This window comes from Nocardia sp. NPDC004123 (assembly GCF_053603795.1).
Window position 1 is genome coordinate 226,372 of the sequence record NZ_JBSGGG010000002.1, and the last position, 57,671, is coordinate 284,042.

At 65.7% G+C, this 57,671-nt stretch carries 50 protein-coding genes (2 of these 50 only partly in view); 20 read left to right on the forward strand and 30 right to left on the reverse strand.

Annotated elements, in window-relative coordinates:
* The 3 genes in view from eccCa to eccD are tightly spaced (at most 17 nt apart) and all read right to left on the reverse strand, a layout consistent with a single transcriptional unit that may run on beyond the window.
* Positions 1–952, reverse strand: the beginning of a protein-coding gene (gene eccCa, locus ACWEQQ_RS03465) for a type VII secretion protein EccCa (RefSeq protein ID WP_452346982.1). It extends 3,071 nt beyond the left edge of the window; the window shows 952 of its 4,023 coding nt (coding positions 1–952); it begins with the start codon at positions 950–952; its stop codon lies off the left edge, out of view.
* A gap of 17 nt (positions 953–969) precedes the next feature.
* Positions 970–2,442, reverse strand: a complete 1,473-nt coding sequence (gene mycP / locus ACWEQQ_RS03470; protein ID WP_452338373.1) for a type VII secretion-associated serine protease mycosin — start codon at positions 2,440–2,442, stop codon at positions 970–972.
* Positions 2,439–3,860, reverse strand: coding sequence for a type VII secretion integral membrane protein EccD (eccD, locus tag ACWEQQ_RS03475; protein WP_452346983.1), 1,422 nt, complete (start codon positions 3,858–3,860; stop codon positions 2,439–2,441). Before eccD ends, mycP begins: the two co-directional genes overlap by 4 nt.
* 210 nt (positions 3,861–4,070) lie before the next feature.
* Here eccD and eccA point away from each other — a divergent pair, with 210 nt between their 5' ends.
* From eccA to ACWEQQ_RS03510, 7 genes are all read left to right on the forward strand, one after another.
* Positions 4,071–5,906: a type VII secretion AAA-ATPase EccA gene (gene eccA / locus ACWEQQ_RS03480; RefSeq protein WP_452338371.1), complete on the forward strand. Its 1,836-nt coding sequence runs from the start codon at positions 4,071–4,073 to the stop codon at positions 5,904–5,906.
* Positions 5,907–5,920: 14 nt separating this feature from the next.
* The gene (gene eccE / locus ACWEQQ_RS03485) at positions 5,921–8,074 is read left to right on the forward strand and encodes a type VII secretion protein EccE (RefSeq protein WP_452346984.1); all 2,154 of its coding nucleotides are present in this window, start codon (positions 5,921–5,923) and stop codon (positions 8,072–8,074) included.
* Between the two features lie 195 nt (positions 8,075–8,269).
* A complete protein-coding gene (locus tag ACWEQQ_RS03490) occupies positions 8,270–9,436 on the forward strand; it encodes a DUF7373 family lipoprotein (protein ID WP_452346985.1) in 1,167 nt (388 codons plus the stop codon).
* 8 nt (positions 9,437–9,444) lie between these two features.
* Complete coding sequence (locus ACWEQQ_RS03495; protein WP_452346986.1) at positions 9,445–10,761, forward strand: DUF7373 family lipoprotein; 1,317 nt, start codon at positions 9,445–9,447, stop codon at positions 10,759–10,761.
* A 115-nt stretch (positions 10,762–10,876) separates the two neighbouring features.
* The gene (locus tag ACWEQQ_RS03500) at positions 10,877–12,115 is read left to right on the forward strand and encodes a DUF7373 family lipoprotein (RefSeq protein WP_452346987.1); all 1,239 of its coding nucleotides are present in this window, start codon (positions 10,877–10,879) and stop codon (positions 12,113–12,115) included.
* A gap of 191 nt (positions 12,116–12,306) precedes the next feature.
* Entirely contained in the window at positions 12,307–13,431 is a 1,125-nt protein-coding gene (locus ACWEQQ_RS03505; RefSeq protein ID WP_452346988.1) for a DUF7373 family lipoprotein, read from the forward strand.
* A gap of 9 nt (positions 13,432–13,440) precedes the next feature.
* The gene (locus tag ACWEQQ_RS03510; protein WP_452346989.1) at positions 13,441–14,952 is read left to right on the forward strand and encodes a serine/threonine-protein kinase; all 1,512 of its coding nucleotides are present in this window, start codon (positions 13,441–13,443) and stop codon (positions 14,950–14,952) included.
* A 31-nt stretch (positions 14,953–14,983) separates the two neighbouring features.
* Here the strand turns inward: ACWEQQ_RS03510 and eccB are convergent, their stop codons facing one another.
* From eccB to ACWEQQ_RS03580, 14 genes are all read right to left on the reverse strand, one after another.
* The gene (gene eccB / locus ACWEQQ_RS03515) at positions 14,984–16,483 is read right to left on the reverse strand and encodes a type VII secretion protein EccB (RefSeq protein WP_452346990.1); all 1,500 of its coding nucleotides are present in this window, start codon (positions 16,481–16,483) and stop codon (positions 14,984–14,986) included.
* Positions 16,484–16,615: 132 nt separating this feature from the next.
* A complete protein-coding gene (locus ACWEQQ_RS03520) occupies positions 16,616–16,948 on the reverse strand; it encodes a hypothetical protein (protein WP_379381678.1) in 333 nt (110 codons plus the stop codon).
* Between the two features lie 47 nt (positions 16,949–16,995).
* Positions 16,996–17,298, reverse strand: coding sequence for a WXG100 family type VII secretion target (locus ACWEQQ_RS03525; protein ID WP_452338363.1), 303 nt, complete (start codon positions 17,296–17,298; stop codon positions 16,996–16,998).
* A 92-nt stretch (positions 17,299–17,390) separates the two neighbouring features.
* Positions 17,391–18,179 carry an ESX secretion-associated protein EspG gene (locus ACWEQQ_RS03530; protein ID WP_452346991.1) on the reverse strand — a complete coding sequence of 263 codons (789 nt, stop codon included), beginning with the start codon at positions 18,177–18,179 and terminating at the stop codon, positions 17,391–17,393.
* The gene (locus tag ACWEQQ_RS03535; RefSeq protein ID WP_452346992.1) at positions 18,176–19,204 is read right to left on the reverse strand and encodes a PPE domain-containing protein; all 1,029 of its coding nucleotides are present in this window, start codon (positions 19,202–19,204) and stop codon (positions 18,176–18,178) included. The genes ACWEQQ_RS03530 and ACWEQQ_RS03535 overlap by 4 nt, the downstream gene beginning before the upstream one ends.
* Before the next feature lie 18 nt (positions 19,205–19,222).
* Positions 19,223–19,537 (reverse strand): PE family protein, encoded by a 315-nt coding sequence (locus tag ACWEQQ_RS03540; protein ID WP_452346993.1) that lies wholly within the window; start codon positions 19,535–19,537, stop codon positions 19,223–19,225.
* 50 nt (positions 19,538–19,587) lie between these two features.
* On the reverse strand, positions 19,588–20,928 hold the full coding sequence (locus ACWEQQ_RS03545; protein WP_452346994.1) for a hypothetical protein: 1,341 nt from the start codon (positions 20,926–20,928) through the stop codon (positions 19,588–19,590).
* On the reverse strand, positions 20,925–21,239 hold the full coding sequence (locus ACWEQQ_RS03550; RefSeq protein ID WP_364605502.1) for a hypothetical protein: 315 nt from the start codon (positions 21,237–21,239) through the stop codon (positions 20,925–20,927). Before ACWEQQ_RS03550 ends, ACWEQQ_RS03545 begins: the two co-directional genes overlap by 4 nt.
* Before the next feature lie 108 nt (positions 21,240–21,347).
* Positions 21,348–21,635, reverse strand: coding sequence for a YbaB/EbfC family nucleoid-associated protein (locus ACWEQQ_RS03555; protein WP_379381666.1), 288 nt, complete (start codon positions 21,633–21,635; stop codon positions 21,348–21,350).
* 24 nt (positions 21,636–21,659) lie between these two features.
* Positions 21,660–21,905 (reverse strand): hypothetical protein, encoded by a 246-nt coding sequence (locus tag ACWEQQ_RS03560; protein WP_452346995.1) that lies wholly within the window; start codon positions 21,903–21,905, stop codon positions 21,660–21,662.
* A gap of 204 nt (positions 21,906–22,109) precedes the next feature.
* On the reverse strand, positions 22,110–22,883 hold the full coding sequence (locus ACWEQQ_RS03565; RefSeq protein ID WP_452346996.1) for an ESX secretion-associated protein EspG: 774 nt from the start codon (positions 22,881–22,883) through the stop codon (positions 22,110–22,112).
* Positions 22,880–24,763: a hypothetical protein gene (locus ACWEQQ_RS03570; protein WP_452338356.1), complete on the reverse strand. Its 1,884-nt coding sequence runs from the start codon at positions 24,761–24,763 to the stop codon at positions 22,880–22,882. Before ACWEQQ_RS03570 ends, ACWEQQ_RS03565 begins: the two co-directional genes overlap by 4 nt.
* A gap of 128 nt (positions 24,764–24,891) precedes the next feature.
* Positions 24,892–25,077 (reverse strand): hypothetical protein, encoded by a 186-nt coding sequence (locus tag ACWEQQ_RS03575; protein ID WP_452346997.1) that lies wholly within the window; start codon positions 25,075–25,077, stop codon positions 24,892–24,894.
* A 1-nt stretch (position 25,078) separates the two neighbouring features.
* Positions 25,079–25,273 carry a hypothetical protein gene (locus tag ACWEQQ_RS03580; protein ID WP_452346998.1) on the reverse strand — a complete coding sequence of 65 codons (195 nt, stop codon included), beginning with the start codon at positions 25,271–25,273 and terminating at the stop codon, positions 25,079–25,081.
* 153 nt (positions 25,274–25,426) lie between these two features.
* Between ACWEQQ_RS03580 and ACWEQQ_RS03585 the strand changes: the two genes are divergently transcribed.
* The 3 genes from ACWEQQ_RS03585 to ACWEQQ_RS03595 all read left to right on the forward strand — a co-directional run bounded on the left by ACWEQQ_RS03585 (position 25,427) and on the right by ACWEQQ_RS03595 (position 27,490).
* Positions 25,427–26,131, forward strand: a complete 705-nt coding sequence (locus tag ACWEQQ_RS03585; protein ID WP_379394582.1) for a hypothetical protein — start codon at positions 25,427–25,429, stop codon at positions 26,129–26,131.
* Positions 26,132–26,179: 48 nt separating this feature from the next.
* The gene (locus ACWEQQ_RS03590) at positions 26,180–26,959 is read left to right on the forward strand and encodes a DUF6585 family protein (RefSeq protein WP_452346999.1); all 780 of its coding nucleotides are present in this window, start codon (positions 26,180–26,182) and stop codon (positions 26,957–26,959) included.
* A gap of 111 nt (positions 26,960–27,070) precedes the next feature.
* Positions 27,071–27,490: a hypothetical protein gene (locus tag ACWEQQ_RS03595; RefSeq protein WP_452347000.1), complete on the forward strand. Its 420-nt coding sequence runs from the start codon at positions 27,071–27,073 to the stop codon at positions 27,488–27,490.
* Between the two features lie 11 nt (positions 27,491–27,501).
* Here ACWEQQ_RS03595 and ACWEQQ_RS03600 read toward each other — a convergent pair whose 3' ends face one another.
* Together ACWEQQ_RS03600 and ACWEQQ_RS03605 are read right to left on the reverse strand one after the other, a co-directional pair.
* Positions 27,502–27,849: a DUF397 domain-containing protein gene (locus tag ACWEQQ_RS03600; RefSeq protein WP_379394576.1), complete on the reverse strand. Its 348-nt coding sequence runs from the start codon at positions 27,847–27,849 to the stop codon at positions 27,502–27,504.
* Between the two features lie 12 nt (positions 27,850–27,861).
* A complete protein-coding gene (locus ACWEQQ_RS03605) occupies positions 27,862–28,710 on the reverse strand; it encodes a helix-turn-helix domain-containing protein (protein WP_452338352.1) in 849 nt (282 codons plus the stop codon).
* Between the two features lie 417 nt (positions 28,711–29,127).
* On the opposite strand from ACWEQQ_RS03605, the gene ACWEQQ_RS03610 reads away from it, so the two are divergent.
* Positions 29,128–29,295 carry a hypothetical protein gene (locus tag ACWEQQ_RS03610; protein ID WP_379394572.1) on the forward strand — a complete coding sequence of 56 codons (168 nt, stop codon included), beginning with the start codon at positions 29,128–29,130 and terminating at the stop codon, positions 29,293–29,295.
* A 125-nt stretch (positions 29,296–29,420) separates the two neighbouring features.
* Here ACWEQQ_RS03610 and ACWEQQ_RS03615 read toward each other — a convergent pair whose 3' ends face one another.
* Genes ACWEQQ_RS03615 through ACWEQQ_RS03640 form a run of 6 tightly spaced genes read right to left on the reverse strand, consistent with a single transcriptional unit; the run spans position 29,421 to position 39,955 of the window.
* Positions 29,421–29,798 carry a toxin-antitoxin system YwqK family antitoxin gene (locus ACWEQQ_RS03615; RefSeq protein ID WP_452347001.1) on the reverse strand — a complete coding sequence of 126 codons (378 nt, stop codon included), beginning with the start codon at positions 29,796–29,798 and terminating at the stop codon, positions 29,421–29,423.
* A gap of 25 nt (positions 29,799–29,823) precedes the next feature.
* The gene (locus ACWEQQ_RS03620; RefSeq protein ID WP_452347002.1) at positions 29,824–30,879 is read right to left on the reverse strand and encodes a hypothetical protein; all 1,056 of its coding nucleotides are present in this window, start codon (positions 30,877–30,879) and stop codon (positions 29,824–29,826) included.
* Positions 30,880–30,898: 19 nt separating this feature from the next.
* Positions 30,899–31,288: a hypothetical protein gene (locus tag ACWEQQ_RS03625; protein WP_364605520.1), complete on the reverse strand. Its 390-nt coding sequence runs from the start codon at positions 31,286–31,288 to the stop codon at positions 30,899–30,901.
* A 19-nt stretch (positions 31,289–31,307) separates the two neighbouring features.
* Positions 31,308–31,763, reverse strand: coding sequence for a hypothetical protein (locus ACWEQQ_RS03630; RefSeq protein ID WP_452338349.1), 456 nt, complete (start codon positions 31,761–31,763; stop codon positions 31,308–31,310).
* Positions 31,764–31,803: 40 nt separating this feature from the next.
* Positions 31,804–32,199: a hypothetical protein gene (locus ACWEQQ_RS03635; RefSeq protein WP_452338348.1), complete on the reverse strand. Its 396-nt coding sequence runs from the start codon at positions 32,197–32,199 to the stop codon at positions 31,804–31,806.
* A 31-nt stretch (positions 32,200–32,230) separates the two neighbouring features.
* Positions 32,231–39,955, reverse strand: a complete 7,725-nt coding sequence (locus tag ACWEQQ_RS03640) for an ADP-ribosyltransferase (RefSeq protein ID WP_452347003.1) — start codon at positions 39,953–39,955, stop codon at positions 32,231–32,233.
* A gap of 262 nt (positions 39,956–40,217) precedes the next feature.
* Between ACWEQQ_RS03640 and ACWEQQ_RS03645 the strand changes: the two genes are divergently transcribed.
* From ACWEQQ_RS03645 to ACWEQQ_RS03665, 5 genes are all read left to right on the forward strand, one after another.
* Positions 40,218–41,081 (forward strand): hypothetical protein, encoded by an 864-nt coding sequence (locus ACWEQQ_RS03645; protein WP_452338346.1) that lies wholly within the window; start codon positions 40,218–40,220, stop codon positions 41,079–41,081.
* A gap of 104 nt (positions 41,082–41,185) precedes the next feature.
* The gene (locus ACWEQQ_RS03650; protein ID WP_452347004.1) at positions 41,186–42,727 is read left to right on the forward strand and encodes a hypothetical protein; all 1,542 of its coding nucleotides are present in this window, start codon (positions 41,186–41,188) and stop codon (positions 42,725–42,727) included.
* Positions 42,728–42,764: 37 nt separating this feature from the next.
* Positions 42,765–43,088 (forward strand): WXG100 family type VII secretion target, encoded by a 324-nt coding sequence (locus tag ACWEQQ_RS03655; protein ID WP_364605532.1) that lies wholly within the window; start codon positions 42,765–42,767, stop codon positions 43,086–43,088.
* Positions 43,089–43,090: 2 nt separating this feature from the next.
* Complete coding sequence (locus tag ACWEQQ_RS03660) at positions 43,091–43,594, forward strand: YbaB/EbfC family nucleoid-associated protein (RefSeq protein WP_364605534.1); 504 nt, start codon at positions 43,091–43,093, stop codon at positions 43,592–43,594.
* A gap of 309 nt (positions 43,595–43,903) precedes the next feature.
* The gene (locus ACWEQQ_RS03665) at positions 43,904–45,379 is read left to right on the forward strand and encodes a hypothetical protein (protein ID WP_452347005.1); all 1,476 of its coding nucleotides are present in this window, start codon (positions 43,904–43,906) and stop codon (positions 45,377–45,379) included.
* A 5-nt stretch (positions 45,380–45,384) separates the two neighbouring features.
* Here ACWEQQ_RS03665 and ACWEQQ_RS03670 read toward each other — a convergent pair whose 3' ends face one another.
* Both ACWEQQ_RS03670 and ACWEQQ_RS03675 read right to left on the reverse strand, forming a co-directional pair.
* On the reverse strand, positions 45,385–45,732 hold the full coding sequence (locus ACWEQQ_RS03670; protein ID WP_379394550.1) for a toxin-antitoxin system YwqK family antitoxin: 348 nt from the start codon (positions 45,730–45,732) through the stop codon (positions 45,385–45,387).
* A 47-nt stretch (positions 45,733–45,779) separates the two neighbouring features.
* Positions 45,780–46,334 (reverse strand): hypothetical protein, encoded by a 555-nt coding sequence (locus ACWEQQ_RS03675; RefSeq protein WP_379394548.1) that lies wholly within the window; start codon positions 46,332–46,334, stop codon positions 45,780–45,782.
* A 109-nt stretch (positions 46,335–46,443) separates the two neighbouring features.
* On the opposite strand from ACWEQQ_RS03675, the gene ACWEQQ_RS03680 reads away from it, so the two are divergent.
* A complete protein-coding gene (locus ACWEQQ_RS03680; protein ID WP_452347006.1) occupies positions 46,444–46,758 on the forward strand; it encodes a hypothetical protein in 315 nt (104 codons plus the stop codon).
* Between the two features lie 9 nt (positions 46,759–46,767).
* Positions 46,768–47,286, forward strand: coding sequence for a YbaB/EbfC family nucleoid-associated protein (locus ACWEQQ_RS03685; protein ID WP_452338341.1), 519 nt, complete (start codon positions 46,768–46,770; stop codon positions 47,284–47,286).
* Between the two features lies 1 nt (position 47,287).
* Here the strand turns inward: ACWEQQ_RS03685 and ACWEQQ_RS03690 are convergent, their stop codons facing one another.
* On the reverse strand, positions 47,288–47,956 hold the full coding sequence (locus tag ACWEQQ_RS03690; RefSeq protein ID WP_452347007.1) for a hypothetical protein: 669 nt from the start codon (positions 47,954–47,956) through the stop codon (positions 47,288–47,290).
* Here ACWEQQ_RS03690 and ACWEQQ_RS03695 point away from each other — a divergent pair.
* Entirely contained in the window at positions 47,955–56,324 is an 8,370-nt protein-coding gene (locus ACWEQQ_RS03695) for an alpha/beta hydrolase (RefSeq protein WP_452347008.1), read from the forward strand. The genes ACWEQQ_RS03690 and ACWEQQ_RS03695 overlap by 2 nt on opposite strands.
* Before the next feature lie 56 nt (positions 56,325–56,380).
* Entirely contained in the window at positions 56,381–56,854 is a 474-nt protein-coding gene (locus tag ACWEQQ_RS03700; RefSeq protein WP_452338338.1) for a hypothetical protein, read from the forward strand.
* A gap of 30 nt (positions 56,855–56,884) precedes the next feature.
* On the opposite strand, the gene ACWEQQ_RS03705 is transcribed toward ACWEQQ_RS03700, so the two are convergent.
* Together ACWEQQ_RS03705 and ACWEQQ_RS03710 are read right to left on the reverse strand one after the other, a co-directional pair.
* Positions 56,885–57,202 carry a PE family protein gene (locus tag ACWEQQ_RS03705; RefSeq protein ID WP_452338337.1) on the reverse strand — a complete coding sequence of 106 codons (318 nt, stop codon included), beginning with the start codon at positions 57,200–57,202 and terminating at the stop codon, positions 56,885–56,887.
* Between the two features lie 57 nt (positions 57,203–57,259).
* Positions 57,260–57,671 carry the end of a hypothetical protein gene (locus tag ACWEQQ_RS03710; RefSeq protein WP_452347009.1) on the reverse strand. Its footprint extends 839 nt past the window's final position, so the window shows 412 of its 1,251 coding nt (coding positions 840–1,251); the start codon falls outside the window, past its right edge; the stop codon is at positions 57,260–57,262.

The following is a 57,671-nucleotide window of genomic DNA, read 5'->3' on the forward strand; positions in this document are numbered from 1 at the left end:
GGTGCATGCGCCCCTGCGTCGGTTGCGGATTGCGCATGAAGCGCCCACGCTCGAGCAGATCGTCGGCGAGCGCCGTCTCCAGCTCACCGAGCGAGCCGTAGATCATGCGGGCCGCGCCCATGCCGTCGCGCTGGCTCGAATGCTGCACGTGCGGCAGCCATTTCGCCCACGCCCAGGCCTCGCAGTCGGGTTCGGCCGTGACGATGGCAACGGCGACGTGGTCGGGGCCGTGGAACGCGGTGAGCTCCATGAGCATCGACCACACCAGCCCGCGCGTGTCCTCGGCCGGTCCTTCGACATTGATGGCCGGGAAGGCGCGCAGCGACACCGCCGTCGGCAGGTGGTGCACCACGGAATGCGTTCGCACGAAACGCCGCAACGCCACGGTGGACACCGGCTCCAGATCCTCGAGCGGACCGGTTTCCGGCCGCGCCAGCTTGGCGGCCAGCCGGTGCGTGCCGATGCCGACGCGCACATGCCCGAAGTCCGGATCGTTGGGCCGCCGCTCCCACATGCGCCGCGAGCCCACGATGGACGGCAGGTCAGCCGGTTCCGGATGGCTCCAAACCAGCGTCTCGAGCTGCTTCTGCCCGGTGCGCCGCACCTCGCGGCGAGTCTGGTCGAGGTACCGGAAGTAGTCCTTGCGTTCCTCGTTCAGCTCCGCGGAGCTCTTGCTGCTGCCGCGCTGACCCATGAGCATGCCGGCCATCGACATGATCATCATCATCGGCATCATCATCATGTACGGGTTGGACAGCATCGACCGGCCCATCAAGCTCATCATGGCGAGCATGCCGATCATGGCGACCACCATGACGACCGGCATGAGCTTGCCCATGAGCGGCGCGGGCACCGGACGCGGAATCTCCGGCGGCGCGGTCAACGCCATCTCACCGCCCGGGGCGCGGGGTGGGGCGATGCGGGGCCGGCGCACGAAACCGTCGGTAGCCATGGGTGTTTCTCCGGTCGTTAGGAATCGAGGTCGGGTAGCTCGTCGTCGCGGCGGCGTCGCCGGAACGGAATCGACACGGCGAGACCGATTCCCAGCGCGGACAGACAGACGATGGTTCCGACGGTGGCGACCAGCCGCGGCAATCGCGGCGGGCCGACAGGCTTTTGCGGTGTGGGGAAGGCCTGGGATTTCGCGGCCCCGACATGGATCGGCAGCTCGGGCGTGTCCGCAGTGAGCGTGCTCGCCGGGAACTGCGCGGTGAGGGCGGCGACCGGATCGATCAGGCCCGCGCCGACGCGGTCATCGCGGCCGGTGCCGGGCTGATGCGCGGTGAGCATGATCTGGTTCATCACCTGCCGCGCGGTCCAGTCCGGGTACTTCGCCCGCACCAGCGCCGCCAGGCCCGCCACGTACGGCGCCGCGAAACTGGTTCCGTTGATGGCCTTCTGGCCCGAGTCGAGGCCGGTGGCGTTGACCAGCCCGGTCCCGCCGGGCTTGTTGTCGAGCGAGACGATGTTGGTCCCGATCGCCGCGACACCGACCCACGGGCCGTAGAGCGAGAAGCTGGAGGGTCCGCCGCTGGGATCAACCGAGGCGACCGCCAGCACATACTTGTTGAACCAGGCCGGGCTGGAGATGGTCTTCACCTTGTCCCAGCTGGTCTTGGTATTGCTGTACTGGTCGTTCTGCGTTCCGCAGCCATTGGCCTGGTCCACATTGCCGGCGGCGACGACCACGACCACGTTCTGTTCGTAGGCGAACCGCACGGCGTCGCCGAGCGTGCTGTCCGCGGTGTCCCCTCCGGCGGCCGTGCAGGCGTCCTCGGAGATATTGATAACGGTCGCACCCATATTCACCGCGCGCACCACGGCCGCGGCGAGGGTCTGCATATTGCCGTACCCCGACTTGCTCATGCTGCCCGGCGTGTCCCCGCCATTGGAGTCCTTGGCCTTGTAGGCGTCGCTGAGCTGACGGATCGACAGGATCTCCGCGTCCGGCGCGACTCCCACGAACGCGTCGTCCGCGCTGGGCTGAGCGGCGATGATGCCCGCGACCAGGGTGCCGTGGCCGTCGCAGTCCTCGGTGGTGCCGTCGCCATCGGAGACGTAGTCCCCACCGCCCTGCAGGTTCGCCAGCCGCGGATGCCGATTCACACCCGTATCGATCACGGCGACCTTCTGCCCCGCGCCCCTGTGGTTCGGCCCCGGATTGGCCTGCCAGGCCCCGGGCAGGTCGAGCACCTTCTGCGCGACGGGTTCATCGCGCGGTGTGTCGCCCTTCAGCGACTGTTCGACGCAGACCGCGTTCTTCTGGGTCGGCACCGGTGGCGCGGGCTTGCCGGCCAGCGCCTGCGCATCCCCGATATGGGAGAGGTCAGGATCGGGCTGGGTGACGGTGGCCGCCGCGGTGCCCTGCGGCCCCAGCAGCGCACCGCCGAGAATCGCCCCCGCACACAGTGTTCGCGCCCAGTTTCCAGGACGCCGACTCATATGTTCCGGGCCGTCGAGTAGACGTCCATGATCCACAGCACCAACGGGACGATCGACACGATCAGGCCGTATTCGAACAGCTCGTTGAAGCGCCGGGTGACCGGGGTGACCTCGACATGCGGGCCGATGACGCCGAATCCGACGGCTCCCACCGCGAATACCAGCAGCAGTCCGGCGGAGACGAGCAGCATCCCGTCGTCGGACAGTGCCAGCAGCACCGCCAGACCGATGAAAGTGACACAGCCGCTGGCGATCAGCGTGGCGGCCTGGGTGAGATCGGCGAACGAGCGTCCGCGCAGGCAGAGAATGATCGAGATGACGACGGCCAGGGCGATGCCCTGCCAGCGGTCGGAGTGCAGCGGGTCGGCTGTGCCGAGCGCACCGGCGACGGCGCCCAGCGCACTGCCGATGACGATGCCGGTCTGGAACTGATTGGCCGTGCGAGCACGCTGCCCGAGCCCGTGCGCGGAGGGCAGCACGGTCGCTCCGATGGCGCCGATGCCCTCGATGGTGGGGCGGGGTTCGTGGTCGGCCGGATCGATGGCGGCGCCGGCGGTGGGCACCGGCGGCACGGGCAGTCGCGCCAGCATGGCGGCCAGCCGCGGCACCATCGACAGCACGATGATCGACGCGACCAGAACGCCCGCTGCCACTTTCGGCACCCCGGCATCCCAGATCATGCGCACGGCCGCGCCGATTCCGGAGAGGATCACCACGGTCACGACGGCGGACACCACGGCGGCGCCGGCCCCGATGATGCGGTAGCCGACCACGGCGAGCAGCAGGGTCGCGGCCGCGCCGAGCATGAGGTGCGGACTGCCCACCGAGCCCGGCACGGCCAGCGCCGCGCCGCCGAAGGTGAGCAGCAGCATGCACAGCGTGAGCACGGTCGCGGTCAGCTCGTCGGCGTACTTGCGCATGGCGATGGCGGCGGCGACCAGCGCGGCGATGGCGCCGCCCAGCAGCAGCGGCGGTGCGACGAACTTGTCGCCCCCGGATCGCGAGATCAGGCCCAGCACAACCGCGAACGCGACCGCGGCCACCCCCGCCACCAGTCCGGTCCACCGTGCGGCGGTCACGGACCAGCTGCGGAACTCCTCCGCCGTGAGCCTCGATACAGCGTCGATGACGTCGTCGAACAGCGCGGGCGCTTCCTTGGCGGAAACCGCACGCAGCACCAGCAATTCGCCGTCGTAGATCTCGGCGTCATTGAGCGTCTGACTGGGCGCGATCATGTCGCGTCCCAATTTGGCCAGCGTCCAATGCTGCGACTGGAGTGGCGTTCCCCCCTCCTCGCCGCCGATCGGGTCCGGATTACGGGATTCGATGAGGCGCACCAGATCACCGATGAAGGCGGCGATCGGAACGTTGGCCGGCAGACCGACGTCGAGCTGGGTATTCCCCCCGATGACGGACACACGGCACAATTCGGGTTCAGCCGCCCGCGGGCCGCTGATCGACTGTGCTGTCACTAGCTGAACTGCTCCCCTGTAGCTCTCAACAGTTGCCCGCCCAGGGCGGTTAACCATAATGTATCCGACTGTCCGCAGCCGTGCGATTCGCACGGTGTGGGTGGGGATTGTGAACGAAAGACCAACCAGGTTCGACGAATTCGGGGTTCGACTAGGATGATCGACACTCGCCAGGCCCAACGCGCCTTCGATGCGGGAGTGCTGTCACTGGGGTTGAGCATCGAGGGCCAGGAATCGAACCGGGACCTCGACTACGCCAAACTCGCCTTCCAGCGCGCGACCGAATGGGACCCCACCATGGCCGACGCCTGGCTGGGCCGGGCCGCCGCCGGGGATGTCACCAAAGATGTTCTGAGCAACCTCTACAAGTGCAGCACTGTGTCGCTGGGACGGGAACAGCGCCGGTTGGGGCTGGCGCCGCGCGTGCTTGCTGGACGTTTTCTGCCCGGGCTCTACATCGATTACCCGCTGTCCAGTTTCACCGAGATCCAGCTGGCGTGGGCCGCGCACCTGATCGCCGAGAAGTCCTACGACGAGGCGCTGCAGGTGCTCGATGAGCTCGACAAGCACCGCCGCGCGCGGGCGGGCGAGCCCGACTTCGAAATCGACGGCCGCATAGCCAAATACGTGCGCGGCATCCTGCACTACAACACCCAGCGCTGGCCGGACGTCATGTCCGTGCTGAACGGATCCGACGGCTGGGAGGACCCGTACCTGGCCGCGGGCGCGCACGTAATGGTCGGTACGGCCTGTGCGCAGCTGGGTCTGTTCGGTGAGGCGATCCGCCGCATGGAGGCCGCCGAGGCAGGCCCGATTCCGGCGGCCCGCACCGCGGCCATGTTCTGCCGCGGCCTGTGCCTGCGCGAGAACGGCCAGGCCGAAGAGGCCCAGGCGCTGTTCGAGAAGGTGTATTCGCAGGCACCGGATTTCGACGCCAATACCGCGGCCATGCGCGACCGCACCTACCGCATCACGCTCACTACCCGGGAGGTGATCGAGGCCCGCACCGACCGTTGGGATCCGGCCTCGGCGCCCTCGCTGGAGGAGAAGCAGGCCGCCGAGCACGAGGACCGGGCCAAGGAGATCCTGGCGCAGGCGCGCGCCGAGCTGGACAAGCAGATCGGCCTGGCCGCGGTGAAGACGCAGGTGGCCAAGCTGCAGTCGAGCGCGCAGCTCGCGAAGATTCGTGCGGAGAAGGGACTTTCGAGCTCGGCGCGCGGTCAGCACCTCGCGTTCACCGGCCCGCCCGGAACCGGTAAGACCACCATCGCGCGCGTGGTCGCCAAGATCTATTGCGGCCTGGGCATTCTCAAGACCGACAAGGTCGTCGAGACCAAGCGCTCCGACTTCGTCGGCCAGCACCTGGGTTCCACCGCCATCAAGACCGACGCGCTGATCGACACCGCCATGGACGGCGTGCTGTTCATCGACGAGGCGTACACCCTTATCCAGCAGGGTCTTTCGGGTGGTGACGCGTTCGGTCGCGAGGCCGTCGACACGCTGCTGGCCCGCATGGAGAACGACCGCGACCGCCTGGTGGTGATCATCGCCGGATACGACGGCGAGATCGACCGCTTCCTGGCCGCCAACGACGGTCTGGCCTCCCGCTTCGCCAAGCGGCTCCAGTTCCCGTCCTACACCGCGGAAGAGCTCGGCCGGATCGGCGAGGTCGTCGCGTCCAAGCGGGATTCGGAGCTGTCCGAGGACGCATTGCGCGCCTTGGTCACGACCTGCGAGAAGCTCTACACCATGGAGAGCACCGACCAGAGCGGGCAACCGCGCCGCGGTGTCGACGTGGCCGGCAACGGCCGTTTCATCCGCAACCTGATCGAGGCCGCCGAGGAGGAACGCGAATTCCGCCTGGCCAATGACGAATCCATCGATCTGAGCGCCATCGACGAATCGGTGCTCATGCGGATCGAGGGCCCCGACATGAAGGCCGCGCTGAGCACCTTGCTCACGTCACTCAACCTGTCGTCGGCCGCCGACTGAGGGGCAACTGAACTGTGAACGACTTTCCGCGGGGAGCGGGCGGCTATCAGCCGGGCGGAAATGGTGGGAACCCAGTCGGGGACGGGGGCTACCCCGGAGACGGGCGGCACGGCAGGCCGCCGAGCGGTTACCCGCAGGGTGGTCCGGGCGGCTACGGCCCGGGCGGGCCACGAGAATACGGACAGGGCGAGCCGGGCTTCGGGCCCGGCGGACCCGGCAACTTCGCGCCGACCGGTGCGGCGAGCGGCCATTCACGCAGCGGGGACGGCGATTTCGGGCGTGGCGGGTTCGACGAGTTCTCGCACGGCGGCTCGCCCGTAGCCGCGCCGCCGCGACCGGCGCCGCCGCAACCGCGTCCCCCGGCGGCGCAGTCCGCACCAGAGCCCGTGGAGTCTCAGGGGCAGCACTCGCAGTCCGCAGCGAACCGGCCCGGGGCGAATGCCGTTGCGGCGGAGCTGCGGTCGGAGGATCTGTGGCTGCTGCGGAATCTGCCGTTGCGACTGGTGATTCCGGTGGCCTTGATCGGCGTCGCGGTCTCGCTGGTCGTGGTGGCGCTGCACGCGCCCTGGTGGGCGGCGCTGGTGGCCGGGCTGGTGCCCGCGCTCATCGGGCTGGTCCCGGTGGCCGGCACGCCGATCGGGCTGCGGCTGGGGCGGTGGGTCGGGTATCGCTGGAAGCAGGCGCGCCGCGCGAGTCTCGACGAGAACGCCCTGGTCGACGTTCCGCTGCCCGATGGCGGCAGCTGCGGATTGCGCTGGGACGGCACGCTGTTGACCACCATGCTGCGCATCGATCCGCCGCCGGACACGCTGACCTTGCTGCGGCGCGGTTCACTGAGTACCGATCAGCTGTTGCCGCTCGACGAGATCGCGGCCTGCCTGCGGCAATACGATGTCGAGCTGCATTCGGTCGATGTCATCAGCACCGGCACCCGCACCGCCAGCACCGAGGCGGTGATCTCCGGCTACGCGGCCAGCATCGCACCGCTGGGCCGCCTCTACGACGAGATCCTGGGCCCGCTGCCCGCCATCGCACACCGCACCATGTGGCTGGTGCTGCGCCTGAATCCGCTCGACAACGCCAAGGCCGTCGACAATCGCGGCGGCGGTCCGGAGGGCGCCTTGCGCTCGGCCCTGGTCGCCACCCGTAGGGTCGCGAATCGCCTTGCCGGGCACGGCATTACGGCGTCGGTACTGACGACTTCGGAGATGACGACCGCGGTACGTGAGCTCACCCGCGGTATTCCCGTCGGCGAATTTACCGAGCACCCGGACAACCTGGAGCACAACGGGGTTCACCTGACGAGCTACCAGATCGATCCGCAGCTGTTCAATTCCGATGGCCTGGCCAAGATCTGGGCGGTCCGCAGCCTCGCCACCACGGTGACCGTCCGCCTGCAACCGGTCCCCGAGCCGGGCGCGAAGCCCGGCCAGCCCGCGAGCATCATCGAGGTGGACGCCCGAGTCCGCTACGACACCCCTTACGAGCACGGCGAACCCCCGGTGGCGGGCCTGAAGGAACTACCCCGCCGCCAAATGTGGGCGCTCATGGACATCCTCGCCTACGGCACCCAGGAGATTCGCCCCAGCGGCTACCGCGGCCCCGTGGACGTCCTCACCGACATCACCATGCCGACAGCGGGCTGCGGCCAGCTCATCGGCGCAGACGCCACCGGCAGCGGCATCGCGGTCCCCCTCATCGGCGACGGCTCCCGCCGCATCGACATCATCGCCAGCCTCCAACTGGCCCAGCAGGTCATCCTCCGGGCCATCGCTCTCGGCGCCGGCGCGGTGGTCCACACCGCCCGGCCCGGCGCCTGGCAGGGCATGGTGACGAATGTCGCCGCCCCCCACGCCCTCTCCCTGGCCTCCTCGGTAACCCACAGCTCCCGCGGCACGGCCGTCACCGGCCGCCTCCCCAGCCCGGCCGCCACGGTCATCGTCTTCGACGGCGTCCCGGCCAGCGCTCCCCCGGGCTCGGCCACGGTGGTCACGATCCACGAATCCATCTCCGCCGATTACCAACCCGACGCCGACGTGACGATCGTCCAGCACCCGGACGCCCCGCACACCATCTCGGTGCACACCCCCGCCACCATGACCACCGCGCAAATGGTCACCACGCCGGCGGAACAGCATTACCTCAGCGGGGCCACGGCCCGGCGCTGAGACGCCAAGTCCCCCAGTGGATTCCCAAGGTGTGCCGCTGCTCGAACCTGACAGTATGCTTTGCAGGCGAGCAGCTCAGGTATGGCTGGTCATTCGTTTCGGGGGAAGTTCTACATGCGTCACGGTTTCAACCGACCTCGGTCGGTCCGCGTCCGGCCGCGCGCGGCGGCGGCAGCGTTCTTACTGATCGCAGCTTTGACGAGTACCGGCTGCGGGGCCGATTCCCGTGCGGCCGAGGTGAATTCGGTAGATCTGAGCAAACTCGACACCGGCAGCTACGCGACCGCGCCGACGCCGGTCACCGCCACCGACGCGAGCGGGCGCATCACGGAGGCGCTGCGGCTCGGGAACACCATGCCGCTGCCGATGGAAATCGATCCCGCGCTGACCCACGACGATGGTGGTGTACACCCCTTCGCCCATATCTCCGAAGTGCTTCGTCCCGAGATGAAGGGCGGCCATTCGGCGTTCGGTTGGCTCAATGAGGCGGCCTTCACCAATGATCCGGCCGGATTCGTGGCGGGTTTCGCGACGGCCGCACGCACGGACGCGGACGAATCCCTCGGGTACCGGCTCACCGATGTCGTCATGGTCTTCGACAACGACGGCGACGCCGCCGCGGCCGCGGCGGCCGAGGGTGCCAACGGTTTCCTGGACGTCGGCTTCGGGACGGGTGAGCCCGCGCAGTCGCCCGCGCATCCCGCCGCGCACCTCTCGTGGCTGCCCGACGACCAGTACCTCGCGACGTTCTACCCGACCGGGAAGTACCTCATCCTCACGCTGGTCAACAACGCCGAGAACTTCTACGCGAAGATCTCGGATCTCCCCGATCTGATCGCGAAGTCCGACAAGACGATCGACGTCACCGCCGACAAGCTGAAATCGTTCCAGCCCACCGCGCCGGACCAGGTCGACTCGTTGCCGGTCGATCCGCAGGGCCTGCTGCGCCTCACCCTGCCGCGCCCGGCCGGGGACCAGACAGCGCACGCGTTCGACGGCGTGCTCGACCGGCACGGAGCCCTGCACACCGAATCGGATGTGGTGCTTGCCCGCTCGTTGTACGACAAGGCCGGGGTGGACGCGGTCGCCTACGGCGCAGGAGCTCTGTACCGGACCCGGGACGCGAACGCGGCGACGGACTTCGTGAAGTCCAATGTGGACAAGTTCCTCCACCGGATCGAATCGCCGCCCGGGCTGCCGAGCGCGTTCTGCGTGAAGTACCACGGCCCCGATGTTCATGCGTTCCCGTTCACCTGCTCGGTCGTCTATGGACGTTTCGTGGCGACGGTGTGGTCTCAGCAGCAGCAGGACGTCTTCCAGCGCATCTCCGCGCAGTACGCCATCCTCGCCAACGGGAACTAGGGGGAATCGTGAAGCGTCTCGGTGCGCGCCGCGGTTGCGGCAGAACAGTTCTCGGTGCGGTGTCCTTCGTCGTCGCGGCCGCCGTGACCGCGCCCGCCCTGGCCGGATGCGCCAGCGAGGTGTCCGGTACCGCGGCCGCCGCGGAGGTCGATGTCCGGCAACTCCCGGTCGGCAACTACCCGACCGACCCGCTCGACGTACGGATGACCTACCGCCACAGCAGCGGCGAGGGATATGCGATGGCCATCGCGCGCCTCGCCGACAACATGGTCATCGGAGCGGACGTCGACCCGTCGTTCAGCCACAATCTGTTGTCCAAGTCGCTCACCTCGGCATCCAGTACCTATGCCATACTGGCCGACCCGGTTCGAACGGTGCTGGACGCCAGTAACATGGTCTACGGCTACTCCACCGCCTCCAGCACCAAACCGCTGGGCAAGTCCAGCGGTTTCAGCCTCTCCGGGAACTTCCAGCCCTTCGGCGGCGCGGACGTCGATCCCACCGCCAGTTCGTTCAACCTGACCGTGATCCAGTTCCCCGACCAGCAGAGCGCCCAGACGGCCGGACGGGACATGGAGGCCGCCGACTTCAACGTGGCCCCCGACCAGAACGTCCACGTCACCCTCACCGGGAACCCCGCCGCCATCGCCCATTGGCGGCCCGGCGTCCCATCGCTGGCGGCCGTCTTGACCGACGGCTCGTACGTGGTCGACCTTTTCGTCCAACAACCCACCGCCGACCTCGACGGCCTGCGCGGCCTCGCCGGCAAGATCCTCGCCGCCCAACTGCCCATGCTCGACCGCGCGCCCGCACTGTCGGCCAAGGACATCTACCGCCTGGATTACGACCCCGACGACATGCTCCGCCGCACCCTGCACCCCAGCTCGTTGATCAACCCCAACCCGGACACCGAGATCACCCACACCGCCCGCGGCTACCTGCACTACGTCGACGACCAGACAACCTGGAAACCCTTGCTGGACAACAACGGCGTCGACCGCGTCTCGGAGACCGACAAGGGCAGCCTCCTCTTCCGCGCCCGCGACCCCAAGTCCGCCGCCGCCCTGTGGACCGCCATCACCGCCCTCACCCCCACCCCCGCCGAGGCCCCCGCCAAGGTCCCCGACGTCGCCTGCGCCGACAACCACGACGCCGCCGCAAACAACTCCAACAAGGACTACGACGCCTGGAACGTCAACGACAAATACATCTGCACCGTGCGCTACGACCGCTACGTCGCCCGCGTCGCGAGCAACCAGCTGATCGACGCCCAGCAGAAGGCGGCAGCACAGTACGCGGTGCTCGCGAACAGTCAGTACCTGTGAGATGCCACCCAGCCAATTGACGGGGTGCCCCGCACATCCATACCTCCCAGTACACTCTGCACACCAGAAGCAAGGTGACACTGGCTATTCCGTTTCGGCGGGGGGAATACTTGACATGCGTCATGGCTATGGCCGACTACAGTCGGCCCACATCGGGGTGCGCGCGGCAGCGACGGCACTGCTCGCGGTTTCAGTATTGGTGAGCGCCGGATGCGGTTCGAAATCACATGCGGCCGAGGAGAAGACGGCCGATCTGACCAAGCTCGACACCGGCAGCTACCCGACGAAACCGCAGGACCCGACCACCTCGGATCCCGCCAAGCGAGCCCGCATCCTCGAGGCTGTACGGCTCGGCAACCTTCTTCCTCTCGCCTCTGAGATTGATCCGGCCCTTACCCACAACGGGTCCGGTGCAAACGTATTCACCGGACCGAACTCGTTCGGCGGCTATCTCAATGTCGATCATTTCGTAGATGACACACCGGGATTCGTTGCCGGCTTCGCTACCAGCGGACGTCCTTCAGAAGATGTCTTCGTCGGATATACGCTGACAAATGCCGTCATGATCTTCGACAGTGACAGTGCCGCCGCAGCCGCGGCGACCGCCCTCGCACGGAGCGGCATGACGCTGGAGTTGCCGAACACTACGGCTGATCCTGTGCAGTCGAGCCACCATCCAACCGCCCAAATGATCTGGGCTCCTGCCGAACAGCGGCTGGCCTCCTGGTATCCCACTGGGAGATTCGTCGTCTTCACCATGATCAATGAGATCGAGAACGCCGTCGTCCAGAACGATCTCCACGTCGCGCCCGAACCCGCACCACTTGCGGTTGCCGACAAGGCCATCGAGGTCACCACTGACCGGTTGAAGAGCTTCCAGCCGACACCGCCGGACAAACTCGCCGAGCTTCCACCCGACCCCGACGGCATGCTCAGACTGAGCCTGCCACGACCGGCAGGCGATCAGACGGCTGATGCGTTTACCGGGACGCTCGACCAGCACGGCACGCTCCACATTGTGGGCGATACGGCCGTGTACAAGGCACTATTCGAGAAGACCGGGATGGATCGCGCTGGTTACGGTGCGGGAATCCTGGTTCGCACCAGGGACGCGGCCTCGGCCGAGACCTTTCTCGATACCACATCCACTTCCCGGTTCAAGCATCGGATAGAGCCGCCGACCGGGCTCCCTGCTGCACGCTGCGTGAAGTATCACGGCCCCGACGACAACGCGGCGCCATTCACTTGCTACGTGACATACGGGCGGTATGCCGCAACGGTCTGGTCTCAGCAACAACAGGATGTGTACCAACGGATTTCCGCGCAGTACGCGATCCTGGCGAACAACAAATAGGGGGGCTTGTGAAGAGACTTGTCGCTCACCGTTTCGCTGGTAGAGCAGTCGTCGGAACGATCGCCGTCCTTCTGGGCGTGTCATCACTCTCTGGATGCGGGAGCCAGACATCCGGGAGCCCGACCGCAGGCGAGGTCGATGTAAGACAACTGGCTGTCGGCAACTATCCGACCGACCCACTCGATGTCCGCATGTCTTATCAGCACAGTGGTGCCAGCGGGAAGAAGATCGCCCTGGCACGGCTGGCTGACAATGTCGTGATCGGCGCCGACGTCGACGCGAAGTTCAGCCACAACGTTCTGGCGCTGTCATTGGACTCGACCAATGCGACACTGAATTCGGTGCTGGCCGGTGCGGTGCAGCCCGTATTGGAAAGCAACGGCTTCATTTTCGGCTTTTCGGCAGCCGCGAGCACCCGCGAGCTGTCCGCATCACGCCTGCGCGATCATTCGGGCAATTTCAATCCATTCAACGGTGCCGCGGGTGATCCGGAAGCAACCGCCTTCAATGTCACTGTGCTGCAGTTCCCGGACCAGCAACGTGCACAGGCCGCAGCCGATCAAATGGAAGCCGCCGACTTCGCGGTCGCGGCAGATCAGAACGTTCGTGTCACGCTCGCCAAACAGCCCAACGCGAAGGCCCATTGGCGACCCGGTGTCTCTTCGATGGCTGCCACGATGGCGTACGGGCAGTACGTCGTGAATGTCTATGTGGCACAGCCCAAGCCTGATCTCGATGCGCTTCGTGGACTGGCCGAGCAGATCTTCGCGGCGCAGCTGTCACTGCTCGAAAAGGCACCCGCACTGTCGCCACATGAGATATTCCGACTCGACTACGACCCTGACGCCATGCAACGCCGGACGCTGCATCCCAAGGGATGGCTCAACCCCCACCCTATCGACGAAGCGACCCATACCCCGCGAGGCTATCTCCACTACGCCGACGACCAGGTGGCCTGGAAACAACTGCTCGACGACAACGGCGTCGACCGCATATCGACCGCGAGTAGCGGTGGCTTGCTATTCCGCGCTCGTGATGCCGAGTCCGCTGCCAAGCTGTGGTCCGGAATCAACGGTGCGGCAGGTGCAAACGCCGAAGCACCCGCCAAGGTGCCCGACGTCTCCTGCACCGCGAAACCCGGAGACGAATCCGGCGCTTCATGGTGGGCCTCCAGCGTCGCGGGAACCAGCACCGCCTACGTCTGCACCCTGCACTACGACCGCTACGTCGCCCGCGTGGCCGGACCCCAATTGGTCGACGTGCAGCAGCGGGCTGCAGCACAGTACGCCCTGCTGGCAAACGCTCAGTACATGTGAGGAATTGGGATGAACATCGGACCGGGCACCATCATCCGCGGCTACTGCATCGAGCGCGTCCTCGGCGCGGGAGGCATGGGCACGGTATATCTGGCCAAGCATCCGGAACTGCCGCGCTGGGACGCGCTGAAGGTCCTCAGTCCGCAGTTCAGCGCGGATCCGGAGTACCGGGCACGGTTCGAACGTGAAGCAAATCTCGCCGCGGCCCTGGATCACCCCAATATCGTCTCGATCTACAACCGCGGCGAGGACAACGGTCAGCTCTGGATCGCGATGCAGTATGTCGACGGCATCGATGCGGCGGCCGCTGCCGAAAGGAATCCGCAGTCGATCACGCCTTGGCGCGCGTTGCATATTGCTACGGAGGTGGGGCGTGGCCTCGATCACGCACATCGCCGAGGCCTGCTGCACCGGGACGTGAAGCCCGCCAATTTCCTGTTGTCGATGGGCGACAACGGTGAAGAAAGGGTGCTGCTCACCGACTTCGGCGTCGCCAAGTCCACCGAGGACACCAACGAACTCACCCAGGCCGGTGCCTTCGTGGCCACGATCGCCTATGCCTCACCCGAGCAGCTCAGCGGGCACCGACTCGATCATCGTGCCGACATCTACAGCCTGGCCTGTTCGTTCTTCCGACTGTTGACAGGCCAGAATCCCTACCCGGGAACGCAACCGGCCGTGGTCATGATGGGTCACCTCAACGAGGCGCCGCCGCGGATCAGCGCGGTCGATCCCACTCTTCCCGCAGCTGTGGACGAAGTGATCGCGGTCGCGATGGCAAAGGACCCCACCGAACGATTCGATACCTGCCACGAATTCACGACTGCCCTGAAATCCGCTCTCGAGTACGGAGTTTCCGGCCTGTCCATGACGACTGTGCCTCACAGTCGGTCCACCGTGCCCAGTGAACCTCCGTCGTCAGTATCCGAGGTCGCCCTGAGATCCACGGCCCGTAAACGGCCCTGGCTCATAGGCGGAGTCGCCGCCGCCACCGTCATCGCAGTGGCGGCGGGGGTGGGCGTCTGGGCTACGCAGCACGATTCCACTGCATCAGCGCCCGGAAGCCCGATAGCCGATGCTCGCGCGCAGAATCCATCATTCAACGGGAAAACCATTGTTGTGCTGGATATTTCAGGCGTCAGCGGCCACTCAGCGACCATGGATGTCCAGTTGAAGCCCGGACCTCAATCGAAGTTCCTCGAGGATTTGGGCTTCAATTACAACCCCAACTTTCTTCGCAGCGGCGATGAGCCGAACCCCCGGCCGATCACATCGGGGTCGAGTACGCAGTTCGACGCGATGCAGCCCATCAATTCCGGCTATCTCGTCGCCGTCCGCAGCGATACCGATGCCGGCGGCGGCGGGTTGGTGAACCTGCCCTCGGCGGTCACGGGTAGCAAGGCTTCCGTCATCGTCCTCGACGACCCGTCCGCAGTTGCCGCGATTCGTCAATGGTCGGACAACTCCGAACAGGTCCTCCTCGACAAGCTGCTGCCGATCTTGCGCAAGAACGTCAGGTAATTCGGTGTCGCCCGCTGCTGCCGAACCGTGACTACTGGGTCGGCAGCGTGTCCCAACTCTTCAGCGCATCCTGCTTGGCCAGGGTGGGACCGGGGACCAGCTGGCCGATGATCTCCCACGGGGCCAAATGCGGCGTGCTGCCGAGTCCGAGGATCTGCGCGGTCGCCAGATCCGGGATGCCGTAGCGGATTCCATTGTCAGCCACGTAGAACAGATTTTCGCGCCGCTGGCTGCCCGGTTCGATACCCGTGGTACGAACGAACTCACCGGTGGTCGGCGGCACGTAGACGGCATCGACACGATCGCCGTTAGCTCCATCCTTGGTGGCCAGCTCGACCGGCTTCTGCGAATCGGGGAGCGGAAGACGGGTGCCGAGGAGCAATTGGACGGTCGCTCGGTCCGAAGGTCCTTCGGTAGCATCCGCCTGTTCCTTGCCGAGGCCGCTCTTCTTCGCCCAGGTGACGCAGGCTACCGGGTTGTCCTCCGCGGTAACGATCTTCGGCGTGGAGCTGGGGAAGTCGTCGACCGGCAGCGAATGCACGACCGGGATTCCGCTGATTACATCGGGTGTCACGGACTTGAAGCCGTTCATGCCCTGTGAGTTGTCGGAGCCGATGACCTGCGCGGTGAACGTGGAGATGCGCTGAACACCGTCCGCGAGCACAACATAGAGGTCGGATCGGTCAGAACCATCCAGAGCCGCGACCTTGATGATGCCGCCGACCGGCACAGTGCTCAGTTTGCCCACACCGTTCTCGCCGGTGCGAGGAATGGTGGGCGGGACCAGCGGAGGAACCTTGACGGCCGCACCGATCAGATCGGTCGTCGCGGGCCGAGGCCGCTTGCCGCTCAAGCCTAGTGCTTGCGCGATCGAATCCTTGTTCCGATCGAATTCCGCGACCTTACCGTCGTAGACCAGATAGTCCTTGCCACCCTTGCTCGCCCAGACAGCCGTGCTCGAATCGGCGACCTTGATCCGATCACTGAGCTCGAGGCTTCCGGAGATAACCGCGGTCTCCGCACCGGAGGAGGAGGCTGCCCCACCTGAGGCTGATAGTGGCACCCTGTCACACAACGTCCACTGGGACCTTTCGCCCTGTTCCGTGCCCGGCAAAGCTGCGGGCACACCCGGAATTCCGAGGATCGGGCCACGCGGTGCCGTGTTGAGCTTGCTGTCCTTGACCGACTTCGGGGTTTCACCGGTTCCCGAAATCAACCGTGCCGAAGCGAGATTCAAGGTCGGATACAGGGTGATCTTGTTCTTGTCGTCTTTGTCCCGCATTACGACATAGAGTGCGCCGCTGTCCTTGCCCATCACGATGTTCGCATCCCCGATGGAGCCCTGGGGACGAATGAACGCCATGATCGCCGCGCCCGCAACCACCAGCAACGCGAGAACCGCTCCAACCATGAACGATCGCAACTGCGACCGCATCGGGTCGTGCAGCATCCGAACATCGCGGCGCACCAAAGCGTGATCGAGTCGGCGCAGCAGGAAGCGGTACCCATTGACCTGGGCACGGGTGCTCAATTGGGCTGGCACTGACCAAATCCTTCGTCGAACCGGGAACTACGGGCACGTAGATTACTGGGTGTCAGCCGACGACAGCGCACCCCTCCTGATCGGAGGCGTGCGCTGTCGTGAGCGGCACCGACGTCCTCGCTAGGCGAAGGACTGGCCGACCTTGCTGTCCGCCGCGAGGGCGTTGTTCAGCGCATTCTCGACCGCAGTGGCAACGGCATCCAGCGTCGACAGGCACTTGTCGGCGTAGGCGTTGTCCCAGTGGGACTTCGCGGCAACAACCGCCTCCAGCGCGCCGTTCTCCGCGCCGCTGGCCGGGTTCGACCACGCCTGCTTCAGTCGCTCGCAGGCCTGGCCCAGGTCGCTGGAGGTATCGATGGCCGACGTGCCGTCACCGGCAACAGCGACCAGGTCCTTGTGAAACTGCCGAAGATCCGCCACGAGGGTGGTCATTCCAGCCTTGTCGTAAAGCATGGTGGGTTCCTTTCCAAGTATCCGAAAGTTGAAATGGCCAGCGTCGGCTAGCCGAGGTTCGTGAGGGCCTTCGCGAACTCGTCCTTGTTGGCGATGTCCGTGTGCGAGAACACGTCCGTGCCCTGGCCGACCTTGTCCTGGAATTCATCCATGGCCGCGTTCAGCTTCTGAGACTCGTCATCCCAAGCCACCGCGGCGGCGTTGAACGCGTCGGCCGCGTCACCCGCGAAGCTGCCCTTGGACGAGTCCACCCGGTCGGTGATCTTGCGGAGGATGTCCTTGATCGAGGCGACTACGTCCGCCATGTGGCTCTGGGCCGCCTTGGCCATTTCCGCATCATTTGCAACCATCGTCTGTACCTTGCCTTTTCTTGGGAATGGATAGGCGATGCGTTGCGCATCACCGGTTCGGGGTGACTAGCTGTGTGTGGGTCACAGGTGACTCACGACAGCCACCTCCCCCCAGGCAGCGAGTCGATCAAAGTCGAGATCGACTGCGCGATACGGTGATCACTGCCCGGTGTCAGCGTGGACCAGAGTTGCTGGTCCGGGGCGACCCCCGGTGCGGCCACGATGCGGCCCCGTGCGGTGTCGTAGACAGCGACGGCTCCGGGCGATCGGTCTGTGAGGCCATCGGCGTAGGCGTAGGCCACGATTTCGGCGTAGGCATGGGTGGCCGACAGGGCGAGGCCGTAGGTGGTGGCGTCGGTGTCGGGAACGCCCAGGCTGTAGACGGTGCTCGCGTAGTCCGCGGAAGTTGTTGCGGTGTCGAGGCGTTCGGCCAGGTCTGCCGATTCGGCGCTGAAGGCGGCCAGGTCGGCGGGCGGGCAGGGGCCGAGCGCGTCGAGGAGGGGGCGGGCGAGGGAGGCGCCGGAGCCGTCGGACCACAGGGGGTGGATGTCGAGCGTGTCGCCGCGGCGGATGGCGACGGCATGGTCTTCGGCGCGGCGGGTGACGCAGACTCGGATGGGGCCGTCGGCGGTGTGGACACGCATGGCCAGTTCACGGTCGGGCTGAGCCAGTACGAAAAGGGCTGTGGCGGTGTCGGTGTCGACATCACCGTGGGCGTCGACTATGCGGCGGGCGCGTAGGTCGGCGCGGGCTAGCTCCTGCGCCTGTTCCCATTCCTGGTACGAATCCTGCTGCGGGCCGATCGATAGCACCAGAGGTAGGGTCTGCACACCTAGGTGTCCAGCGAGTGCGATCACCCCGTCGTTGGTGAGGGTCGTCATGAGGCAACCTCTTGACCGGACTCTTTTGCGCTGGAAGCACTTTCAGATCCAGTACTACCCGCGTTGAATGCGATGTCGACCGGAGCGCGCTGCGCGGCCGGGTCGATTCCGCCGAGCACGGCGGGCGCGACCTGCATACCGGAGGTGAGGCCCAGTTCGGCGTCGCCGGTGGGCGCACCCACGAGTCCGGCGCGCGGGATGTGCTCTTCGTCGTTGTCCTGGCCCGTATTGCCCATGGCTGTGGGCGCCATCGATGTGCCGGCCTGTTGAACCGTAACCGGCTGTGTCACCACACGTTGCGTCGTCGTTTCCTTGGCCTCGACCGTTGTCGCGCGCACCTGAGTCAGTGGCATCGGCGGCAGGTTGAGTGAGTCGAGGGACAGCGTCGGCAGCGAGGTCGGCGCGACCGACGGCGTTTCCGGGGTCTCCACAGGTTCGGCCGGTTGCTCTGTAGGCGTCAGCCCTGCGGTCACCTGTGGCGGCGCCTGGTGTTCCCAGGGTTTGGCGAGCGATTCGGTGGCGGCCTCGTACGTCCGCATCACCCGGGCAGCCTCGGCTTTCGCCTTCTCGGCGTCGGTCTCGGTCGCCGCCAGTCCGCCCAGCAGCGGCAGGCCGGCGGCCAGACCGAGCTGCTGCATCAGCTGCTGGAGCTCTTTGAGCTTCTCGACCTCGTCGACGTCCGGCATGGTCAGTTTCGCGAGCTCGTATGCGGCGGCGTGTGATTCCGCCTGCGTCGCGTTACCGGCAGCGGCCGAAGCGGACGCACCGAGCCAGTCCCGCAACGCCTTGATGCGTTCGATGAACGGCCCGCTGTTCTTGGATTCCCAAGCGCTGTCAAGGATTACGAGAATCCGCTCGTATTCGACGGCGGCAGCCGCGAAACCCGCGCTCAATCGCGTCCACGCGAGACCGGCCTCGGCGGCGGGTACCGCACCGGCACCCGTCACCAGGTCGCGCGCCAGCTGTTCGGGCGGCCGGGATTCCCAAACCGTCTCGGTGAAGCCGGGTTTCGTCGGTTCCAGCATCGGGGAAGGTCTCTCCGCTCAGCCGGCGAAGCCGAGGACGGACTGCTCCTCGACCTGCCCGAAGGTGTCGAACTGACTACGCAGCGTCGAAGCGAGATTGCGCAGTTCGGTGACGCCGTCACCACCGGAGGCCACGAAGGACGCGGCCACCGAGTTGAGCGTCTGCGCGGCGCGCTGTGACACCTCGTCCGCTCCGGCGGGCGCGAAGTCGAGCTTGACCTGCTCGACGCCCAGTCCGTTGGCGATCCGGTCGGCGAGCGCGTCCAGCTGGGCCGCGGCGTCGCGCGCGGTCGAGGCGTCGAAGCGCAGACCGTCGAATGCGTTGGTGCTCATGCCAATCCTCCTGTTACCCCTGGCAATTCGGTCCCTACATCACAGTGATCTCAGAGTGTGAGCGCCTTGTCCGGCGGCTCCTCGATGGCTTCGATGGCGCCGACCACCGGCAGAACCACACCTTCGATGACACCGACCACCTCGTCGCCGTGCGCACCCGTGACCAGGCCCGAGCGGTCCGAGGTGGACTCTTCATCGGCCGCGCCGGCCCGCCCCGCGGCACCAGCGCCCGAGGCCATCCCCGGCGAGGTGGTGGCGGTGGTACGACCGGTCGCCTCGGTGGTGGTCTTGGGAACTCCGGTGCCGGAGGTGACCTCACCCGTCGGAATCCGGCTGGTGCTCGGCGTGTTCGTCGGTGTCGTGGTGGTGGGCACGCCGCCGAACAGGGTGCTGAGCGGACTGCCGCCGCCACCGTCGGTCTTGCTGGTGTCCGGGCTGTCGGTCTTCGCGGCGTCGTCGGTCTTGGTGGTGGTGTCCGTGGGCGTGTTGGTCTTGGTGTTCGTATTGGTATTGGTGTTTGTGTTCGTATTGGTATTGCTGTTGCTCAGAGCCGAGCTGATGTCGCTGGCGCCGGTGGAGACGACCGAAGCACCCTTCTCGACCAGCTTTTCCGCGACCGTCGGCGCGACGCTGGCCATGGGCTGCAGCGCGGTGCCCACCATGTTCACCAGATCCGCGATATTGGATGCGATCGGCGCGCCCGCGATCATGATCTTCGTTCCGGCCGCGGTGATCTCGGCGGTGCTGCCCGCCAGCTCGGCGCTGGTCTTGGCCGCGATGGCCGTGCCTTCCGTGATCGCGTCGGTCGCGGTCGCGATCAACCACGGGATGCCGGCGGGAGTCGCCAGCATCGCGATGCCCGCGGTCACCTCCGCGACGAATTTTGCTATGACAGCGCTAATTTCGGCATAGCCCTCAGCGACGATGGCCTCGGCGCTCAGCAGGATCCCGTGCTGCTGAGCCCCCTGCGCGGCCACCTCGACGCTGTTGGCCTCGACCGTCTTACTCTTGTCCTCCGCGGCATTGGCGGCATCGCCGGTCCAGGTGTTCATGACCGTGCTGGTCGCCGACTTGCTCTGCGACACAGCGGAAGTCAGCGCACTGATCAGCGAGGTCAGAATGGTCGCCGGATTGAAACTGCTGTTGCCCAGGCTCCCCGTCCCGAACGACTGCAGCAAACTGACGACCGGCTGGATCAGGCTCGTCAGGTCGATCGTCGGCAGCGTGGGCATCTGTATCCCCGACAGATCCGGCAGGCTGATCGACGAAAGTTGGGGCAGCTGAGGCAATCCCAGATTGCTCAATACATCCGAGACCGGAGTATCGAGGTACTGACCGATCGGACTGCTGCGGAGCTCGTCCAGCACGGTCGGATTCGACGGGTTGGTCACAGCACCGTCGATAGGAAGCTCGCCGCCGAGGTGACTTCGTTGGTCCCGTAGGCCCCGACAGCCGCGTACGCCGTGGTCGCGGTGTCCGCGTGGACCGCCGCGATTTCCGCTGAGGACAACAGGTAATTACCTTGCGCGACAGCGAACGCCGCCAGGAACTCCTGCCCGATCAGCCCGAACACCGGCACCGCCTGCGCGAGCGCGGTAGCCACATCGGCTCCGGCTGCCCCCGCGACCTGCGCAGCGATGCCCGCCTTCTGAGTGCCGTACGCCAAGATGGGCGCGAATTCCGCCGCCACATGATCGGCCATGAGTGTCCCTCCCACTACCTATGATCGTGCTCAGACTACAAGTGCGAAAATTCTTGTGCCAGACCGCAAGATGCAAACTCTGGCTCAAAGTTCTGTAAACAAACCGGCCTAGCCGGCCATCTCCTCGTTGAACCGGTCGACGACCTCGGCCCGCCGCTCGAACGCCTTCCGCGCAGCCTGCGCCGCAGTCGACACCACAGCCTGCTCGAACTCGGCCGGCGTCATCCGCGAAACAGCGCTGGTGAACCGCAGATCCTTGAGCGCCCCGTTCCCGTCGACCTCGGCCGTCACGGCCCCGTCCTCGGAAGTCTCCCGCCCCCGAACCGCAGCCATCTGATCAGCCAAATCCTGAAACCGATACAGCTGCCGCCGAACCTGCTCCTGCAGCTCATCCATAGACGAAACCACGCGCGCCCCCTCTCACACCGTCCTGAGCCAACTCTGCGGCTCAGTATCGTAGTCCTGCTCCTCGACAATCTCTTGTCGAGCAACGTCGGCCTCGGTGGGCAGCCCGGTCCGCGCGAGCCCGGCAGCCCCAAGCCCGGCCTCCTCCAACTGCTTCCGCAGCGCGAGGCCAGCCCGATTCGCAGCCTTCTGGCACAGCCGCAAGACCTCCCCAGCGAGCTGACCCGGATCCCGGTGCAGCTCAGTGGATTCGACCTTCACGGCCAATGGCAACCCCTGATTGGTCGCCCGCACCCGAATAGACCCGGACGTGCTGGCAACAACTAGCGAGGCCCAATCCCCCTCGCCAGCACCAGAACTGGTCGCCCCCGACTCAGTCATGCCGAACTCCCTCCCAGTTAGCTATGCGTATGAGTATCACAGGCCGCTTCGACAAGCCAACAGCATTTCGATGCGCGGATGCGTTCACCCGCGCTCGTCCTTGATGGTCTGCACCACGGCGGCGACATAGTTGTTGACTACCGAGATGAATCTGGTCTGATCGACCGCGAGTGCGCGCTGGGGGTTCTCGACCATGACGTAACGACCGTCATCTTCGATATCGCGGAAACGCACGATGTGGCTGGTGATTCCACGCGGACCGAACACCGATCGGCCCTGCACGATCCGGACCTCACCGGCCGTCGTGATGGACTGCGCCATGAATTCCCGCGTGCGGGAGACCGCGGTGTCCGGTGCGGCGGCGACGGACGAACGGCCGAAATCGTGGTCCAGATCTTGCTCGCGTGAGGCCAATCCGATGTCGCCGAGGCGGCCCCGCTCGACGGAAGGCATGGCACGAACGATTTCGTCGGCGAGCTGGATGGGATCACATTCGGTCACCGTGTAGCCGCCACGTTGGAAGTAGCTCGTGCCGGGCGACTGTTTGATCACATAGCCCTTTGGTCCCTTACGCGTAGCGCGGGCCCGAATCATCGAGCCGATACCGAAGCGGTCCCGTTCATCCCATCCGTAAGCGGTCAGGAACAGATCGGGGTTTGCCATGGCGTCGAAAACGAGCTCGAAATTACCGCCGACCTTGTGGCTCAGGCTTTCCCGAGCCTCCGACTGCTCGGCGTCGAATTCGTCCGCGGTCTGCGTGGCCGAGGTGAACAAGAATGGCTTCGGCGGCGCTTGCCCCGTCCGATCCATCCAGAGGGCGTAGAACTCGGCCTCGGTGAATCGCCAGCTCGGCGTCATTTCTCCGCCACCGGGGTGACCGCGGCCGGAGCCTCACCGAGAACTTCTTCGAGATTGTCGAGGTTCGTGAGGAACTGCGGACGCTTGTGTTCCTTGCCCTGCCCCTGCGAACCCGCCGACATCGGCGAACCACCCATACCGCCGGTTGAGCCGCTGGAGGAGGCCGAGGACGTAGACGCCAGTCCTGCACGCGAAGTCGTGGTTTCCTCCGCGTCCGTCTCGGTCGTCGTTGTCTGGTTGGCGGAACGAGGAGCGATCTGAGTCTTCGGTGTCTGGGGCGACCCGGGGCTAGTGGGCGTGCCACCCGTGGGGCTGCCTCCGGTCGGGGTTCCGCCGGGTGTATCGGTGTTCGGAATCAAGCCCAGGTTCTGCAACTGCTGAGTGAGCTGATCCGTCGGATCGGTGGTCTTCGTCGTGGTCTGTGTTTGCGTCAGCGCCGTTTCGACCGCCGAGGCGAGCTTCTCGACGCCCTGCTCGGCGGCGGTGATGCCAGCCTGAAGCACCGTGCTGGCCTGCGTGATCAGCGTCTGGAGCGTCGTGTCAGTCGTTGTTGTCGGCGTGTCGGTCTTCTTGGGATCGGTGTCCTTCGGATCAGTGTTGGTCGGCTGTTGACCGTCCGGGTTGTCGATATTGGGTGTCTGGGTGGTCGGGGTCTGCGTGGTGGGAGTACCCGCCGGCTGCTTCGCATTCGGATCCGGCTGATCGGTGGGTGCCGGGCCCGGCGGCGTTATCGAGACCGCAGCCTTCGGGTCGGGGATGATGGGCACCGCACCGCTCGAGTCCCTGACGCCATTGCCGTACCACTCATCCCATGCCTGCCGCATCTCGTTCATCGCTTCATCGACGGAACTCTGCGAAATGGGCATCTCGACGGCCGATTCTCCCGCCGCGACAAGTTCGGTGGTCTGCGAAATACTCTTGTACGGCAAGAAATTCTGCAGCTTCTTCAGCCATCCCTCGGCAAAGGCGAGATTGACGCTCATCAAATCCATCGAATCGGTCAGAGTCTTCACATTGTCGAGGTAGTGCCCGATCCCGTCCCGCGCCTGCTTGGCAGCGTCGGAGGCCCAGATCTTGTCCCCGATCGAGTTGTCACCCTGGTAGCCCGTCAGATACTGGTCCTTGGCCGCGGAAAAAGTAGACGCCTGACTCTTGATGTAAGCGCTCGCGGTCTTCCAGTCCTGCGCATGCTGCGCGAGCACGCTGAGGATCGTGGAATCATGAATATATTGCCAGTGATTATGGAAATCGTCCCAGCCGTATTGGCTGCCCGGTTCGGGAGTAATCTGCTTACCGTCCAACGCAATCCCCGCAGCCTTGGCAGCGGAGCTGAGCTGGCCCGCCTGGTCTGTGCTCTGGAGCTTGTTGGAGTAGTCGTCCTTCGACGTTCCGGACCACTCGTAGACGTTGCCCCTATTGGATTGCCCCCATCCCGGCAGGCTGACGGAGTCGACGTGCTGTGTCAGCGCGGCCAGCGGAGACGTCGCCAATCCGGGCTGCCCACTCGCGTGCATACCGGTGAATCTGTCGCGCACATTCTGGTCGAAGTTCACAGCTGACGTCTGATCAGCGTCCGCGTACGCCTTATTCGCCCCGACGAAGGCCTCACCCATACTGGTGAGAACTTCCACATGGTCCTTCGCGACCGTGCCGCCCAGACGCTGCGTAGCTGCATTGAGCTTGTCCGCGAGCATCCGCCCGGAGTCTCGCTGATTGAACGGTTGCAGGTTCGTCTCCGGCTGGACCAGAGCCAGAGCCGCGTTCACGACCGTCAACATGTCGGCGGCCTGCTGCGCCATCGTCTGGGCGGCTCCGGAGTCGAAGTACACACCCTTCTGGCCGTCGTTTCTGAGATTGGTGAAGGCGTCGCCATCGGCCACGAAACGTTCTCCCTCCCCGTCCAACAGCGTTGCGACCCAACACTGATACGGCTTCGACTACACCGCGTTGCGTTACCCAGCCCCCGGTGACGATACGGCCCGACCGTACCACCGGCGGGAGATTGTGGTCATCCGGTGGTGATCACGCGTACAGCGAGATTTTTCTCCTCCGGACTGACCTCGCGGAACTGGAAGTCACGAGCGATGATGTGGCTCACCAGCTCTGGGTCTGGCGGAAAGGCGTGCGTGCGTAGGTAGTGGGATACCGCGCCGGACCAGATCCAGACGCCGTCGGTGCGGAAAGTCAGGGGCACGTCACGGACGGAGGGGATGAATTCGTCGGCCTCGAAACTGCGCGGCCAGGACGATCGGGGCGGAGTCGAGGTAGGCGAGGAGCCGGTCACGCAGGTGTGAGGGCAGCGACGCCCTGACTGCGACCGGGCGACCGTTTTCGTCGCGGTGGTCATAGACGCGCGCGAGCCTTGGAAGCTCGTCGAATTCGGCACTCACCCTTGGAACCCTCCCACCCCGACACGTTTCAGACGATCCTAGCCGGGCAGTCGCAGGGCCGCTGGCCAGCGGACATAGCTGTCGAATAGCGGCGTATCCGGGCGGTGACTAAGCTGCGGGCGGTTGATGGACGCTTGATTACAGGGGGAGTTCATGGTTATTGCCATTGTCATCGGGGTGGTCATCGTCGTGGCGTGGGGTGCGCTGGCGATCAGTGGCACTGCGAAGAACCGTGAGGCGCATGCGGCGATGGCGGCCGCGATGGGTGGTGTGCCCAGCTGGCCCACTGAGGTCTGGCGCGAGCAACACGCGAAGGTCGGGCTGTGCCCCTACCCTTCGAAGGCGAAATACCAGGAGCCCATCCACGGTCAGGCCCTCGGGTTCCCGTTCACCACATTCTTGGTCGAGCACGAGACCATGTACCTCAATACGATCAAGACCTGGCGACACACCGCGGCCTTGCTCGAAGGCGTCGATCCCACGGTGGACCGGCTGGACCTCCTGTCGACCCAGGGTGAGTGGCTTCTCGAGTTCAATAAGAAATCGGTCGAACACCGCCGATTCTCCAGCGGTGACGCGGAATTCGATCGCTGGTACCTCGGTCTGACCCCCAATAACCCTGATCATGCCCGGCAGCTACTGACGCTCCCCGTCAAGAAGGCGGCGTACGCGATCGTCCAGATTGCCCCTACGGCGCGCATTCGCGTCAACGATGGAGTACTGATCTGCTGGATCCGCGGCACCATCCCCCGTGATTCTGCCGCTTACCTGGAAGTCATACGACTGATGACCGAGCTCGCCACAGCCGTCAACCAGGCTGCGGCGCAGCTCAATAGCGGTGGTCAATACCGCGGGTGACACGCTCGTGCACCATCGTTGGAAGAACGTTTGACGACAGGGGGAATCATGACGCAGCCAGGCCTGCAAACCGATGACACACAGCGCATTTCGGAAGCGGCTGTGCGGGCGGGTCTGGGGAGGCACGTTCAGACCTACGGCGCGGTCACGATGGACTGGCGCGGCATCGGACGACTCGGGATGATATTCGTCGGGCTGGTCGCGGTGACGGTGCTGGGGTTCGCCGTGCGAGTCGAGTTGCTGGAAGCAGCGATGTACTTCGCGCTGATCGTGGGGCTGGCGGCGCTGTTTTCGATTATGCACGGGCTCTTCTACGGGCAGCGGAATTCCGGCAAATGGCTGGAGCTCTTCGAGCATGGGCTGATTTTCGTGTCCCGGGAACAACTGCGGGTGGTTCAGTACGACTCGACGAGCGTGATCCAAGACCTGGTCGACCATCGCCGGAACGGGATCACTACCCGGGTCACCTACGCCTATGAGATGCAGGACCTCGACGGCCGGCCTCTGCGTCTACGCGAGGGGATCGTCAACCCTCAGGAGTGGGGGCCGCGGATCCAGGAAGGTGTAGCCGTCCACCAGATGCCTACCGTCCTGGCGACTTTGGGATCAGGCCAAGCGGTGGAGTTCGGTTCGATCACCCTCAGCCCGGCTGGAGTAACCGGATACAGCACCCTGGTGCAGTGGGCCGAGATCACCGACGTTGACATCGCCGAGGGTCGGCTCCGCATCAAAACCGCGGCCAAGCATCCCTCGATCGCCGTTCCGATCAGCTCGCTGACCAACTTCAACCTGCTGTATGCGCTGATCAAGCGCGGACGCGGGCTGTAGTCGCGCAGGTCTCCGTTGGAAGTTCGTTAGAAGTCGCCTAGTCCCGGTTTCTACCGTCGACAACGTACCCGGCCGAAGCACCGGATCGGGGTCGACGGAAAGGAACGGGCGATGGCGAATCGAATGGTGGCACAGACAACGGCACTGCTGATGGGAGCCAGCGCCGTCGTACTGACCGTGGCGTCGGGAATGGCTGCCCCGCAGGCAACCGCCGCCCCTGCGAAGCAGGCCGACTCGCAGGTGCTCGACTGCACCAGCCGTACCCCGTCCGCCAAGCCGACCAGACTGGAACCCGGCTGCTCCTCGGCCCACCAGTACCTCACCGACGTCACCTGGCAGATCTGGGGATCCGACGTGGCGGTAGGCGAAGGCACCTACCACGTGAACAAGTGCGACCCGTCCTGTGCCGCGGGCACCTACGAAACCCTCCACGCCTGGGTCGTACTCTCGGACCCGAGTCAGGGCATGTTCACAAAGGCGACGATCGCCGACAGCAAGGGCCAGTGGACCACGACGATGCCAGTGAAATAGCGGCCGAACCGCTATCGGAACTGGCCGTCCGCAACGCCTTTCGTGAACGCATCCCATTCGCCTGCGGTGAATGTCAACCGCCTACCGCGGCTGTCCGTCAGACTCGCGGCACCGTCGGCGTCCACCTTGATATCGAGCTCCGCCCCGACCGCAGCTGAGCTCCCCGCGAGCACTACGTCGAGTACCTCGGGCCAGAGAGCACCCGGTACCGAGACGATCGGCCGGGACTCACTCGGACCGGTGTATTTGCTGTCGCGGATCAGAACCGTCTGCGCAGTGACGCATACCTCGACACATTGGCCCCCGTTGCTTCCGCTGTAGCTGGACTTACGCCATAGGCGACCTGCGACCGGGGCCATGCGCCGACTCCCTTATTTCCACTCGGCCGCCCGGCTCCGAATCAGTTCGGCGGATTCACTTTTCGACAGTGCCGCCGCGCGGAGCTGGTCGGCCAACATCTCGTACACTGCCACCCCATCGTAATCCTGCAGGTAGAGAGCGCCAGTCGGGTATTCGATGTAGCCGACTGTCTGCGCTTCGTCGAAGTACAGCAAGGTGAACTCGCCGACATTCCCGCCATGGGCGTAGGTCCTGGTCGGAAGAATCCGAATATCGATGTGGTCGTGCTCGATCAGGGTCAGCAGGTGGTCCAGTTGTTCGCGCATCACGCGCGGACCGCCAACCTCCCGGACCATAACTGCCTCCTCGATGACGGTACTCAAACCCATCGGGTCGGCGGTGTCCGCGACCCGCTGCCTCGCCATGCGGGCCCGGACGATCTGCGGAACGTCAACCGACGCCACCAGCGGACTGCCCGCGTGCAGCGCAGTCGCATAGCTCTCGGTTTGTAGTTGACCGGTGAAGGTCACCGTCTGATAGATGAACTGGCTCCGCGCGAGACCCTCGAGGCCGACAAACGTCTTGAACCAGTTGGGCAGCACCTCGGAAAACGGTGCCCACCAAGTCTTCTGGTCCGCGCGCCCGGCCAGCGATGCGAGCCGGTCGATCTGCGCCACATCGGCTCGGTACAACCTCAGTAGAGCGGTCACATCATCGGGCTGCTGCAGGTACTTCCCGGCCTCCATCGCAACGATCTTCGGCTGACTGCATCCGATCGCCTTCGATGCCTCACTCTGCTTCACCCGTGCCTGCTCCCGAGCGACCCGTAGCTCGTGCCCGATCAGAAACCGCAGCGCGGACGGGTCGGAACGCTCGTTCACCTGGTCCTCCTTGCAGCCTGCGACGAATCTCCCTGCCGACCAACATCATCGGCTCCAGCCCATTGAATCCGCTGATATATCAGCCTATTCTCAATGTATGGCGTACGCCACACTAGCGTCAATCCATATCCCAGATTGCTTGCATGACAGCCCAAACCGTCGAAAGGACGGCCATGTTCGAGCAGTTGAAGGTCGGCACCTGGGCCTGCATCGACGACCAATGTCCCATTCGTCCCGTCGTACACACCGAGGACGAGACAGTCACTCTCGTATTCGGCGAGCCCGGTGGGTTGGAACTTTTCGTCAGCGCGATGGCCCTACAGACTTTGCTCCGAGTCGGAGGCCACGCACTCGACCAGCTGAGCGCTCAACCCCGGTCTGTTCTCCTCATGGACCCGAATCATGAAGGGGAAGACCATGACCAGTGAAGTAGTCTTCCTCATCCTGGGTACTGGAATCGGTCTCATCCTCGGATGGATCGCCCCGGCGATTCGCTCCGACCACCGCCCCGCAGGTACCTCAGTCGCGGAAATACGCGCCCGCATCGACCGAGAATCCCAGGGCTGCCACGACCTCGTCACCTGACTGTCGGGAGCGATCAACACTTCAAGATCAGGGAGTCGTGGCCGTGGCCGATACGGCAGTTCGCCACGGCCAGAGCTCCCTGATCCTGGTAGGAGATTCGAGCGAAGATCGGCATGGGCCTACGACTACATTTTGTCCCACGGTCGTGCCCTCTCGACCGCGCTTCCGCTCTCATCCCAGATCTGCACGGCTCGCAGTCGACCCATTTCATCGAACTGCCTTTCCTTGGCGAGTCGACCGTTCCGATGCCATTCCCTGTGCACGCCTTGGGGTGTACCGAAGTCCATCTCCCCCTGGGACTTCAGCTGACCGTCTGACCACCACGCGCGCTGGAGTCCATGGCTGATCCCATCCACGTAAAAGGCCTGGGCCAAAAGTTGGTCACCGAGTGTCGTCACCACTTCGCCGGTGAAGGGCTCGCCCCGGTACTCGAGTCGCAGATCATCACCGGTGGAGATTTGGTGGTAGTCGTAGGTCCGATCGATCCGTTTCACGGCGCCCATGTCGCGGCCGCAGCTTTCGCAGCGGTCAATCTTGATCGGCGAGCCGGCGGAGATCGGCGAGCGTGGGCGCCTCCTGCTCCGGAATCGGATCGATCACACCGAATGTCCCAGGGGCATTGTCTGGTAGCGACCGGCAACGCCGAACCGCATCGAGCGCCGACAGACCAGCCATATGTGCATTGATGAGACGTGAGCGCCACAGTCCCCCCGCAACGAAGCCCGTGTGGCCGACCGCGGTGCGCGGGATGTACCCGGCGGCATCGTCACTCGTCGACGCCCACACGTACCCGACGATCGTGCCTTTCAGACTGACGGGCAGATAAATGACAGCCGAAGCGGTTTCCTCGGGGTATGTGGTTGTCGGAGAAGGCGCGATCGCGCTGAATCCCTCCGAGCGATCCTCCGGACTGCCACTTGGAAAGGTGCCGTCCTGGACCCATGGACCATCGCCCAACGGTTTATCGGGATTCAAGCGCAGCGCCAACTCCTGGATAGTCCGCGACTCACCTCGCTCCGCGTCACCAGCGATCGCACCGAGTTGGGGGTCCCCAGGCCTTCCACGCCAATACTCGATCGCCTCCGCCGGGGTGAGCCCCATACCGTAGGTCTCTTCGAGCCGATTGTTCCAGTACACAGCGAATTTCACACGATCGACCGCGGACGCGAGGTTCCGGAAGAACCCCGCGGACTTCCCGTCCTGTGACCCCCACAGGTAGCCGATCAGGGTGTCGCCTACCGTGATCGGAAAGTAGAATACCGGAAGACGTGTCCAGGCGTCGTAGTTCGGCGCCATCGCGTCGTCCGCCGACACAAGAGGCGGGAGCGTGGCGGAGGCTCGGATCTCGCCGGACTGTGCGATGTCCGCGGCGTTGTCGGGCCCGAAACCCTCATTGAACTTTGGACTGCTGTCGACGATTCGGTCCGCAGGCGGAACAGCGTCGCGGGCACGTACATCCTCGGCCATCTGCCGGTCGATCTCGTGCAACTGGTCGACGGTGACACCCAGTCTCGCCGCGAGCTTCTTGTCGATCTCGCTGTCGTCGGTTTCATCCGGCGGGGTCACCCAATGCGGAAGCGTCATGGCGGATTCCTGAGTTCGTTCAGAAGTACGCGGAAATCGCAGCGTCGAACTTTGCGTCAGACACGTCGACATCGGTTGCGGGACGGTAGTTTTGCGCGCGCACGTGATCGAGGAACGCAGACGGAATTGCGAGGGAGTAGTTCGCGAGATAATGGATCGAGTCGATGCGCCAGATCCACTCTCCGTCAGAAAGCAGTGATGGACCGTTACGGATAGTCTGGGAAACATCGACCAGATCCGTGACATCCGCCGGTACGTCGAAGACCGGCGTGGCCGACCTCATATACGCGACTACCAGATCTCGTTCCCCAACCACCTGGTCGGTGTACGAATCTCGCAACGACGGAAGTCCTTCCCGCGCTTTTCGGTACATCTCCTGGTAGATACCAACGGGCTTCAGACCGATCACCACCACACTCCTGTGTGCATCAGCCGAGATGTTCCGAGGAAGGCGTGCCCAATCCATGGTGGAACCATTCGGGCATGTGCTCGGCCGTGCGCGGATACCACTCGTTCTCGAGGGCAAAATCGCTGCTCGCCGGACCTTTCTTACTGAATCGAGGAAGTTGGTCACGGTTGTAGTCGATAACAAACCGGCCGGGCGGATCCAGTACATATTCGAACTCGACCCAGGTGCCCAGACCAGGGGCGTACATACCGTCTCGCAAATCTTGGAACTTTCGCCATGCGGTAGGCGGGAAGGAGAAGCCCTGCACAGATCCATCCGGCATCTTCACCCCACTCTCACGCTCAGCGTACCGACCGAGAATCCGACCGCGAACAATCAAGCGCGTCCATCCCATCGGCAGGGTCTCGAGTATTTCCAATGTGATGTCCGACAGCTTCTCCTGTTGTTCCATCGGGTTCAACGGCTGGTTCGACATCAGGCAAGTCCTCCTCGGAAACCGATCATCAATGCACAGCCTACTGTGTATCGCCGTCGGCCTCACGCTGGCGTTCCAGTTCCAGGCCGAACGCCACCCGATCCTGCAACCACTGCGGAACATGCTGCTCCGCACGTGGATACACCTCCAGGTCGCGCGCGTACATCAGCGGATGCAAGTCAGGTGACCACTGTGGATCATCGTTATAGTTGAACGAGATATCTGGTTCTTCCCCACGATTCAGCACAAACCTCGCGGAGAGCCAAGCTCCACGATCAGGCTCGTACATCTCGTTCCGCAGCCGTACCAGCAGATCGGTCACCGCCGGCTGGCTCACCTCGCCCGCGGACCTGCCATTGGCATCCTGCGCGGACACCGCGACTTCGTACGACATCACATTCGCCCAGACCTGCAGGGTAAGGCGCGCCCAGCTCACTGGCGCCGCACGCTCCACTATCGCGCAGATCTCAGCGACCGTTGTACGGGGTGGCTGGTCCAAAGTTCGCCTCCTTGTTCGAGAACGCTCGTTCCTTGGTAACCACCGACTCCACCACGGGCTTACCGTTCAAACCAAGCTGCACGGTGCCGTCGGAATTGCGTGCGTAGGTAACCTCTTGCCAGCGCATGACAACCGAAGCCGGAACTCCGTCGGCTTCTCTGATCATCTTGACCTGATAGTTTCGAATATCCTGATGATCCTGACTCGCGAATTCGACTAGCTGGTTCTCCTTTGCCCGCCACGATGCAGCATGAACCCATCCGTCTCGATCATTTCCGGAGTTCGATGCTGCCATCTGCGGATGCATGTTCAGATATTCACCAAGACCACCAAGCTCATTCGCGAGCAGGTGCCCGCCCGCCCACTTGATACGAGCCTTCGCTCGTTCAAGGAGGGTCAGCGTACGCCCGGGAGGGTTCTTCGGGAAGGCAGCTTCCCCTTCCTGGTTGGCACGCTTCTGCGCGCCTTTCTTGCTGTCGTCGTCGCGATGGTTCTTGTCCTGCCCCCGCGCTTCGACATCTCCAGTGAGTCGATCCGTCTGGCCATGCTCGTCGGTATGGAAGTTCAGTAATTTCTCATTGTTATGAAAATTTGGAACCTGATATTGAACGTCCGGTAGCAATGGAAAGCTCAGGTCGGGGTTGAATCCAGACCATTTTCCCTTGCCATCGACGGCCATATCACGTGCACCAGGAGTAGCCTCAACCCATTTGACGACACCATCACCGTCGGTGAAAAATGTTGTGCGAGTGCCATTTTGGTTGACCACAGGGTATTCCGTCCACGGGTGGAGCCCGCCGTCTCCGGCCAAGTCACCCAGCGGCTCAGGTGTCGGATCCGGGCTCTCATCCGGCCGAAGTCTGTCAGGCTCCGTGTTGCCGTCCGGCACATTATCACGGTCACGGTGTGGCGCTCGGATCTCTTCGTGCACATCGAGCGGCCGCCGCGGCGCGTGCGGATTCTCGGGATCCGGGGGTCGGTGACTAGGGCGATTCCATTCCACGAATCGCTCGTTGTACTTCGGATCGCCCGAATCGATGATCACATCGTCTTCGAGGTCCGCGTACCTCGAAGAGGCCGAATCGCCGTCGAGCCCGTGTTCATCGTGCGGCGAATCAGACTGCTCGTCGTGCGGCGAACTCGGATGCTCATCGTGCGGCGAACCCGAATGCTCATCCGCTGTCTCATTGCCGAGAATGTCCCAGCCATCTCGGGTGTCCCCGCCTCTGGGCAGGTCCGCGTCGACAAGGGGATCCGGCTGGTGGACGGTGGGTTCGGGGGTTCTTCCGTCCGGCCCTTCCGGGTGGAAGGTCTTCCAAGTGCCTTCGTTGTGGACGACCGCTGGAGAATCCGGGTGAGCCCTCACACCGACCAGATCGGACGGGGCCCGGACCGGGACACCCAGTTCATGAGCGATGTGTTGGGCCCAGCCGATTTCGTTTCCGCTGTGGCAGGAGATGAGGCGGACCGGGGTCCCCGGTACATAGTCCGGGTTGTTGCGGATTGCTTCTACGACCTTTTGCGGGTCGATCTCGTGGCCGCCGTCGGCGGTGGGGCGGCCGAAGCGGTCGCCGTGGAGGATTACATCGTGTTCGCCCTCGTTACGGAGGTTTTGGAAGACTCGCTCTACTTCGGGGGAATCGCCTAGTGAGGTGCGGTCGGTTCCGTAACGGACGGGAGGATCCTCGGGGACCAGGTCTCGAGTGTTCGGAGCATGGGTAGCCTCGCTATCGCTGGGATGGGTGTTGGCATGCTCCGGCGAAGTTTCGTGAATGGCTGTGTGGCTGGGGGTTTCGACCAGATAGATGCGAGTGACGCCGAAGAGGTTGGCGTTGGGGTCGTGGACCACGCCTCGGACTTCGAACGTCGCGTTGCGGTCGAACAGGATCTCCTTCTCAGCCGGACGGGCCGAAAGCGGGCTGACTTCACGACCATTCGTCGAGTGCATGATGAATTCGACATTGCCGGTGAAGATTCGGTTGCGGTCGGTCGAGGTACTGGTGAATGAGGGCTCACGAACTGTGGCGCCCTTCACGTAGCGAGCGAGGTCCTCGGGTGAGAGGTTTGTGCCTCGCCATACCGTGCCTTCGAAGGTAGGAAGCTTATCGAGCGCCGAGGAGATATCGTCTGCGAGTTCCGCTTGATGGGGATCCAGGTCAGTGCCACTGCGAAGGCGCTTGTTCAGATCGGCGTAGACGCCCGCGTCGGGGTCGGTGTAGCGGTGCAATGCATCTTGCTCGTGTGGGGTGAGCTCCGATGGAGCACCGGCTCCCGGCAATTCGTGAGCGGGTTCCGAGTTCGGCTCGTCAGCTGACGAATGTTCCTTGGATGGCTCGGTATGATCGGCGACCTCTGAAGGGTGCTCAGTCGTGTGCGTCGGAACCGCGCCATGACTTTCAACGTCCGATGGGTGCGGCAGTAGGGCCTTGTAGTATTCATTCAGATACTTCGCGAACTCGAGGTTGTACTCGTTGAACAGTCGCATCGCAGTCACCGCTGTCGAGCGGTCGAGCATTCCGAGTTTGTCCATCAGGTCGCCGAGTCCGAGTCGTAGTCCGGGTAGTTCGGCGGTGCGAGTCGGATCGTTGTAGGCGGCAGCTATGTCGGCGATGCGCTCATGCATCTCGTTGAAGCGGTCGGCCAGATGCGGTGTGAGCGTCGAGGGTCGATCGGCAGGATCGGTCGGCACATGTTCGGGTCCGTTGTCTTCGGCATGCGGAGCCTCTTGCGGGTGCTCCGGCTCGACCGGATGCTGCGTCTCGTCGCCCAGCCGAAAGGGAACGTGGTCTTCGTCGGGTCCGTCCGTCGGAGGATGAACCGGATCCGCTTCGGGCTTGTCCGTCGTCGAGTTCGGATCGTGGGCATCCGTGACTTCGACGTGCGGCTCGTGGACGTAATCCGCCGGTACGAGGGTTCCTTTGACCAGGTAGTCGACGTACCCATCGTCGTATCTCGCGCCTTGCGGATCCTCGATGACATCTGTGATCAGGAAGCGGGATTCACGCTGGAGGATGAGTTCGTTCTCAGGTCCGGACAGTCCCTTGTCGCCGACCCACGCGCCCTTCGATCCAGCCGGAACCTCTAGTTCCATACGGACTTTGAGCCTGAATTCTTGAGGCGGGGTCGGTCCCAGACTGGTCGACATGTAGCCGTGGTCGTCCTGGACCGTGCCCTTCAGCAGTTTTGGATTACGACCGTTCAGTGGCCGGCCGTCGGGTCCGATGAGACGGTCGAGACTCCTCATGCTGATACCGCGCGAAACCTCCACTCCCTCGGGAAGCGGACGATTCGTTGCTTGGTCGAGGTGAGCGACCTGAGATCGAAGGATGTCCATCGTCGGGTCACCACCGAAATACTCACGCATCGAAGGCAGCTTGCCGGAGTTACGCCACAGCTCCTGGAGCCGAGCGTGCGGATTGTCCTCGTTGAGGATGCTGTCGATCGCAGCGCGCAGGGGCGGATCGAGATTCGGATCGCGAGGATCGGGATGCTCCGCAAGCAATCGCTCGAGCACTTCGATCTTCGGCATAATCGGGCTGCCGCCGGTGAGCCGCATCAATTGCCCGTAGTGGACTTCGTCCTCACCGAGCTTGGTGAGCAACTTCACCGGGTCCGCCGCGCGCAAGAATTCATTGATCCAAGACTTCTTGGTGTATGCCTGCAGCTCACGTAGTTCAGGGCCGGACATCATGTCTCGGATAGGACCGAGTATCTCCTCGCCATAGTGGCGGGCAGCATCAGGTGTGTCGAAACGCCGGATCGAATCGTGGGCGGGACCACCGACCTCATGATCGGTCGGATGGGTGAATTCGTGGGTGATTGGTTCGTGCTGGGGCTCGGGGTGCTGCCCTTGATGCGCGGGTTCGGAGCGTGAATCCGGCTGGCCTATACGGGCTTCCGGGCGAGTATCGCGGACATTCGCCGGAGTGGTCTCAGGGGTTCGTTCGAGCGGATGTACCGGGTTGCCATGGGAGTCGTAGACGATGGCGTGGGTGGATTTGACGTTGGTGTGGTCCGGGGGGAAGGAGTGGGGGGCGCCGGGGACGGCGTTGTCGTGGACGACTAGTCGGCCGCCGTCGTTGGTGATGGTGTAGGCGTGGGCGCCGATGTCGTTGGCGTCTGTGGGGCCGTGGAATTCGTCGACGACCAGGGCGGTGGCGCCGTCGCCTAGTCGGTGGAGTTGGTCGGCGATCGAGCCCAGGGTTTCGTGGCGGTCGAGGTGGGCGCCTGCGGCGTTCTCGAGTTCGGCCGCGGTCATGCCGTGTTCGGCGATGTGAGCGTCTTCGGGGACGTGGACGTCGGGGTTGCCGGTTAGCTCGTGGACCTGGCGGAGGGCTTGGGGGCCGCAGTCGTTGACCTGGGAGTGCGTACGATCAGGGGCGACCGGGGTTGGGTCCTGGGTGCGGTGCTGGTTGACCAGATCGTCGTAGCCGTACGGGTGTTCGCCCTGATGGACATTGGGTTCGGGAGCGCGGAAGCCCGCCGGGTCGTGGGGCAGGGAGCCGATGTTGCGCTGCCACGCGTTGAGGTCGTCGCGGCCCGGGCGAGGGTATTCGGGCAGGGTGTGGGGGCTCTCGCCGTTGGCGATACGGGCGAAGTTGTGCAGGGACTCGGTCGGGACCGTGGCGCCCTTGTCCAGGTAGTTGTAGTAGCCCGTGTGGGTCGAGATGTCGCTGAGTGTGTGTATGCCGCCGGGGAATTGGGCGGCGATGCGGTTGGCGCCGAATGCCGAAATGGCGGGGTCCATTCCTAGGCCGTTGCCGAGACCCGGTGCCATGCGGCTGATTTCGCCGTGTGCGTTGGCGCCGATCCAGGTAACCGGATCGCGCGAGGAACTGGCGACGAAGATGTTGTGCGCGCCGATGCCGAAATCCGCGGCGTGCCCCACCGGTCCCGCACCGGGCGATCCCAGCAGCGTGATGGTGGATATGTCGCCGGACAGGCGCCCGCCCGCGCCCGCGAAGGCCGTGGTGGTGGAGCCATAGCTGTGGCCGAACAGGTGCACGTCGGGTGTCGGCGAGCCACCGGGCAGGGCGGCGTCCGAGCGACGGGATTGACTGAACGCGGCCACATCTCGGGCGAGGAGTTGGCCTCCGCGTGAAGCCAGCCGCGCGTCGGTCATCTCGCGCAGGATCTTCGGGAATCCGCTCGGCGCGTCATAACCGATCCACGCGATCGACGCGACCTCGGCGGGATCCCTGTTCTCCGAAGTGGCCCGGTAGTGGTTGAAGGCGTTGTCCAGGTTCGTTCCCAGACTTCGCACCGTGGTCGTGATACCCGGAACGTGGAACGAAACGGTGGACGCGTGCTGGGTATCACCGAATGCGACTACCGCGCGACCCTCGCCGCCGAACGCCTCCGAGTCGTAGGAGAGCACCTGTACCGGCGGCTCGTGACCGGCATTCTTGTCCGCGAAGCTGCGAGCCAGATCGTCCGCGTGCTCGAGGGCTTCCACGGTGGACCGCAGGTTCTTCCACTGCCGGACGCTCTCCGGATCGGTGAACCGGGTGAGGAACTTGTCGACCCGCGGATTCTGTTCGCGTACCTGGTTGATGTCGCGCGCGATCGCCAGGCGGTTGGCTTCGTCGCGGATGTGCGGTGGGATGCCGTCGGCATTGCCGAGCTCGTGCGGGTGGACGCGCAGCATGGCGTCCTGTTGCTCCGGGGTGAGCGAGTGCCACCACTCGTGGTTCTCGGTCGCTCGGTCGTGCGCGGCCCCGACAGAGCTGTCCTGTTCGTGCGCAAGGTGTTCGGGCGTCGCCTCCGGGCCCAGGCGATCCAAGGCTTCACGAGCGTGCGCGTGCTCGGCCTCGGTGACCGGCGAATCCTTCGGCAGCACAGGATGTTCGGGGTCCCGCGGGAGCGCGGGCGTGGAATCGTGCGGCGGCGTCGAATGGGTGGCCGTCGGGTCGGGTGCCGGACCCGACGCCGGGTGATTCGGGCCGCGTTGGTCGTTGGGTCCCCGGTTGTGCTCTGTCGGAGACCCGGACGGATGATTCGACTGCCCATCGGGCCGCGGTTCCCTTCCGCCCAAAGGATTCTCGGGTCGCGCGCCGATTCTGGAAGCCGGACCGCTACCGGCCCCCACCAGATCCCTGCCGTCCGGCCGGCCGGCCGCCGGTTCCGCTGTCCGCGCGGACTGGCTCAGATCCGTGTGCTCGCCCACGCGAGTGGGAACGTCCTGCCCGGTGGCCCTGGTACTCATCGTAGTCAGCGCGGCACCGCCATCGCGTGCCGGGACGGCCGTGGCTCTCGGTTCGGCAGCCTGCGGGGTCTGTGATCCGGGTGCGTCGGCACGCGCCGTATTCGAGGTGACCGGTGTTTCGGGTTTCAGCGCAGCTGGTGTTTCGGTGCGCAGTACACCGGGCGTCTCGGCGCGCGGCGCGCCCGCGGGGGTTACCTGACGCTGATCAGCCGAAGCCGGTGACTGCCCGGTGTTGGCGGCCTGCGGACCGTCCGCCGGACGCGCCTCGACAACCTGTGGGTTGTGCACCTGCGCTTGCGCATTCGGTGCGGCTTGCGGCCCGCCGGCCGGAGTTTCGTGCTGGTTCCCGTGGTCGGTCAGTTGCGCTTTCGGCTCCACCGATTGGGGATGCTCGGCCGCCGGAGCACCATCTCGAGCTGCGTTCTCGGCGGGCAAAGGCGTCTGCTGAGGCTGCTCACCGATCGACGGCTTGCCGGTTTCGATCTCAGGCGTCTTGTGCTGCTCAGTGATGCCCGACGGAGCGCCGTCGGTCTTGGCTCCCGCAGTGGACAGCTTCGGCTCGCCGCCCTTCCAGGGCGACGGGACTTCGTGGGCGACACCGGGCAGCGTGCCTCCCGCGATACCCGCGGTGACCACACGGGGGTCGAATTCCCAGTTGTGCGTAACACCACCGCTGACGACCCAACCGCCCAGACCGGCCACACCACCGGCGACTCCACCGCCGAGGAAGTTGGCGGCCTTCTGCGTCACCATCTTCTGGGCGACGTCCTTCGACAGCGGGCTCAGCAGCATCTTCGGGACGTATTTGCCGACGGGAGCGGCGATCAGACCACCGACAGCACCACCTGCCGCTGACAACCCCAACTGCTTGTAATCGATACCGTTGCGGCGTCCGAATTCGTTCTGATAGGCCTGGATCGCACCGTCCTGCAATCCACCCAGCGCACCACCGATGAGTACCTGCTTCAGAATGAACTTCTTCAGCGCGATCTCACCGGCCTTCTCGGCTTCCTTGCCGAGGAAGTCGATCGCGCGCCGGGTAAGGATCCGCACGGTGATCCGGCCGACGCCGATGATCGCGCCCTCGGCCATCGGCGCGGTGGGCGGAAACGCCCACGCCGCCGCGATATCCGCGGCCAGCGTGATCAGCGTCGTGTAGAACATCAGCTTCGTGTATTCGAGCTGTGTCCCGGTGTTGTTCGCGGTTCCCGCAATCGTGTCGAACCAGTCCGCGAGCTTGTCGATCGATTGGTTGCCGGTCCGCATGTCCGACAGCTGAGCGATGATCTTGTCGCCGCCGTCACCCGTCGGATAGGCCTGGCGCACCGCCGCGATCGCGGCATCGATGTCGGCATCGATACTGCGAATATCCTTCGCGGCACCGGTCCAGTCGTCGGCGATCCCCCACATGAGGTCTTCATTGCCTTCGGGCCATTTCATGCCGACGAGCCAGCCGAGACCTCCCGCCGCGGGCGGCTTCCAGATCATCGCGGACCGCCTGCGACGAGAATCACTCGCGCAGCGGTGGCTTCAATCAGACACCCCCGTGACCCCACTATCGCCCCCGAATACGCGCTGATCTGTATTGCTGATTCGCTGTCCAGCAGCGCATTCGGCGCGCGGACAGTTCACGATCTCGCGACACGCTGCCACAGAACGCGCCGACGATCAACTGGGAAAGCGACCGCCGTTATCGATCGGCTAGGGTCGGCAACGGAATCGGGACAGCCGCCACCGAAGGAGTGTCACCGTGCGATCACTGTGGTTCATTCCGCACGGCATCGCCGTGGTCGGGCCGGAGGAGAGCACCGGATATCGGGGCGGGGTCTCCTCGACGCTGAAGCCCATCGGCAAGGCACAGGCCGCGGCCGTCATCGCGCACGGGCGCAGGCGTGCCTCGGAATTGGTCTCGCTGTTGGAGGGCGCGGGATTCACCGCCGACGGTGACGGCTCCGAAACCTGGAGCGCGAATGCCTTCGTCGGCGAGGGGTTCAACCGGGTCGACAAGGGATCCAACGGCCGCCTCCACGAGATCACCGCCGGATTCTCGGGCCCACCAGCGGAATTCGATGAGCTGGTGAGCCGTTTCGTCGCGATGCCCTCCGATGTCGTCGGCGAGGTCGAGAACCGCACCGCGACCCACCGCAGGACTTGCCGTGTTCGGCTGGCCGACGGTTCCGGACACAGCGGCATCATCACGCTCGTTCAGCCGAAGGATTCCCGACTGATCACCGCGGGATTGCAGGTGACCGGCGGGCCCTACTTCTACGGTTGGGCCAAGCGCCCGGCACTCTGGCGGATACCGTTCACGAACACCTCCGACCACTACCGGCACAGCGAGAAGAACCGGCAACGCGAGGCGGAACGCCTCGGGTTTTTCGATCGCCGTCCATGGCCTGTGCACGCGGCGGCTCCGGGCGGGATGTCCGCGGCCGAGGCATCGAGCCGAATCCGGATGTATCTGATCGGTGCCGGCGTGGATATCGGGGCCATGGGCTTCGCCCCGCAGCGCATCGACGGTGGCTGGGACGTCGTTCTGTCGGGCAGCCCGACGGCGACGCTGGATGCTCTGCGCATTACCGACGAGGGCTACGTAAGCTCCCGCGAACTCTGAGCTAACCACACCCCGGCCGACACCGACACCTCGAATGTGTAAGGTCGCACAGGTATCCGACCGGGGTGAAAGGCGCGGGACCGGTCGAGGAGGGGAGTCGGGACGTGAGCAGACCTCAGGGCGGGAATCCGGACGACGAATTCATGAAGTCGTTCATGGCTGGGTTCGCGGAGTCCAACGCGGAGCCGGACATCGGATTCAGCCTGGTTTCGCATCCCGGTCCCGAAGCGGTGGCCGATGAGCAGGAGATCATCGAGCGAGCGCGGGGATTGACGCATCGGATCGCCCAGGAACTCGCGGCCGCCGCACCGGAGAGTTGGGAGCGAGTCGACGCGACCTTCGCGTGGACCGTGACCGACAAGACCTGGAGCATCGTGTATTCGGCCGGGGAGCAGGCGGTTCAGGTTGAACCCGCGCAGTCGGTCCTGCAATTGGTGCAGGAGCAGCGCGACGTCGCGGCGGGGATGAGCGAAGGACCGTGGTGGCGGATCCGAATCAGCCTCAATAACGCGGGCCAGGTGCAGACCGACTACGACTACGGCGACGAGCCGTTTCCGGACAACCAACTATTTCCGGCCGAGGCGTATCTGGCCGATCTGCGCGAGTACCCACGCAACCGACTACCCGTTTGGCTGGCCGCGTACGTGAGCCACGGTGGACGCCTGATGCGCTCGCCGCGAGTCGCCGCGGAGCAGGCTCGGTCCGATCGCGCGAAGGAGATTCGCGGCCAGGCGACGACCGAGGTCTTCCCGCCGCTACCGCTGATGTGGTCGCACTGGACCACGCTCGCAGCGGTATTCGTCGCTCTCGACGCACCGAACGGCCCCCGGATGCTGCCGTCGCTCGCCTGGTTCGAGGGACCGAATCGCAGTGGGAGCACGCTGTACGTGCTGCCGGGAGATCGGGCGGTCATCTCGGGCGGTGTGCTCAACGCACCCGAACTCGATGCTGTCTACAACGACGGCGCTCTACTACCCAGCTTGTACGCGGGCGCACCGGATTGGGTGACCGACGCGGTGTTGAATCCGCGGGCGGCCACCGGGCAGCTGACCTTCTGCTACTGGTGGGAGGACGGACAGTGGTTCCGGGGGGAATCGCCGGACGGTCCCGGCATAGCTGGCGCCGTACCCGGTATCTGGACCACCGACTCGACCATCGACGTGATCCTGCAGGTCATGACGTCCGCCGGGAAGACGGTCACCGATGCCACCAGATCCGCTGTCGCGACGCTGGTTTCGGCGGCACAGGCGGGACTGGTGACCTACGAGACGGTGGCCGCGGTCTTCGATCCGGCCGAGCACGAAGTAGATTCGGCCCTCAACCAGTTCACGCTGGCGGGCCTTCGGACCTTTGTCACCGCGCCGCCGCTGAGCCGGATCGACGCCATCGAGCAGGTCAGCCGATTCATCCTGGCGCGCGGTACCGACACCAGCGGCTACCCCCTCGACCAGTTGACCGCCGAACGAATCGACAACGGCTGGATGGTTTTCGTGCCCACCCGACCGGGCGAGATCATGATCGGTCGCGCGATCTACTACATGGCCGACGACGGCGTGATCGAACCGTCCTCGTCCTCGGTGCCGCCGACGGTCTACATCGCGGGGTTCACTCAACGGTTTCAGGAACGGATGCGGCAGCGCGGCTGACGCGCTGACCGGCTGCTATGGGGAGGAGTAATACCTGATGACAGACAAACTCGACGTCGATCCCGAGCTATTGAAGAAGGCGTCGGCCAAAACGGACCTGGTCAACAGTCGGCTACGCGGGGTGGTGGACGGTCTCATGGCCAGCACCGGCGGCAAGGGCGAACCTTGGGGAAACGACAGCTACGGCACGGAATTCGCCGGGACCGAGGACGGGTCCGGCTATCTGGCCGCCCGCAAGACGCTGAAGGGTCTCTCCGAGACCCTGGCCAAGAACGCCGAGAACAACTCCGATGGGCAGAACCAGTCCGGCAAGAAGCTCGACGGTACCGATCAAGGTAACGCCGACGCGTTCGGCAAGTAGCCATGGCCAATGAGAGCGTGAAGGCCGAATTGGCCTCGATGCTCGACGAGTTCCAGCAGCAGATGCGGATTCTCGGCGAGATGCAGCAGAAACGGGCGCAGCTCATGGCCACCGGGTACGCGCTGCAGAAGCGGGTCACGGTGGTGGTGAATGCCGATGGGACGGTTATCGAGACCCGCTTCGACGACGATCTCGAGGGCCTTTCGCTCCACGAGTTGAGCAAGGCCGTCACCGAAGCCGCGCAGGCCGCGGCCACCGAATTGGGCCGCAAGAGCGCCGAACTCACGAATCCGATTCAGGAACGGCGCGGACGGATGCCGAAGATGTCGGACCTCATCGAGGGCCTGCCGGACCTCACCGAGCGAATCCCCGAACCCATCCCAGCCTCCACCGCACCCCCGAATTCGCCGGAGCGACACCAGAACAGCGAATCGATCATGACCTTCACCGATGTCGAAGATCTGGATGACATAACCCCCGGCCGGATTCGCGCGGACGACTGGTGAGGCTATGGCGTTGCTTGTCTATTACCGGCAGGTGCGCCATGAGCCGGACGAGGCGGAGTACTGGTTCGGGCCGAGGCGGGAGGAGATGAGTCGGACCTTGATCATCGATAAGGTTCGGCGGACGGCCTGGACCGATGGGGTTGAGGACATGCTGTTTCGGGCGGCGGCGGGGCACATCTTGTATCGGGAAGGGCGCGAGAACCTATGGCCTACACACGGAATGAAGGCTTCATGAGTGGGCCTGAACCAGTGCCGGGGAGCGCGGGACAGGTGGGTGGAGCACGGGGCGTCGGACGGATCACCGGGGTCTTGCTGCTTGCGGCGGCGGTGTTGGCGTTTGCGATGTTCTGGCTGCCTGTGATGTCTATTGGGCTGCATGGCAGTTGGGACATCTATGTCTGGAAGAGCAACGGGCATGGGATGCGGGCTACTGACTACTTCACTGCTGTGCCGTATGTGCTCATGGTGATGGGTGGCGGGGTGGTTGGGACGTTGCTTGCTGCGGGGGTGGGGGCTCGGCGGCGGGTGTTGTTTTGGGCGGCGGTGTTTGCGGGTGGGCTGATGGCGCAGATGGCGTCGGGTGATGTGGTGGGCTATGCGCGCCAGTTCGGGGATCATGTGTCACCGGGGTTCGGATTCTGGGTGATCATGCTGGTGATGTTGGTTGGCATCGCGGCTTTGGTCAGTGGGTTGCGGGATGCTGCGGTGGCGGGACGTGGGGCGGCGCAGGAGCTCGTTGGTGGGGCGGCGGATCGGGTGGGGGCCGTTCTCCTGCTGGTCGCGGCGGCGGTGAATCTCTGGAGTTCGTTCCCCGCGTTGGTGCGACGTTCCTCCCATGTCATATCCATATGGGAGGGCGATGACGGCTCTGTTCCGTTGCCCGCCGTGCATTTCTCAGTGGGATTGATCGCCGTCGTTGTCGTGGCCATCGCCTTACTGGCCGACGCGGGGGTGCGGAACGCGGCCGTGCGAGCGGCCAGTGGTGCCGCTGCCGCGTTGATCTTCGCGAATGCGATCAGCGGGCTGAGTATCGCGTTCGACCTGGGGGGACTGAACTTCTGGGAGTACGCGGGTGCCGGGTTCTGGTTGACGATGCTCACGCTGTTGCTGTCCTTCGCCGCGACCGTGGCGGGGCTGGTGGCGCAGTTGGCGCGGCCGCGGCTGATGGCTCAGCCGAGGCCGGGCTATACGCCGGGGTTCGTGCCGCCACCCGGCGCGAACCCATTCGCACCGACTCCCGGATCGAATCCTTTTGCGCCTGTGGCGCAGCCCGTACCCGGTTCGAATCCGTTCGCGCCCGCGACGCCTTCGCCGAACCCCTTCGCGCCCGCGTCACCCGCACCGAATCCCTTCGCGGCCGCCGCTCCAGCATCGGAGGTCGAAGCAACCACCAGGATTGCGCCGGAGCCGGCTGCTGTGCGACCGCCGCGAATGGCGAAGGTTTATGACGGCAAGGACGCTGACGGACGTCCGGTGGCGGATCGTCCTGCGGTGGAGGGAAATACGCGGACTGCGGTGTTGGCGTACTTGGAGTCTGCGCCGATTGTGCTGGCGGCCAGGAGTTTCGAGCAGGATGAGTTCGCGCCTGCGGATCGGGATGTGCCGCTGAACTTTCGGACGGATGGCGTGTGGGTTTGGGCGGGGGCGGTGGCTCATTATCTGCACAAGCACGGTCTGCCACCGGAGCTGGAACTCGTAGAGCACATTACGAGTCGTGGATTTCGAGTCGGCGAGGTCAGCAATGCCGCCCAGGACGCGGCCATTCGTGTGATTACCGGTAGCTGAGCGGGTCAGGACTGGATCGGGTTGCCGGACTCGTCCCACTTACGGGTCGCGATGGGGTCGCCCTCGTCGTCGAATTCCTGCTCGCTCGCGAGTTGGCCATTGTGGTGCCAGGTGCGCCAGATGCCTACCGGCGTGCCGTAATTGACTTGACCTTCGGACTTGAGGGGGCCGTCGGCCCACCATTCGCGATCAGGGCCGTGGGGGATGCCGTCGACGTAGAAGACCTGGAACAGGAGTTGGTCGCCGATGGTTTCGACTGCCTCGCCGGTGAAGGGCTCACCGCGAAACGTCAGGCGGAGATCGTCGTCGGTGGCGATCTCACGGCGACTCACGCGGTAGTCGATCCTGTTCATGTGTCCCTCTCGCCGGCGGTCTTCGCCCAAACCTATCGAATCGCCGGTCAGCGGTCGGCGAGGGCGGCGGCGTAGGTGTCGCGGAGGGCTTCCAGGCGGGGGCGAGTGAAGCGGCCGGGTTCGGTGTTGTAGGTGGTGCGGCCCTGCGCGGAGGTGAAGGCCGGGGCGGGGATTCGGTCGGCGGTGGGCGGGAGGAATTTCAAGGTCTCCTCGACCGCGGCCAGAGCGGTGGACAGGGTGTGGCGGGCGGCGCGCTCGGCGCGGGCATCGAGGCCCGCGGGCGTGGGCGGGACCTGACGGATGCAGACGTCGGAGTACCAGAGCCACACGCCGGGGTCGAGGAGTTCGGAGGGGTTGTCCAGGCCGAAGCGGACGGAGTCGGCCGGCGGGGGCAAGACCTCGGCGGGGAGGCGGAACTCGTAGGCGCGCGGTGTGCCGCACGACGGGCAGTCGCCGGTGTAGCGGCTGGCCAGGTCACCGTCGACGGTGATGACGGCGCTACGGAATTGGCAGCGGGTCTCGCCGCAGGTGGGGCAGGGTTGCAGGGTGAGGTAGAGACGGGCCTCGGCGTTGGTTCTGGCCAGCGGGAGGGTGTCGGGCATGGGGGCTCCTTCGGCCGGGTGGATGGTGTGGGAACGATCTTGCCAGGCGGGCGGCGGCACGTCTCGTTCATGTTGTGTTCACTGATCGGTTGTGGGACAGTCAGATCTTATGGCCGGGAGAGTGCAGGTACATCCGGAGGCGGTACGTGATGCGGCGGGCTTCGCCGCGGATATCCAGGCGCGATTGCAGTCCATGGCCAGTAATGCCCGCGCGGCGGTCTCGCCGGGCGCCTCAGGGTGGGGCGATGACGATTTCGGCGGCAAATTCGCTGACGGCGCCAAGGGATTCGTCACCAGCAGCGCGAACCTGGCCACCGGCACCGAGAACCTGGCGAACTCCTTCGACAATCTGCACGGCGGGCTGACCAAATCCGCCAATCAGCTCGACACCATGGAGCACGGCAATTTCGACACGTTCGCGTAGGTCGGCGAAATGACCGGGCACAACGGGGAAGTCGCGAAGGCCGGAATCGTCGAGGAACTCACCACGCAGCTGCGGGCGATCGCCGAGGCATCACGCCAGCGCACCCAGCTCACCGCCACCGGCACCGCGGCGGGTGGACGTGTGCGGGTCACCGTGAACGCAGACGGGGTGGTGATCGCGACGCGCTTCTCCTCCGATATCGGCGAACTGACCTACGACGAAATCGCGAAGGCGACGACGACCGCCGCGCAGAGCGCCGCGCTCGACGTGGCGCGGCAGGGGCGAGAACTGTTGCAGCCGTTGCGGGACAAGCGCGCACGCATGCCCAAACTGTCGGATCTGATCCAAGGCATGCCGGATCTCGAATCCCGGGCGCCGACCATCGAACCCGCCTCGCTCGCTCCCCCGCAGTCACGGGAACGACTGTCTCAGCTTCGCGAGGCCGCGCCCGACTTCGGCAATGCCGTCGGCTACGAGGCGTGGACCGAGAGGCAGGAGAATCGGGGAGCCACCGACTCGGGGTGGTGAATTACTCGGGGGTCCCGCGCAATTCGGGATAGTGGGTGCGCTGGTAGGGCGACAGCTCCGAGATCAGGAGCTGGCCTGCGCCCTGGCAGATCGGGCAGACTCGGGCCCCATAGCATTCGGGACACATCTCCCCGTCGGGCAGCCGACCCCGGCCGCCGCATTCCGGGCAGAAGCCCAGGCCGCCGCACTCGTAGCAGAGGACGAAGCCGGGAGACAGGGTCTCGGGAGTGCGCACCGGGTCCGGCAGCCGGAACTCCTCCGGGTCGCGGAGCGCCAGCGCCGGGGTCCGGCCGCTGAACATCACCGCCGAAGTATGGTCGCCCACACGCACTTCGATGCCGATGCCGTCACGCTGACCGGTGACCACCACGGCGGGTTTCGGACCGGTGGAGTCCTGCGCCTCACCGACTTCCCAGCCCGCCGCGCCGAGGAGAGCGGCCGCGCGCCGGGCGATATCGGCGGCCGAGACGGTCGCGGGACGCTCGCCGCGGATCAGGCCCGAGTACTGGTAGCGCGGTGGCTCGCTCCATCCGACGATCGTCGGCTCGTCGAGAAACAGCAGGCGGAGGTTGGTTTCCGGGGCCAGGTCGGTGATGAGCTCGACCAGCTGCGCACGCAGGACCGCACCCAGCCGGTCCAGTTCTGCCCGCGCTCCCGAAATCTCGCCCATGCGGCCTCCTTCCCGCCGGACCCTATCACCGCCGGGTGTACCCGGGCCGGTCACCGGCAACTCATCTGGCGTTCGTGTTGAGTTCACCTGCTTCCTTGTGGCACAGTCGGTCTCGCCAAGATCAGAACCGACCGGCGTGAGGTGGCCTGTGGCGCTGGAGTTTCCATCGTGGCTCGAATGGCTGAGCTGGTTGGTGGGCTCCGAATGGCCGCATGGCAACGAAGACACCATGTGGCAGATGGCCCGTGACCTGGAATCGGTTGCGGGACAGGCCGACGACCTACTGCAGGACCTCGACCACCTGCTCGGTGCGCTCGACAAGGCCTATCCGGACGGCACCGGCGGCGAAGAGATCATCAAATGGCTAAAGCCGCTGCGCTACGGGGACGACTCCGGGCACGGCTCGGTCAAGGAATTCGGCGACAACTACCGCCAGCTGTCCACGGCCGCCGACGGATTCGGCGATCAACTGCAGTCGGCCAAGCTCAACTTCTATATCGCGGGCGGGTGGCTGCTGGGCGAGCTCGCCTGGGCCGCGGCCACCGGGCCGTTCGCGCCCGAATCGGAGGCCGCGGTATTCGCCTCGGCGCGCATCGCGTTCCGTGAGCTGGGCGAGGGGTTCGTCAGGCGGATCGAGAGCATGATCGAAGGCCGGATCACCAATGCGCTGCTGAAGCAGGTCCTGCCGAAGCTCATCTACGAGATCGGCCAGGGCGCGGTGACTTCCGTCATCCAGTCCACCGCGCAGGAACTGCTGGTCGAGTCCATCCAGAATCTGGACGGGCACGGGCACGGCTTCGACTGGGGCGCGATCGGGAAGAACGCACTGGTCGCCGGACTGTCCGGCGGTGCGGGCGGCGCGATCGGCTTCGGCGCGAACCACGCCCTGCCCACCGAAATGGGCGGCTGGAAGGGCGCGTTCAACGGCGCGCTCACCGGCGCGACCGCCGGGGTGGGCGGCGCCGGAGCGGGCTGGCTCGCCAATGGACTGGTCAACGGCGACTGGAGCTTCGACCCGCGCTCCATGACCGGCGGCGCGTTCGGCGGGGCGGGACCCAGCGGCCTGCACGGATACAACGGCGACACCAACCACAACGGCCCGATGCGGGGGCACGACACCGGCGACGGCAGCACGCATCTCCCCGGTGAAACCACCACCAAACCCGCCACATTCGACCAACCGGGCACCACCCCGGACGGGCACACCCCCGGAGCCGACGCCAACGGAAACGGGCACAATACGGCCGGGGACCCGAGTGTCGGACAGCACGGCACTCCCGCGGACCCGAACGCCAACGGACAACACGGCACCCCCGCCGACCCGAACGCCAACGGACAACACGGCACCCCCGCCGACCCCAGCGCCAACGGACAGCACGGGAATCCGGGCGATTCGACCGGCGAGCGGAGCGGCGACAACGGTCAGCAGGCCGGTGGCCCCCAGCTGCATGCGGCCAGTGCCCCGACGGCGGCCGGCCCGGCACCCGTCGACCATGCACACGACCAGCAGGCCGACCACGGTGGCGACTCCAACCGGTCCGACAACAACGGCTCGTTCACCTCCGACGGCAGGCGCGAGCGACTGGACGCGAACGCGCAGGACAACGGCGGCGCAACTGATTCCCCGTCGCAGCGTTCGGCCGACACCCAGTCGGTCGGCGACCACTCGGGCTCGCCATCCGGCGACGCGGCGCGGCCCGACGCGAGCGGCACTCCGGAGCATCGTGCCGGAGACGCGACGGCCGCGATGGATCCGGCTCGTACACATGACACCGGGGTGGATGCGCGCACACCGGAATCCGTCTCGGACCACACCTCGGATCCGTCCAGTGGAGCGAATTCCACGACCGCGACGAACTTCTCGAACGACGGAACCACCCGCGCCGACGGCGAACCCGCCAAGGGCGCGACGACCTCGTCCACGCACGGCGCACCCGGCGAGGCTCGCGCACCGGCGGGAGACCCGGCCAAATCGCCTGTCGCACCGCGCGATCCGCTCCGGACCCCGACGGACGGCAGCACCGCCAGGCCGGCCGACGGCACGGCGCCCAAGCCCACGGACGGCAGCCCGCCCAGGACCCCCGACACCCGCGCCGGGGTCGACCGCGCCACCCGGCCGGACGCCCCGGTGCAGGCGACCCGCACCGGCGTCGAACCGACCGCACCGCGCGCCGAGCCGGTCTCCACCGGCGACCACGAGCAGCACGTGGACGCGCACGCGAGCGGACCGAACGATTTCCTGAACCTGTCCGGCGAGCCCACGCGCCCCGGCGATCACCACGAATCGCCCGGTGATCACGCGGATTCGCCCAACGCGCACCCCGACGGGGCGACCATCCTCCCGATTCCCGTCGACCCGCCCCAGCACGCGGACCGCAACCGACCCGCGGACTCACGCGGATACAACGTCGCCGCGGCGGGTCCGGTCGGCGATTTCCATGGAGATGCCCGCACCGAGGGCGATCTCACGCCCGATGTCGTGCACAAGCAGATTCAGGACAATCTGCGACTCATCGCCCCCGAAGGGGTGGCCTGGAATCCGGACGAGAACCACTTCGTCCTGTCGAACGGGCGCATCGTGCGGATCGAGGTCGGTGAGACCTCGAACGGGCATGTGGCCGAATTCGAGCCCAGCGCGGACGGTTACGACGTGCGGGTGTCGAACAAGGCTCGCAACGAGGACGTCGTGCGCGCGCTCGCACACGAAATGGCCGAGATACGCCTGTCGCAGGACGACGACATCCTGATCGATCGGCGGGACGATCGGCCCACCCGCATGTCCACGCACCTGGGCGGCCGCTTCGCCGAATTGCGCACGCTCACCGCCCATGTCGATCGAGCCGTCATGGATCCGGCCCGGGCCGCCGAGCTGCCCGGGCTGCGCCATGACCTGCACGATCTCATGGACCACCTCGGATTCCACGATCCGGCGCACGCACCGACCGTGGAACGCCTACTGGCCGCGCACGATCCGGACCTCGCACACCGGATAGCGCTCGAACAGGCGGGCGTCCTCTCCGATCGGCCGACCTTCAACCAGCACCTCACCGAGGACGAATTCCAGCACGCCGCGGAGAATCATCTCGCCCGGCTGCGTGAACTGATGGCCGGCGAGCACGCCGGCGATCTGTTGCGCGCCGAGGAGCAGGGCTTGAACGGCCGTATGCGCGAGGAGCTTTCGCGGCGCCTATTCGAGCGGCTCTTCGAGGAGGAGGCCAGGCCCGCCCGGGGCCAGGTGCCCGGCCTGCTGAAGGCGCTCAATCCGATCAATGCGGCCATCAACCATCCGACCCTGCGCGGCCCGGAGCAGGCCGCTGCCATCCATCGGGCCATCGACGGCTTCCACGACGGCATGCCGCGGGCGGCGCGCGATGCCCTCGGCCCGGAACGCTTCGCGCAGATGCACGCCGCCGCCGATGCTTTCGCGACCGCGCCCGACCGCATCACCGCCACCATCGATCACGCGACCGGGCGGATGGACGTCGGCGGAGAGCACACCACCCTCACGGACTTCCTGCGCGGCATCGACCGCGCCAACCGCGCGGCGGCCGAGCACGGGCTCAATATCGAGTACACAGTCGTCCTGCACGATGCGGTCGACGGCCTGTCCACGGTCGAGGTGATGCCCCGCCCGCAGCCACAGCATCGGCTTCCGCTGGAGCAGTATCGGTTCGGCGAGCACAACGAGCCCATCGAGCGCCAGCCACGGCCCTCGGTTCCCGCGGCCGCGGCGGGTGGTCACACCATCGATGTCGGTGTCGGCCGCGGCGCATTCGCGGTCGAGATGACCCCGGCGGCCGACCGCGCCGGCGGCGGGCTGATCATCAAGACCGAACTCGCGGATGCCGCGATCGGCGCCCAGCGCCGCCGTGATCTGGGCCTGCTCGACGCCGGGCCGCTCATGGAACCCGGCACCGTCATGGTGTACGGCGACATGTTGGGCAATGGCCACCTGCTCGGCGGTGATATCGCGCGGGTCTTCATCAACAATGTCAGCGCCAAACTCCCGGATGCGGCGTATCACGCCATCGCCGGGCATCTTTCGGAGATCCTCGCGCCCGGCGGACGCGTCGAGATCCAGTGGGACATGAAACCCGACAAGGTCGGCGGCGATCCCGGTACTCGCTACCACATTCTGGGCACCAAGCTGTGGGAGGCGCTGGAAGGGGCGCACCGGGAAGGTGCGAACCCGTTCAAGCTCATCGAGGAAAAGGATTTCGAGCATCCCGGAAACCGGGACTACTACTACACAATCGACGCGGGCGGCAGCAACAAGTTGCCGCACGAGCGGATGGCCGAATACTCGCCGCCACAGCCCGAGCATCGCTGGACCATCTCCTACGAGCCGGACGCCCCCGGGACACACGAGCACGGGAACGCGAGCCCGATCGGCGACTTCCACGGCGATGCCCGCGAGGGCACGGAGCACCTCCAACCGGAATTCGTCCACGAGCAGATCCGGGAGAATCTGGGGCACATCGCCCCGGAGGACGTCGTGTGGAACCACGACGAACAGCACTTCCGGCTCCCCGACGGCCGCACCGTCGACGTCCGGATCGGCGCCACCAAAGACGGCAACGTGGCCGAATTCCATGCGCGGGCAGACGGTTCCGGCTACGAGGTGGTGCTCTCGGAACGCGCACGCGATGTGGACGTGCCACGCGCGCTCGCACACGAACTGGCCGAGATCCGGCTGGCACAGGACCCGCACATCCTCGTCGACCCGCACAATGATCGCCCCTCGACGATGACCAGCCACCTGGGCGGCCGGTTCGCCGAAATGCGGGTGCTCACCGAGCACATCGACCGCGCGAACGCCGATCCGGCGCACGCGCACGAACTTCCGCGTCTGCGCCGGGACCTGCGCGAGCTCGCCGGCCACCTCGGCATGCACGATCCCACCCATGCCGACACCGTGCGCCGACTGCTGACCGAGCACGATGCTCAGCTCGCGCACCGCTACGAGCTCGAAGAGCAGGGCGGGCACGATGCCGGTCACGCGCACCCGAATATCCCTGAGGCATACCTACATCCGCAGACTGTGCACACGCACGATCATGAGGCGGCCCCGACCACCACGGACACCAAGCCGCTCGCGGACCTGAACGAGCATCCTGGTGGCATCGGGAAGATCGGCGAACTCATCGCCACCGTCGACGGCAGGCCCGTCGAGGAGCATGTCGACAAGATCGCGCGCGAGCGGGCCGCCAAGATCCGTGCCGCGGCCGATGAGTTCTCGCAGCAGCCGGGCGAGAAGCCGGTCAAGACACAGAAGCGAGTGGCCAAGGCTCAGGCCGACGGCACCTACGTGGGCCCGAAGTCGCACGGCAACGTCACCGCCGCGGTGGTCGACCTGCGGACCGGTATCGCCTACGAAGGGATCAACGGCAAGCAGAACGAGGTCGTCCCGAAGGACGAGCGCCATCCCACGCTGCAGGCCAATATCGACGCGATGAAGGCCGCCGGGCTGGCGCGTCCGGAGGGTGGCTACCCCAACTTGAGCCGCGACGGCAGACCCGAGAGCAAGACCTATCCCGGCTATCCCGAAGGGGTTCGGCCCTACCCGCACTTCGACCGGCCCTGGGGCCACGCCGAAGTCAAGGCCGCCAATGCGGCGCTGTGGGCGCGGGAGCGGGCGAACCTGGAACTCCGCAGGCAAGGGCGGCCCGAAATGCCCACCGGCCCGGAAGCCCTGGGCGAAATGTATTCCCAGACCTACAAACCGTTCGAGGGCGACGCACCGAAGGCCACCCCGTACTGCGCCAACTGCAACCACAGCATGGGCGAATGCCACAACTTCAGTGGCCGCTACGCCGACTTCCCCTCGGGACCCGAGAACCTTGTCGATGAATTCCGCCCATCGCGGTCCGCCCTGGATCCGCCCGGCGGACCGTCCGAACCGCGCGGGCTCCCGCCGACAGCGGAACCCGCTCACCCCGTTGAGGCTTCACCCACCGGGGAGCCGGTAGATCCCGCCGCGGCTTCACGTGCCGAGGAGCGGACGACCCCGATCGAGGCTCCGCACGCGGATCCGCCGGCCGAGCACGGCACGGCGAGTCCGGTCGGCGAATTCCGCGGTGACGCGCGCCCGGCCGGGATGGCGGATCTGACATTGGAATCCGTGGTCGGCAAGGTCGAGGGCAATCTGCGGCTCATCGAGCCCGAGGGCGTGGCGTGGAACCACGACACCGGTCGATTCGAGATGACGCACGACGGCCGCCCGATCGACATCACCGTGGGCGTCGGCCCGACCACCGACAATGCCGTCGCCGAATTCCGCGCGCGCACAGACGAATCCGGGCACATCACCGGGTACGACGTCAAGGTTTCCCCGCATGCCCGGGACGAGGATGTCGTTCGGGCCGTCGCGCACGAGCTGGCCGAGATCCGGCTGGCACAGGACGAGAACGTGGTCATCGATCCGGTCGACGATCGGCCGACGCGAATGACCTCACATCTGGGCGGCCGCTTCGCCGAACTCCGGGTGCTGGTCGAGCAGATCGGCGAAGGCGTCGCGGAGCGCGTCAAACCCAATGCCCTGGCGCCCCTGCGCCGCGATCTCAACGATTTGATGTACCACCTGGGACTGCACGATCCGGAGCACGCGCCCACCGTGGAACGGCTACTGGCACAGCATGATCCGGATCTGGCACGGCTGATCGACCAGGCGCGTATTCCGGATCCGGGCATCCTGCGACCGGGACCTGTCGATCACGACGCCGCTCCCACCGCGCACGATCTCGGCCGCATCCGGCAGTTGCACGAGCTGGCCGAACGGCTGCCGGAGGGCCACGACGAGACCCGTCGCGAAGCGCTGGCCCTGGTCGAGCAACTCGGATTGCGGGAGGGCACACCGGGCGCGGCCGAGCGCCGCGCGATCGTCGCCGAACACCTCGGCGAGCACGCGCGCAACCGGGTCGACGAGCTGCTCGCCGATGTCGGCCGCCCCGACACCGAATTGTCGGCCGCCGATCGGGAGCACGTCGAGACGGTCCGGCTCGAACGCCGGGCGGCGGACGCGCTCGACTTCCTGTCCATCCCGACCCACGGGGCCGTGATGAAGACCCACATCGAGTACCGACGCGAAATGGCGGGCTATCTCGAGCACCTGCGCGAAATGGCGGACCATCCCGCGCAGGCACACGAAACAGGCGGCCCCGCAACGGACTCCGGACCGATCCGGCTCGTGGGCGACCACCATACGGTCGAAGACGTCCGCACCGGCGAACGCTGGTTCCGGTGGCCGCCCGGCACGGAGGAATACCCCGCCCACACGCCGGTACCGGAGGTCGGGCTGCCCACCGATCCGGACCACCGGCTGCCGACCGATCCGGCGCAGCTGCACGAGGCCTGGCAGCACCTCTCCCCCGAGGAGAAGGACGCCTGGCACCACGCGGATCCGTTCATCGGAAACCGCGACGGCATACCGCATGCCGATCGCGACCGGTACAACCGGCAGACCCTCGAGATGCTGCGGCACCAGACCGAGCAGGACATGCTGCGGGCTCAGGCCGAACCGGAGACACCGCACACCCTGGCCGAGCGCAAGCTGATCAAGGACCGCCTGGACATCATTCGGGACATCCGGGAGAACTACCTCGACCTGCCGACCAAGGAAGGCATGCCCGAGGTCCACCTGGCCTATATCGACGAGAAGCTCCAGTACATCTATGCCCTGGGCGATCCCGATACCGCCGACCACGTGGTCGTCGAAATCGCGGGCGCGTTCCGGCGGCGCAGCGGTGTCGGCTACGCGCTCGAGACGCTGGCGCAGGTGCGGCAGGCCGCCCTGGCGATCGATCCGCACGCGGAGACGTCGGTGATTCTGTTCGGTGCCTACAACAACCCGAATTCGCTGATCCAGGCCATGCATTCCGAGCACGCCGAGGGCGGCGCGGCCAAGGTGCGGGAGTTCCACGACGGGCTGCGCGTCACCCATCAGGGACCGCCCGCGAACATCACCACCTTCGCGCACTCCTACGGCGCCGTCACCGCGGGGCACGCGGCCGGACACGGACACGAACTGAACACCGACGCACTGGTTTTCATCGGCAGCTTCGGCACCGGCGTCACCAATGTCGGAGATCTGCGCCTGACCGGTGTCGATCCGGCCGAGACCGGCGATCATGTGTTCGCGACCCTGGCCGAGTACGACTCGCTGGTAATGATGCCGCCCACCCACGGTCCCGCACCGACCGATCCGGAGTTCGGCGCTAGGGTTTTCGAGTCCGGCACCACCCCCAGCCGGACGCGGCTCGGCTGGAACCCGGACGACCACGGGGGCAAGAACTACTTCAATTCCAACCATCAGCCATCCTGGGACAGCCTGGGACTGATCATCACCGGCAGGACCCACCTGCTGGGCTGAGTGGTCGGGCACCCGAGGGAATCGACACCCGGTTGAATCAACGAGAGGAGGACGGAATGCCGACAGTGACAACGCAGGCCGCCGCCCGCGCGCAGCTGGTGCGGCACTTCGAGGCGACGCTGCGGGCGCTACCCACGGAAATGGCACTGGCGCTGCGCCATCCGGACCTGCCCAAGGCGGTGTTCCACGACGGCGTCGCACTGTCCTGGGACGGCAACGATCCCGACGACGGGCCGAAATTCCTGGACATCCGGTACTGGGTGCTCGGCACCGCGCCCGAGGCGTCGGATCGGTACTTCGATCTGGTGCTGCGGGCGTGGAGCGAACAGGGCTGGTCGACGCGCATCGGGCGAGAGGTGATGCCGCGCAGCGGCTATGCGAATACACCTGACGGATACGGATTCGCCCTCACCCAAAGCGTGAACGGATACCTCAGCCTGGCCGGGACGACACCGCCGTTCGACCCGGAATCGGATGCAGGCGACCCCATGCCCGCCCGCATCGAGCACCCCTCCGCGCCGCCGCTCTGAGTAGCCCAACTCTCGGGGCTCCGCCGCCGGTCAGAGGTTGGTGAAGTCCGTGGAGTTGTCGACCTCGACCTGGCCGAAGGTGTTCGCCTGATTGCGCACCACGGCGGCCAGCTTGCGTAGCTCGTCCACGCCGAGTCCGCTCTGCGTCACAAAGGACGCGCCGACCGTGGTGAGCGTGTCGGCCGCGGCGAGTGACACCTTGTCGGAGCCCGCGGCGGGCACCGAGAGGGCCTGGGTGTCCGCACCCAGGGCGGCCTCCAGCCGATCGGCCATGGCATCCAGGTCAGCGGCGGCGGACAGCACCGTGTCCGCGTCGAAACGCACACCGCCCAAGTTGAATTCGCTCATCGTCCCTCCCTTTCCGCGCGAATCCTACCCGCTCGCGCCGACAAACATCGACCCGGTTCACTGGGCCGGGCGCGGGCCGTTGGTGCCGACCGCGCCGACCACCGGGACACCGGTGTAGCCCAGCTCGCCGACGACCTCGTCGCCGTGCTCGGCGGTGACCATAGTGGTGCGCACTTCTTCATCGGCGTCACCGGCCTGCGCGGCCGCGCCGGCGCCCATGGGTGGCGCCATGCCACCACCCATGCCGGACGCGCCGGTGGCCGGCATCGGCACGGGCGCGGGGACCGGCGGCGTGGTGGTCGCGCTCATGGTGCGGGGGCTGGCCTGGCCGAGCGGCGCCGAGGGCGTGCCCAGGCCACCCAGACCGCCCATCGGCGCGAGTCCGCCACCACCGAAAGCGCCCGAATCCGTCCGCGCGGCAACCGGTTCCGCATCAGGCGTCGGCTGCACGTCGGAGGTCTGGCTGATG

Excerpts from the sequence above, each read along its gene's own strand:
- eccA (WP_452338371.1), top strand. The coding sequence starts at position 4,071 with ATGATCGACACTCGCCAGGCCCAACGCGCCTTCGATGCGGGAGTGCTG.
- ACWEQQ_RS03530 (WP_452346991.1), bottom strand. The coding sequence starts at position 18,179 with ATGACGACCCTCACCAACGACGGGGTGATCGCACTCGCTGGACACCTA.
- ACWEQQ_RS03555 (WP_379381666.1), bottom strand. The coding sequence starts at position 21,635 with ATGGATGAGCTGCAGGAGCAGGTTCGGCGGCAGCTGTATCGGTTTCAG.
- ACWEQQ_RS03670 (WP_379394550.1), bottom strand. The coding sequence starts at position 45,732 with ATGAACAGGATCGACTACCGCGTGAGTCGCCGTGAGATCGCCACCGAC.
- ACWEQQ_RS03615 (WP_452347001.1), bottom strand. The coding sequence starts at position 29,798 with ATGGGCGCCGTGAAACGGATCGATCGGACCTACGACTACCACCAAATC.
- ACWEQQ_RS03540 (WP_452346993.1), bottom strand. The coding sequence starts at position 19,537 with ATGAGCACCAACGCATTCGACGGTCTGCGCTTCGACGCCTCGACCGCG.
- ACWEQQ_RS03520 (WP_379381678.1), bottom strand. The coding sequence starts at position 16,948 with ATGCTTTACGACAAGGCTGGAATGACCACCCTCGTGGCGGATCTTCGG.
- ACWEQQ_RS03585 (WP_379394582.1), top strand. The coding sequence starts at position 25,427 with ATGGTTATTGCCATTGTCATCGGGGTGGTCATCGTCGTGGCGTGGGGT.
- ACWEQQ_RS03600 (WP_379394576.1), bottom strand. The coding sequence starts at position 27,849 with ATGGCCCCGGTCGCAGGTCGCCTATGGCGTAAGTCCAGCTACAGCGGA.
- ACWEQQ_RS03500 (WP_452346987.1), top strand. The coding sequence starts at position 10,877 with ATGCGTCATGGCTATGGCCGACTACAGTCGGCCCACATCGGGGTGCGC.
- ACWEQQ_RS03640 (WP_452347003.1), bottom strand. The coding sequence starts at position 39,955 with ATGATCTGGAAGCCGCCCGCGGCGGGAGGTCTCGGCTGGCTCGTCGGC.
- ACWEQQ_RS03675 (WP_379394548.1), bottom strand. The coding sequence starts at position 46,334 with ATGCCCGACACCCTCCCGCTGGCCAGAACCAACGCCGAGGCCCGTCTC.
- mycP (WP_452338373.1), bottom strand. The coding sequence starts at position 2,442 with ATGAGTCGGCGTCCTGGAAACTGGGCGCGAACACTGTGTGCGGGGGCG.
- ACWEQQ_RS03550 (WP_364605502.1), bottom strand. The coding sequence starts at position 21,239 with ATGGCCGATCATGTGGCGGCGGAATTCGCGCCCATCTTGGCGTACGGC.
- ACWEQQ_RS03535 (WP_452346992.1), bottom strand. The coding sequence starts at position 19,204 with ATGCTGGAACCGACGAAACCCGGCTTCACCGAGACGGTTTGGGAATCC.
- ACWEQQ_RS03655 (WP_364605532.1), top strand. The coding sequence starts at position 42,765 with ATGACAGACAAACTCGACGTCGATCCCGAGCTATTGAAGAAGGCGTCG.
- ACWEQQ_RS03695 (WP_452347008.1), top strand. The coding sequence starts at position 47,955 with ATGCGGCCTCCTTCCCGCCGGACCCTATCACCGCCGGGTGTACCCGGG.
- ACWEQQ_RS03590 (WP_452346999.1), top strand. The coding sequence starts at position 26,180 with ATGACGCAGCCAGGCCTGCAAACCGATGACACACAGCGCATTTCGGAA.
- ACWEQQ_RS03565 (WP_452346996.1), bottom strand. The coding sequence starts at position 22,883 with ATGACGCCGAGCTGGCGATTCACCGAGGCCGAGTTCTACGCCCTCTGG.
- ACWEQQ_RS03685 (WP_452338341.1), top strand. The coding sequence starts at position 46,768 with ATGACCGGGCACAACGGGGAAGTCGCGAAGGCCGGAATCGTCGAGGAA.
- ACWEQQ_RS03705 (WP_452338337.1), bottom strand. The coding sequence starts at position 57,202 with ATGAGCGAATTCAACTTGGGCGGTGTGCGTTTCGACGCGGACACGGTG.
- ACWEQQ_RS03660 (WP_364605534.1), top strand. The coding sequence starts at position 43,091 with ATGGCCAATGAGAGCGTGAAGGCCGAATTGGCCTCGATGCTCGACGAG.
- ACWEQQ_RS03510 (WP_452346989.1), top strand. The coding sequence starts at position 13,441 with ATGAACATCGGACCGGGCACCATCATCCGCGGCTACTGCATCGAGCGC.
- ACWEQQ_RS03630 (WP_452338349.1), bottom strand. The coding sequence starts at position 31,763 with ATGTCGAACCAGCCGTTGAACCCGATGGAACAACAGGAGAAGCTGTCG.
- ACWEQQ_RS03610 (WP_379394572.1), top strand. The coding sequence starts at position 29,128 with ATGACCAGTGAAGTAGTCTTCCTCATCCTGGGTACTGGAATCGGTCTC.
- ACWEQQ_RS03505 (WP_452346988.1), top strand. The coding sequence starts at position 12,307 with ATGTCTTATCAGCACAGTGGTGCCAGCGGGAAGAAGATCGCCCTGGCA.
- ACWEQQ_RS03525 (WP_452338363.1), bottom strand. The coding sequence starts at position 17,298 with ATGGTTGCAAATGATGCGGAAATGGCCAAGGCGGCCCAGAGCCACATG.
- ACWEQQ_RS03680 (WP_452347006.1), top strand. The coding sequence starts at position 46,444 with ATGGCCGGGAGAGTGCAGGTACATCCGGAGGCGGTACGTGATGCGGCG.
- ACWEQQ_RS03690 (WP_452347007.1), bottom strand. The coding sequence starts at position 47,956 with ATGGGCGAGATTTCGGGAGCGCGGGCAGAACTGGACCGGCTGGGTGCG.
- ACWEQQ_RS03595 (WP_452347000.1), top strand. The coding sequence starts at position 27,071 with ATGGCGAATCGAATGGTGGCACAGACAACGGCACTGCTGATGGGAGCC.
- ACWEQQ_RS03620 (WP_452347002.1), bottom strand. The coding sequence starts at position 30,879 with ATGACGCTTCCGCATTGGGTGACCCCGCCGGATGAAACCGACGACAGC.
- ACWEQQ_RS03700 (WP_452338338.1), top strand. The coding sequence starts at position 56,381 with ATGCCGACAGTGACAACGCAGGCCGCCGCCCGCGCGCAGCTGGTGCGG.